Annotated in this window: 46 protein-coding genes and 1 pseudogene (1 of these 47 running past the window's edge); 31 read left to right on the top strand and 16 right to left on the bottom strand. The window is 45.4% G+C overall.

The window, feature by feature from the left end; genetic code table 11:
* From VFW36_RS05385 to VFW36_RS05335, 11 genes are all read left to right on the top strand, one after another.
* Positions 1-1,912 carry the 3' portion of a response regulator gene (locus VFW36_RS05385; RefSeq protein ID WP_329657788.1) on the top strand. The gene continues 35 nt to the left of window position 1, outside the view, so only the last 1,912 of its 1,947 coding nucleotides appear in the window; the start codon falls outside the window, past its left edge; it ends in the stop codon at positions 1,910-1,912.
* An 11-nt stretch (positions 1,913-1,923) separates the two neighbouring features.
* Positions 1,924-3,840: a response regulator gene (locus tag VFW36_RS05380; RefSeq protein WP_329657787.1), complete on the top strand. Its 1,917-nt coding sequence runs from the start codon at positions 1,924-1,926 to the stop codon at positions 3,838-3,840.
* 92 nt (positions 3,841-3,932) lie between these two features.
* Positions 3,933-4,775: a peptidyl-prolyl cis-trans isomerase gene (locus tag VFW36_RS05375; RefSeq protein ID WP_329657786.1), complete on the top strand. Its 843-nt coding sequence runs from the start codon at positions 3,933-3,935 to the stop codon at positions 4,773-4,775.
* A 218-nt stretch (positions 4,776-4,993) separates the two neighbouring features.
* Positions 4,994-5,428 carry a MarR family transcriptional regulator gene (locus tag VFW36_RS05370; RefSeq protein ID WP_329657785.1) on the top strand — a complete coding sequence of 145 codons (435 nt, stop codon included), beginning with the start codon at positions 4,994-4,996 and terminating at the stop codon, positions 5,426-5,428.
* On the top strand, positions 5,428-6,858 hold the full coding sequence (locus VFW36_RS05365; RefSeq protein ID WP_329657784.1) for an efflux transporter outer membrane subunit: 1,431 nt from the start codon (positions 5,428-5,430) through the stop codon (positions 6,856-6,858). The genes VFW36_RS05370 and VFW36_RS05365 overlap by 1 nt, the downstream gene beginning before the upstream one ends.
* Complete coding sequence (locus tag VFW36_RS05360) at positions 6,845-8,986, top strand: FUSC family protein (RefSeq protein ID WP_329657783.1); 2,142 nt, start codon at positions 6,845-6,847, stop codon at positions 8,984-8,986. Before VFW36_RS05365 ends, VFW36_RS05360 begins: the two co-directional genes overlap by 14 nt.
* Positions 8,977-9,177 carry a DUF1656 domain-containing protein gene (locus VFW36_RS05355; protein ID WP_329657782.1) on the top strand — a complete coding sequence of 67 codons (201 nt, stop codon included), beginning with the start codon at positions 8,977-8,979 and terminating at the stop codon, positions 9,175-9,177. Before VFW36_RS05360 ends, VFW36_RS05355 begins: the two co-directional genes overlap by 10 nt.
* Before the next feature lie 9 nt (positions 9,178-9,186).
* Entirely contained in the window at positions 9,187-10,092 is a 906-nt protein-coding gene (locus VFW36_RS05350; RefSeq protein ID WP_329657781.1) for an HlyD family secretion protein, read from the top strand.
* Positions 10,093-10,144: 52 nt separating this feature from the next.
* A complete protein-coding gene (locus tag VFW36_RS05345; protein WP_329657780.1) occupies positions 10,145-10,441 on the top strand; it encodes a hypothetical protein in 297 nt (98 codons plus the stop codon).
* 16 nt (positions 10,442-10,457) lie between these two features.
* Positions 10,458-11,306 (top strand): peptidylprolyl isomerase, encoded by an 849-nt coding sequence (locus VFW36_RS05340; RefSeq protein ID WP_329657779.1) that lies wholly within the window; start codon positions 10,458-10,460, stop codon positions 11,304-11,306.
* A gap of 95 nt (positions 11,307-11,401) precedes the next feature.
* Positions 11,402-12,088 (top strand): SIMPL domain-containing protein, encoded by a 687-nt coding sequence (locus VFW36_RS05335; protein ID WP_329657778.1) that lies wholly within the window; start codon positions 11,402-11,404, stop codon positions 12,086-12,088.
* A 4-nt stretch (positions 12,089-12,092) separates the two neighbouring features.
* Here the strand turns inward: VFW36_RS05335 and VFW36_RS12555 are convergent, their stop codons facing one another.
* The 3 genes and pseudogenes from VFW36_RS12555 to fbaA form a co-directional block, all read right to left on the bottom strand.
* Positions 12,093-12,584, bottom strand: a complete 492-nt coding sequence (locus VFW36_RS12555; protein ID WP_414720247.1) for a methyl-accepting chemotaxis protein — start codon at positions 12,582-12,584, stop codon at positions 12,093-12,095.
* A 324-nt stretch (positions 12,585-12,908) separates the two neighbouring features.
* Positions 12,909-14,027: pseudogene (locus VFW36_RS12550) on the bottom strand (FIST signal transduction protein); the annotation flags it as partial.
* Between the two features lie 203 nt (positions 14,028-14,230).
* A complete protein-coding gene (fbaA, locus tag VFW36_RS05325) occupies positions 14,231-15,313 on the bottom strand; it encodes a class II fructose-bisphosphate aldolase (protein WP_329657776.1) in 1,083 nt (360 codons plus the stop codon).
* Positions 15,314-15,392: 79 nt separating this feature from the next.
* Here fbaA and VFW36_RS05320 point away from each other — a divergent pair, with 79 nt between their 5' ends.
* On the top strand, positions 15,393-16,766 hold the full coding sequence (locus VFW36_RS05320) for a M23 family metallopeptidase (RefSeq protein ID WP_329657775.1): 1,374 nt from the start codon (positions 15,393-15,395) through the stop codon (positions 16,764-16,766).
* Between the two features lie 139 nt (positions 16,767-16,905).
* Positions 16,906-18,450: a methyl-accepting chemotaxis protein gene (locus tag VFW36_RS05315; RefSeq protein ID WP_329657774.1), complete on the top strand. Its 1,545-nt coding sequence runs from the start codon at positions 16,906-16,908 to the stop codon at positions 18,448-18,450.
* Here VFW36_RS05315 and VFW36_RS05310 read toward each other — a convergent pair.
* Positions 18,440-18,748 carry a cupin domain-containing protein gene (locus tag VFW36_RS05310; protein ID WP_329657773.1) on the bottom strand — a complete coding sequence of 103 codons (309 nt, stop codon included), beginning with the start codon at positions 18,746-18,748 and terminating at the stop codon, positions 18,440-18,442. The two genes, VFW36_RS05315 and VFW36_RS05310, sit on opposite strands and share 11 nt — an antisense overlap.
* Before the next feature lie 61 nt (positions 18,749-18,809).
* On the opposite strand from VFW36_RS05310, the gene VFW36_RS05305 reads away from it, so the two are divergent.
* The 11 genes from VFW36_RS05305 (at position 18,810) to VFW36_RS05255 (ending at position 30,765) form a co-directional block, all read left to right on the top strand.
* Positions 18,810-19,316 carry a shikimate kinase gene (locus VFW36_RS05305; protein ID WP_329657772.1) on the top strand — a complete coding sequence of 169 codons (507 nt, stop codon included), beginning with the start codon at positions 18,810-18,812 and terminating at the stop codon, positions 19,314-19,316.
* A 1-nt stretch (position 19,317) separates the two neighbouring features.
* On the top strand, positions 19,318-19,731 hold the full coding sequence (locus VFW36_RS05300) for a thioredoxin family protein (protein ID WP_329657771.1): 414 nt from the start codon (positions 19,318-19,320) through the stop codon (positions 19,729-19,731).
* Positions 19,732-19,743: 12 nt separating this feature from the next.
* Positions 19,744-21,036 (top strand): histidinol dehydrogenase, encoded by a 1,293-nt coding sequence (gene hisD, locus VFW36_RS05295; protein WP_329657770.1) that lies wholly within the window; start codon positions 19,744-19,746, stop codon positions 21,034-21,036.
* Between the two features lie 229 nt (positions 21,037-21,265).
* Positions 21,266-21,901, top strand: coding sequence for a 4Fe-4S dicluster domain-containing protein (locus VFW36_RS05290; protein ID WP_329657769.1), 636 nt, complete (start codon positions 21,266-21,268; stop codon positions 21,899-21,901).
* Positions 21,901-22,800, top strand: coding sequence for an NrfD/PsrC family molybdoenzyme membrane anchor subunit (nrfD, locus tag VFW36_RS05285; RefSeq protein ID WP_329657768.1), 900 nt, complete (start codon positions 21,901-21,903; stop codon positions 22,798-22,800). Before VFW36_RS05290 ends, nrfD begins: the two co-directional genes overlap by 1 nt.
* 13 nt (positions 22,801-22,813) lie before the next feature.
* Positions 22,814-26,203, top strand: a complete 3,390-nt coding sequence (locus tag VFW36_RS05280; protein WP_329657800.1) for a molybdopterin-dependent oxidoreductase — start codon at positions 22,814-22,816, stop codon at positions 26,201-26,203.
* An 87-nt stretch (positions 26,204-26,290) separates the two neighbouring features.
* Positions 26,291-26,908, top strand: coding sequence for a TorD/DmsD family molecular chaperone (locus tag VFW36_RS05275; RefSeq protein ID WP_329657767.1), 618 nt, complete (start codon positions 26,291-26,293; stop codon positions 26,906-26,908).
* Complete coding sequence (locus VFW36_RS05270; RefSeq protein ID WP_329657766.1) at positions 26,905-28,002, top strand: 4Fe-4S binding protein; 1,098 nt, start codon at positions 26,905-26,907, stop codon at positions 28,000-28,002. The genes VFW36_RS05275 and VFW36_RS05270 overlap by 4 nt, the downstream gene beginning before the upstream one ends.
* On the top strand, positions 27,999-28,436 hold the full coding sequence (locus tag VFW36_RS05265; RefSeq protein ID WP_329657765.1) for a hypothetical protein: 438 nt from the start codon (positions 27,999-28,001) through the stop codon (positions 28,434-28,436). Before VFW36_RS05270 ends, VFW36_RS05265 begins: the two co-directional genes overlap by 4 nt.
* Position 28,437: 1 nt before the next feature.
* Positions 28,438-28,932 carry a hypothetical protein gene (locus VFW36_RS05260; protein ID WP_329657764.1) on the top strand — a complete coding sequence of 165 codons (495 nt, stop codon included), beginning with the start codon at positions 28,438-28,440 and terminating at the stop codon, positions 28,930-28,932.
* 24 nt (positions 28,933-28,956) lie between these two features.
* On the top strand, positions 28,957-30,765 hold the full coding sequence (locus VFW36_RS05255; protein ID WP_329657763.1) for a diguanylate cyclase: 1,809 nt from the start codon (positions 28,957-28,959) through the stop codon (positions 30,763-30,765).
* Between the two features lie 7 nt (positions 30,766-30,772).
* On the opposite strand, the gene VFW36_RS05250 is transcribed toward VFW36_RS05255, so the two are convergent.
* The 9 genes from VFW36_RS05250 to VFW36_RS05210 form a co-directional block, all read right to left on the bottom strand.
* On the bottom strand, positions 30,773-31,453 hold the full coding sequence (locus tag VFW36_RS05250) for a response regulator transcription factor (RefSeq protein WP_329657762.1): 681 nt from the start codon (positions 31,451-31,453) through the stop codon (positions 30,773-30,775).
* Positions 31,450-33,513: a cation:proton antiporter gene (locus VFW36_RS05245; RefSeq protein ID WP_329657761.1), complete on the bottom strand. Its 2,064-nt coding sequence runs from the start codon at positions 33,511-33,513 to the stop codon at positions 31,450-31,452. The genes VFW36_RS05250 and VFW36_RS05245 overlap by 4 nt, the downstream gene beginning before the upstream one ends.
* A gap of 52 nt (positions 33,514-33,565) precedes the next feature.
* Positions 33,566-34,249: a response regulator gene (locus VFW36_RS05240; RefSeq protein ID WP_329657760.1), complete on the bottom strand. Its 684-nt coding sequence runs from the start codon at positions 34,247-34,249 to the stop codon at positions 33,566-33,568.
* A complete protein-coding gene (locus VFW36_RS05235) occupies positions 34,246-35,235 on the bottom strand; it encodes a sensor histidine kinase (protein ID WP_329657759.1) in 990 nt (329 codons plus the stop codon). The genes VFW36_RS05240 and VFW36_RS05235 overlap by 4 nt, the downstream gene beginning before the upstream one ends.
* A 22-nt stretch (positions 35,236-35,257) precedes the next feature.
* A complete protein-coding gene (locus VFW36_RS05230) occupies positions 35,258-37,078 on the bottom strand; it encodes a KUP/HAK/KT family potassium transporter (protein WP_329657758.1) in 1,821 nt (606 codons plus the stop codon).
* 107 nt (positions 37,079-37,185) lie between these two features.
* Entirely contained in the window at positions 37,186-37,692 is a 507-nt protein-coding gene (locus tag VFW36_RS05225; RefSeq protein WP_329657757.1) for a phosphatidylglycerophosphatase A, read from the bottom strand.
* Positions 37,693-37,700: 8 nt separating this feature from the next.
* On the bottom strand, positions 37,701-38,891 hold the full coding sequence (locus VFW36_RS05220; RefSeq protein ID WP_329657756.1) for a sulfate adenylyltransferase: 1,191 nt from the start codon (positions 38,889-38,891) through the stop codon (positions 37,701-37,703).
* Positions 38,869-39,756 carry a hypothetical protein gene (locus tag VFW36_RS05215; RefSeq protein WP_329657755.1) on the bottom strand — a complete coding sequence of 296 codons (888 nt, stop codon included), beginning with the start codon at positions 39,754-39,756 and terminating at the stop codon, positions 38,869-38,871. The genes VFW36_RS05220 and VFW36_RS05215 overlap by 23 nt, the downstream gene beginning before the upstream one ends.
* A complete protein-coding gene (locus tag VFW36_RS05210) occupies positions 39,753-40,874 on the bottom strand; it encodes a bifunctional 2-C-methyl-D-erythritol 4-phosphate cytidylyltransferase/2-C-methyl-D-erythritol 2,4-cyclodiphosphate synthase (protein ID WP_329657754.1) in 1,122 nt (373 codons plus the stop codon). Before VFW36_RS05210 ends, VFW36_RS05215 begins: the two co-directional genes overlap by 4 nt.
* A 215-nt stretch (positions 40,875-41,089) precedes the next feature.
* Between VFW36_RS05210 and thiC the strand changes: the two genes are divergently transcribed.
* The 3 genes from thiC to VFW36_RS05195 all read left to right on the top strand — a co-directional run bounded on the left by thiC (position 41,090) and on the right by VFW36_RS05195 (position 45,636).
* Entirely contained in the window at positions 41,090-42,466 is a 1,377-nt protein-coding gene (gene thiC / locus VFW36_RS05205) for a phosphomethylpyrimidine synthase ThiC (protein WP_329657753.1), read from the top strand.
* Between the two features lie 106 nt (positions 42,467-42,572).
* Positions 42,573-43,736: an Mrp/NBP35 family ATP-binding protein gene (locus VFW36_RS05200; protein WP_329657752.1), complete on the top strand. Its 1,164-nt coding sequence runs from the start codon at positions 42,573-42,575 to the stop codon at positions 43,734-43,736.
* A 106-nt stretch (positions 43,737-43,842) separates the two neighbouring features.
* Complete coding sequence (locus VFW36_RS05195) at positions 43,843-45,636, top strand: GGDEF domain-containing protein (RefSeq protein WP_329657751.1); 1,794 nt, start codon at positions 43,843-43,845, stop codon at positions 45,634-45,636.
* 253 nt (positions 45,637-45,889) lie between these two features.
* Here VFW36_RS05195 and VFW36_RS05190 read toward each other — a convergent pair whose 3' ends face one another.
* The 3 genes from VFW36_RS05190 to VFW36_RS05180 all read right to left on the bottom strand — a co-directional run bounded on the left by VFW36_RS05190 (position 45,890) and on the right by VFW36_RS05180 (position 52,160).
* Positions 45,890-47,728 (bottom strand): GGDEF domain-containing protein, encoded by a 1,839-nt coding sequence (locus VFW36_RS05190; protein ID WP_329657750.1) that lies wholly within the window; start codon positions 47,726-47,728, stop codon positions 45,890-45,892.
* 107 nt (positions 47,729-47,835) lie between these two features.
* Positions 47,836-49,650, bottom strand: coding sequence for a glutamine--fructose-6-phosphate transaminase (isomerizing) (glmS, locus tag VFW36_RS05185; RefSeq protein ID WP_329657749.1), 1,815 nt, complete (start codon positions 49,648-49,650; stop codon positions 47,836-47,838).
* Positions 49,651-49,652: 2 nt separating this feature from the next.
* Positions 49,653-52,160, bottom strand: a complete 2,508-nt coding sequence (locus VFW36_RS05180; protein WP_329657748.1) for a DUF294 nucleotidyltransferase-like domain-containing protein — start codon at positions 52,158-52,160, stop codon at positions 49,653-49,655.
* A 135-nt stretch (positions 52,161-52,295) separates the two neighbouring features.
* Between VFW36_RS05180 and VFW36_RS05175 the strand changes: the two genes are divergently transcribed.
* The 4 genes from VFW36_RS05175 to VFW36_RS05160 all read left to right on the top strand — a co-directional run.
* The gene (locus VFW36_RS05175; protein ID WP_329657747.1) at positions 52,296-53,234 is read left to right on the top strand and encodes a GGDEF domain-containing protein; all 939 of its coding nucleotides are present in this window, start codon (positions 52,296-52,298) and stop codon (positions 53,232-53,234) included.
* Between the two features lie 48 nt (positions 53,235-53,282).
* A complete protein-coding gene (locus tag VFW36_RS05170; protein WP_329657746.1) occupies positions 53,283-55,964 on the top strand; it encodes a WG repeat-containing protein in 2,682 nt (893 codons plus the stop codon).
* On the top strand, positions 55,918-56,637 hold the full coding sequence (locus VFW36_RS05165) for an XAC2610-related protein (protein ID WP_329657745.1): 720 nt from the start codon (positions 55,918-55,920) through the stop codon (positions 56,635-56,637). Before VFW36_RS05170 ends, VFW36_RS05165 begins: the two co-directional genes overlap by 47 nt.
* 137 nt (positions 56,638-56,774) lie before the next feature.
* A partial coding sequence (locus VFW36_RS05160; protein WP_329657744.1) for a CofH family radical SAM protein occupies positions 56,775-57,671 on the top strand: 897 nt, incomplete at its 3' end.

The following is a 57,671-nucleotide window of genomic DNA, read 5'->3' as shown; positions in this document are numbered from 1 at the left end:
CACCAATAAACACCATTTTTCCGATGAAAATGATCAGACGGTCAATAAAGACCTTTTTTACAAAGTGTTAGACACCGATACCGACCCTTTGCTCTTTTTTACCAAAGAGAACGGCTGGATCGGAGCCAATAAAGCATTTTTTGATTTGACACCTCTCCAAAACATTGAGCAACTCCGAAATAATCACGAAAGTATCCGTGAGCTTTTTGACCATGAAGACGAAGAGGTTTTCACCGAGTTTGACAAAAGCTGGTTGGACTATATCCGAACGCATTGTCCCAACGGATATGGGCTTGGGATCGTCGATACATCGGGAAAAATGCATACGATGGTGGCTACGTCTACCCTTATACAGGAAGGGGGGAGCGATTTATACCTTCTTCGTCTCGAGGACCAAAGCAAGCTGGTGGATTTGAAAGCGGAAGTGGTAAAAGTCGAGCAGCTGAAAAGTAAATTTCTATCCAATATCGGACATGAATTCCGTACCCCGATGAACGGTATTCTAGGGTTTGTCGACCTTCTTGCCAAAACCTCTCCCAATGAGACACAGCTTGAATATATCCATTCGGTGCAGGGTTCAGCCCGTAATCTGATGTCCAACATCGAGAATCTTCTCGATTTGGCACAAATGCAAAACGGCCGTTTAAAGGTGAGTAAAAGCGAGTTTAATATCGTCGCCGAAATGGAAGAACTCGCGCGCGGATCGATCCCGATAGCTGCTGATAAAGGGGTCGGAATTTTATTTTTTATCGATCCGAAACTCCCTACTTATGTCACCGGAGATGTTCGAAAAATCAAACAAGTGATCAATAATCTCTATAACAATGCTCTGAAATTTACCCAAAGCGGCGGTCGTATAACGGTCGAGATCAAGCTGCTCAAACGCAATACGATCGGAACGTGTAATATCGGTTTTACGGTCAAAGATACCGGAAAAGGGATCAGCAAATCGGATTTAAACAATATCACGCGCCCTTTTGTCTCAGGGGATCATGCCGATAACCGATTGGGCGTGGGGCTTAGTCTTTCGCACGGGTTGATTTCCTTGATGGGGGGAGAGCTTAAAATCGCCTCTGAAGAGGGGAAGGGTTCTTCGTTTAGTTTTGCGTTGACGCTAGAAGGCTCATCCGATCACGCGATGGCGATGATCAATGCGCACAATGTCAAAGTGGTATTGATCGATGAAAAAAGGCTCGATGATGCGAACCATTTGACCAATTACCTACGCAGTTTCGGGGTGAGTGTCACTAAAACCCAAACTGTGGATGAGACAATCTTTAACGATACCGAAGTGGTCTATTTCATCGGTTCACAGGAAAAAAGCGATTGGACGATGAGCCTTGCGCAAATGAAGCGGGAGTGTAAAACGGTTTTATTGCTGGAACAGCATGAGAAACTTCAGGCAAAAATGCTCCATGCGATCGATACGGCTCTGTTTAAACCGTTGTTGCCGACATCGTTATTGGAACATCTAGGGACGATGTTTAATCTTCCTCAAACGGCCGTGGTGAGTGCTCCTCAGATTCAGCGGGGTGTAAATGCTTTGGTGGTTGAAGATAACCTTATCAACCAACGTTTGATTAAATTGCTCCTCAAAGAGTACGGAATATCGGTTATTGCCGTTTCCAACGGGGATGAAGCGGTTGAGATGTGCCGTGATAAAACATTTGATATTGTCTTTATGGATATTGATATGCCGATTAAAGACGGTATTTTGGCAACGCAGGAGATTAAAGCGGAAGAGCGATATACGAAAGTAGGGCGGATGCCGATTATCGCATTAACGGCATTGGCAATGGAAGGCGATCGTGAGTATATTCTAGGACGCGGGTTGGATGATTATCTCTCTAAACCGCTGACACGGGAAAAGCTTGAGTACGTTCTTCACAAATATCTACACGTGAATGTATAAGGACCAGCGTTATGATTTACACTAAAAGTTTTCAAGAAGAGCACGCTAAAAACATAGATATCATGACATCATGTGCCCATTTGCACTCTGATCCGATGATCTATACCGATCTCTCAGGGGCTCTCATCGGTTGTAACGAAGCGTTGATGGAATTTCTAAATGTTGATACGTTGGATGAGGTTCAAACACTGGAACATTGGTTTGATCCGCAAGGGGTCAACTTATCGTATCTCCTCTCTAAATCGGGAGATTATCGGGGAAAAATACACGCGGAGGATCTGGAATATGATGTTGCCGTAAAATCGGAAGTCCTTGTTCTGGACGATTATCCGATTGTCGGTATCGTCTTTCGAGATACGTCGATTATTGAGCGGGCGCGTGCGGCTGAACGCTATTTTGAACACTTTAAAAATAAATTTTTAACCAATATCTCGCATGAATTCCGTACTCCGATGAATGCTATTGTCGGGTTTACCGACCTATTAAAAAGTTCTCCTTTGAGCTCATGGCAGCAAGAATACGTCCAAATGACGAGCCGAAGTGCCCATTCGATGATGCGCAATATCGAGAACCTTTTGGAACTGATGCAGGTTGAGAGCGGCAGTATCCATACCAATCTCGGTTTGTTCAATCCGCTTGAAGTGTATGAAAACTTTTCCATGCAATTTTGCGATTTGGCACTTTCCAAAGAGATTCGGCTGATGTTTTTGATCGACCCGCATTTGCCAAAATCGATGATCGGCGATCAGGATAAAATTCTTGCCATTTTGCGTAATCTCATCCAAAACGGTATTAAATTTACCGATGAGGGGGGAAGTGTTCTTGTCGAAATCCTGATTGTCAAAGAAGAGGGGAATTTTGTCGAGGTTGAGTATGCGGTGAGCGATACCGGTATCGGGATCGAAAATGAGCGGGTTAAAACGCTCTTGCGTCCGTTCGCTTCCGCATGGGAAAATCAGCGCAAAGGGAAAGACGGATTAGGGATCGGGCTTAGTCTTAGCCATAAATACGTCGATATGATGGATTCCCATTTGATGTTGGCATCAGAGAACGGAAAAGGGTCACGCTTCTCGTTCCGAATAAATCATCAGGTGAATGAAGAGGGTGCATTTGATTTTGTTGAGGGGACCCGTGCGGCTATTTATACCCAAGAACATCAATTGACAACCCAAGGGGCTTTGCTCTATAAATATTTAGAACTCTTTCATGTCGAAGGAAAAGTTATTCATGATTTGGTGAATACGGCGTTGCATGAAAGTGATGTCCTATTTTTGGATGTACCTCATTTGGCTAAAGCACAGATCGATGCACTCAAATCGGCATATCCAAGTTTACAAATCGTCCCTATATTAAAACAAGATTACGGGGATAAAGCCGATGCTATTATCGATTCGGTCGCTTCCATCGTGACATTGCCGATTTTACCGAGTTCGCTCCATAAAACTTTGGCGGTTATCTGGAAAATGATGCCGAAAGAGTATATTTCACGCTCTCATGAAGTACAAAGCATCTCCAAACCCGACAATATCAAAATATTGGTTGCCGAAGACAACCTTATCAATCTTAAGCTTCTTGAGACTATTTTACTACAGGAACATTATCGCGTCGTCGCGGTTGATAACGGTCAAAAAGCGGTTGATGTCTATTTGAGGGAACATTTTGATCTGGTCTTGATGGATATTGATATGCCGGTTATGGACGGATTGATGGCAAATCGCTTGATCAAAGAGATCGATAAACGTGATTCACGCGGATATGTTCCGGTTATCGCCCTCACGGCACATGCCTTGATCGGCGATCGGGAACGAATTGTTGCGGCGGGATTGGATGCCCACTTGGCCAAACCGATCGATAAAAATTTCCTTTTACAAACCATGGATCGCTATTTGAAAATCGCGCAGCAAAAACGTCAAGGAAATATCGTTTAACATTGATTGTTTTTTGCGTACTATACTGACAAATGTATTATAATGCCGAGATCAAATCCCCCTCGAAGAGAGGGGCAAATACAAGGATAGCAATGAAGCGATATTACAGCGCTTGGATTTTAGGTTTATTGTTGAGTGCTACGAGTGCTTCTGCCGCAGTTTTAGCAACCGTTAACGGAGATGAAATTACCTCCGATGAAGTCAATAAAGTATTGCTTGAAGGTACACAAGGACGTTTCGATTCTCTCCCTTCCGATAAACAAAACGAATTGCGTCAACGTATTATTGAGGGGATGATTGCCCAAGAATTGGTATATGACGATGCAAAACGTATCGGTGTATTGGATTCAAAAGAGTATAAACAAGAGCTTGAAGCATTGGTTAGCCGACTTAAAGTGCAATTGGCATCCAAAGTATGGGAACAACAACAATTCGAAGCGATCAAAGTCGATGCGAAAGAGGTTAAAGCCTATTTTGATGCGAATCCGGATGAGTTCGTGGACAAAGAAAAAATTCGTGCACGCCATATTTTGGTAAAAAGTGAAGCGGAAGCGCAAGCGGTTATCAAAAGTATGAGAGGGCTTAGCGGCGAAAAACTCAAAAATGAGTTTATTGCTCAAGCTAAATCCAAATCTACCGGACCTAGCGCGGCAAAAGGGGGAGACCTCGGTTACTTCCCGCGCGGACAAATGGTTCCTTCATTTAACGATGCGGCGTTCGCTATGAAAGAGGGGACGATGTCATCAACTCCGGTGCAAAGCCAGTTCGGTTATCACGTTATTTATATCGAAGATAAAAAAGCGGCAAAGAAACTCAGCTTTGATGAGGTCAAAAATTTCATTGAACAACGTTTGAAAATGGATAAATTTAAAGCAACCATGGAAAAAAAGATGGCTACACTTCGTGAAAAAGCAAAAATCACCTACCCTAAATAATTCAACTAACTCTCTTTAAACTCTCCCGCATTTGCGGGAACTCTTCTCCCCTTTTTTTTAGCAAAAATTTCTAGATCTGTTTTTACCCTTTTGTTCACGTATGCCCAAAAATCTCCAAAATAATTTGACGACAATATAATTATATACATAATAGTTATTATAATAACTATTTAAGCTCCGCTGCTCTACAATCCCGAAAATTTTTACAAAGGATACTCATGAGCTTCGAATCCGATAAGTCGATCGCTTTTCTCATCGCGAAAGCGCGTAACGTGCTCAAAAACGAGTTTGAGAATGAGTTAAAACCTTACGCATTGTCGTATGCTCATCGGGTTATTCTCATCCGTTTATCCGAAAAAGAGGGGTTGACTCAAAAAGAGCTGGCACAGGATACCTATTTCGAGCAATCCAATCTGACGCTTATGCTCGATAAATTGGAGTTAAAAGGGTTGGTAAAGCGCACCGCCAAAGAAAATGATCGAAGAGCCTACATCGTGACCATTACTCCTGAGGGGGCAAAATTGCGAGAGTTGCTCGTAAAAATGGGTGAGGATGTGATGGAAAAGGCATTAAACGGATTGTCCTCGGCGCAAAAAGGAGAGCTTTCGCATATGCTTCAACTAATATACGAGAATCTTAAAAGTACAAAATAATGGACTATTTACGGATACTGCTTCTGTTCACGGCACTGATTTTTGTCTCGGGATGTGTCCCTGCAATCCAAAAAGCGACCCCGATCCAAGAATCACAACTCAAAGGTGATCTGGAAAAAAACCTTGGACTGAGCGATATAGGCGAGAGAGAGCTTGTGCGAGATTGGTGGAGTGTCTTCGGGGATGCCCAGTTGAACAAGATTGTGGATGAATCGTTGCTCAATGCACCGAGCCTACAGACGCTCGAAGCACGATATGCCCAAGCCAACACTATCATCGATGCGATTCAATCGCGCAATGTCCCTCATATTGGTGCTGATGCGAGTGTGGTTCGTGAACGCTTTAGTGAAAACCATATTTTCCCCGCACCGCTCGGTGGGAGTACGAACATCCAGTATCTACCCCAATTAACTCTCGATTACGATTTTGATTTTTGGAATGAGCGAAAATCGCGCATTTCTGCTGCATACCATACGGCTTTGGCGCAAAGGGCTTTTATCGAATCGGCTAAAATCGCTCTGAGCAGTGCGATATGCGAACTATACGTTTCATGGAACTATGATGAAGAAAAACTGGGGGTATTGGGCGAGATGGAGCAAACGATCAACCAAGAGCTTGCGATCGTCGAAAAACAGTATCGCTTGGGCTTGATCGATGCAACGGCTATTAACGATAAAAAAGGTGCACGTTTTCAGGTTCAACAGCGCCAAGAGGAGCTAAAACGCTCTGTGGAGGGGAAAAAAGAGGCATTATGTGTTTTGGGCGGGTTTCTCCCCTCGTATGCGCAAACCCTAAAACGACCGAAAATCAATGAGATGGCAACGCTTCCGATCCCGAAAGAGGTACTGCTCGATCTCTTGGCTCGCCGTCCCGATGTCACCGTAGCAAAATATACGGTTTTGAGTAAGGGGTACACGATCGAAGAGGCGAAAGCACGCTATTATCCGAATATCAGTCTCTCGGGTGCGGTCGGGTTTACCTCTTTTAGTTTTTCAAAACTCATCGAGCATTCTTCATATACCCCATCAATTGGGATCGCTTTGTCGCTTCCGTTGTTCGATGGCGGTGAGAGAGATGCCCGTTTGAAAAACAGCCTCAGCGACTATAACGCGTCGGTTTATGAATACAACGGCGCTGTTATCAAAGCGGCGAACGAGGTTGTAATGCTCCTAAAACAATCTAAATTTCTAACTCGGCAACAACAACTCCATCACCATGAGATCGAAGCCCAAACAGCAAATCGGGAGATCGAGCGAAAAAGAGTTGTGAGCGGGTTGAGCCATAAGCTCCCCTATCTCTCCGCCCAAAAAGTGGTACAAGAGGGGCACATTGGGGCACTATCCCTCACTGAAACGAAAACGCTTCTCCAGATCAATCTGATCAAAGCATTGGGGGGCGGATACCGTGAGGATACCAATGCGAGCCGTTAACCTCTCTATGAACCTAGTGTATGCCCTCCCGTGGCGACGTGCACTCAACGAATGGCTGAGTATCGATGCTCCGATTTTAATCTATATGGTCAAAGCGACGATTGCGGGATTGATCGCATTATGGATCTCGATGAAACTCAATCTTCCCGATCCGAGAACCGCGATATTTACTGTTTTTATCGTGATGCAGCCGCAAAGCGGGTTGGTGTTTTCGAAAAGCTATTATCGCGTCGTCGGAACCATCGTCGGAGTAGGGATGTCCTTGTTAATGATGGGATTTTTTGCGCAGGACCCGATCTGGTTTATCGGTTTTTTTGCCCTTTGGATCGGTCTTTGTACGGCGGCAGGATTTAAATATCGCAATTTCCAATCGTATGGATTTGTTTTGGCGGGATATACCCTCTGTATTGTAGCCCTCCCCGTGATCGAGACCCCGTTGGAGGTATTTGACATCGCAGTGTCGCGTTTTTCGGAAGTGGTGGTGGGGATCATGTGTGCTACGATTATCAGCGACATCATTTTTCCGCGCCATCTCTCCGAGTCGCTTCTCACAGCCGAGCGGGAACGTTTCGGCAATATCCTCTCCACCCTCGCTGATCCGAGGGCGGTGTTTTCGGAATTTGATGAAAGTAACCCGTCGGTATCACGTTTTTCGAGCGGTGTCGTCGGGCTTAACGCTGTGCGAATCAACAGCGCGTATGAGAGCGGAAGCGATCAAAAAGAGCGTCAGCATTTCAGCCATCTCAATCATGAGTACATGAATCTCTCTACGACATTTCATTCTCTCAAAAGTATTATTGCGGCAATCCAAGAGGATGACAAAGCGTTATTGCAGGCTTTGGAATATCTGTATGCACCGATCGCATCAGCCTTGCAAACACGTCCGAATACCGTTGTTGATCCTGAGGATTTGAATCGTGTCATTGGGGAACTTTTAGAAGCTAAATACCGAGTACAGGAACGTTATGAGATAGGGCAAGTACGCTATGGAGATGATGATACCTATACCTCCGCAGGGTATCTGATAATCCGTCTATTAAGCGAACTTCACAATCACTGTGTAACGTATCTTTCCCTGATGAAACATCGTCTATCCGGTTCCGCAAGCAAAGAGTTGAGCCGATTTGTCCGCTTTTCCACCCATACCGATAATGTTTTGGTTGCTTTGGCGGCATTGCGCGGGAGCGGGGTATTACTCCTCAGTATGATGTTTTGGATATGGACGGCATGGCCTTATGCGACCCTTACGGTCACGATGGCGGTGGTTATCGGATTATTGCTCGGGACACTTCCCAGTCCCATCGATGGAGTCAAAGATTTTTTTAAAGGCTCTGTATTAGCCCTCGGTTTTGCCGCATTGTACGATTTTTTTATCATTCCGGCATACACGTCGGATCTTCTCACTTTGGGGATTCTTATTGCTCCGGTCTTAGCCTTTGTCGGATGGATGACGACACGAGCGAAACTCGCGATTTTTTCATTCGGATTTGTCTTTATGTTTATGAGCCAATGTGCGCTTGATCCTATGTACAAAATAGACCCAACCAAATTTTTAGAGAGCTCTTTGGCGGCATTGATCGGTGTGGTCTTTGGCGGGATGGCCTATTTGCTCGTCAACTTTTGGTCTTGTTCTCTCACCCAAAAGCGGGTTGCAAAAATACTGCGTCGTCAGATCGTGCGGGTGTGTGAGGGGGAGTTAACGATTGAGAGAAGTGCATTGGAAAGTACCGGACGCGATTTGGTCCAGCAGTTTTCGACACAGGGGCGGCTCAATATGCGCTCCAGTCGTTTGGTTTTCGAATGGCTTCTGGCGACGCTCGAAATCGGGCGCTCCGTTTTAGCCATTCGGCGAAGTCTCAATCGGATACCGCCGCAGTTTCATTCTCACTCTCCGGTTAAGGCATTGGAATCCATAAAGGATTTTTTTGAAGAGCCTTCCGATGTGGGGCGTGTAGATTTGCTAAATACCTTAAATGAGACGATTCATGCTCTGCGCAGCGGAGCGTATCCGAGTGAGCGAGGGGCGCTTAAACGCTATGAGATGCTGATTGTTGAATGTGCACTGATACGGACGATCGTGTTTAATTCGACTACATTCCCTCTGATCAAGGAGGATTCATGCCGTTAGATATAACGCTCTTCGGTATCCAGATGCCGACCCTTTTACCGATTTTCGCATTCAGTGCCGTAGTGCAGATTTTGGTTGATCGGATCATGTCGGATACCGGTTTTTATACGTATGTATGGCATCCGGGGTTGTTTCGAACGGCGGTATTCGTTTGTTTGTTTACGACACCGTGTTTACTGATTTATCGCTAAGGAACCATTATGAATAAAAATACCAAACTCGCCAAACTTTTACGTTTTGCCATCACCTTCGCCGTTGTTTCACTCGCCGTATTTTTAGGGGTAATGTTGTGGGATAACTATATGAACAGCGCATGGACCCGAGACGGCCGTGTTCGTGCCGATGTCGTGATGATCGCACCGGATGTCGGGGGATTGGTGAGCCGTGTCGCCGTCGTTGATAACCAGTTCGTCCGAAAAGGGGATCTTCTCTATCAAATCGACGATGTCCGTTTTCACCATGCCCTCACCGCTGCCGTTGCGATAGCACAAACGCGCAAAGCCGAATATAAGATGAAAAAACATCAATCCTCCCGCCGGAGTGCCGCGGATGATGAGGTCGTATCTGCCGAAAATCGCGACGATGCTCTCTATGATGCCCAAATCGCCCGTGCCAAATACGAAGAGGCGATGGCGCAGGTCGAGACCGAAAAACTCAATATCGAACGTTCCGCTGTTCGTGCCTCAACCGATGGATGGGTATCGAATCTACTGCTTCGCAAAGGGGACTATGTTCAAGCCGGTGAGAAGCGCCTCGCCCTCATTACCGGTGGATCGTTTTGGGTGTACGGCTATTTTGAGGAGCATAAACTCCCTCTCATTCACATCGGTGATAAAGCGCAAATGAAAATGTTAGGGACTAAGTACGTCGTAAAAGGGCATGTGGAAAGTATAGCCAGAGGGATTGCGGATCGGGACAATACGACGGACGGACGGCTTTTGGCGAATGTCAATCCGATCTTTACGTGGGTACGGTTGGCTCAGCGCATTCCCGTTCGTATTCACATCGATGAGATACCCAAAGGGATGAACTTGAGTGCTGGGATGACCTGTTCGGTGAGTATCATCCCGAATAAATCCGATCAGAGGAGCGCCCATAAACAATAATGCGTATAGGCTCATCGAAAGTATCTAATATCAAAAACAAGGAAATAAAATTATGAAAAAGGTAGTGGGATTAATGATAGCAGGAGTTGCAACGGCGTGTTTTGCCGATGCGTTATCTGAGGGCAAAGCGGCATTAGAGCAAAAGCGCTATCTCGATGCGATCAGTGCATTTACCCAATCGTGCGAGAGCGGGAATGCTACAGGGTGTTTGAACCTCGGTGCTATGTATGAAAACGGAGTCGGGACAGCCCAAAATAAATACAAAGCCTCAACTCTCTACGCACAAGCATGTCGTGCCAAAGAAGCGCTGGGATGTGCCAATATGGCACTCTCTTACGATACCCCTTGAGGGGAAGGGAAACAACATGAAACGATATTATGCCGCGTTGAGCTTGAGCCTGTTTCTTATCGGTAACAGTGCATTGGCGGAGGTAGTAGTACGGGTTAATGATGATGAGATCACCACCGAAGAGGTGAATAAAGTGTTGATGGAGGGGACTCAGGGACGTTTTGATTCCCTCTCTTCGGATAAACAAAACGAATTGCGCCATCGAATTATCGAGGGGATGATTGCCCAAGAACTCGTGTATGACGATGCCCAAAAAACAGGGGTACTCGAATCCAAAGAATTTAAGCATGAGTTCGATGCCCTGCAAAGTCGTCTAAAGGTACAACTTGCCTCAAAATTATGGGAGCAGGAGCAGTTTGACGCGATCAGAGTGAACCCCAAAGAGGTACAAAAATATTACGATACGAATCCGAATGAATTTATCGATAAAGAGAAAATTCATGCTCGCCATATACTTGTTAAAAGTAGAGCTGAAGCCGAATCGATTATTGCGGTTTTGAAACCGTTGAGAGGTGAAAAGCTCAAAAATGAGTTTATTGCTCAAGCCAAATCACAATCCATCGGTTCCAGTGCCGCCAGAGGAGGGGATTTGGGATATTTTTCACGCGGACAAATGGTGCCGTCTTTTAACGATGCGGCATTTTCAATGCGAGTCGGCATGATCTCATCTGTACCGGTGGAGAGCCAATTCGGTTACCATATCATCTACATCGAAGATAGAAAACCGGCAAAAAAAATGGGATTTTCCATGGTAAAAAGTGTTATAGAACAGCGTTTGAAAATGGATAAGTTTAAAGTGAGTATGGAAAAAAAGATAGCATCATTACACGAAAAAGCAAAAATTGTGTATAGCAAAGATCGATAACTCGGTCTCCCAGTTTGGGAGATTGAGCTTTTTTTATATATTGTAATGAAAAGTGTGCTTTAATTCATCTTACCACCTCTAAAAAAAGGGAATTTATGAAAAAAACCATACTAATTACGGCACTTTTGGCACCGTTATGGGCAATTGCGGCGATGAACATTACGACAAACGAGCAGGTTTCGCAGTCGCTGAAACCCGATGTCCTTCAAGGGAATCTTAGCTTCGAAGAGGAAAGCAAAAGTTCCAATACGATCAAAGAGCACCTTAATGCCATTGTTCTTGCGGTAAAAGGGTTCGATCCTAAAGGGGAGTTTTGTCAAGGGGGTGGATACCATCTCTCACCGCGTTACAGCTACAAAGATCAAAAACGAGAGTTCATCGGCTATAGCGGTAACTTGAATTTCGGATGTGAATTTAAAACGATTGAGGACTATAACGCACTCATCACCAAAATCGATAAAGTGAATGTTCCGAGTGTGCGCAAATCGGAGGGGGCATTATCGTGGGGCGTCAGTGAAAAAAACCAAAAAATGGTTAAACAAGGGTTGCGTGCAGAGTTGTTGCGCACCGCGAAAGCTCAAGCCGATGCGTTTTCCAAAGAGACGGGGATGGTGTGTGTCGTGGAATCGGTAAATTTCGGCGCTATAGCGCAACCTAGACCTATAATGATGAAAGCGATGATGATCGCGGACTCGGTTGCTACCGAGAACCCGATCCAACGAAATGAGGAGTCAACCCTCGATGCGGTGGTGAGCTATAGTTGCTCAACCCGCATTCCGTGATTCTTTAGCCGTTTAGAATATCGAGTGTTTTTTCATAGGTTTGCAGTTTTATCACTTCTTCATTAAGCTCTTCGGTCAGCATTGATTGGGATTGTAACTCTTGAGAAATGAGTTGACTCTCATGAGAGAGCTTCTCCATGTCATTAGAGAGCGATGAACTCTTCGATGCCATATCGATGAGACCGCTGCTCACACCGCTCATCGTATCGCTGATGCTCTCAACCGCTTGGATAATAGTGCTAACGGAAGCATTGGTTTCTGAGAGACTTTTTTGCGTCCGTTCCGCGAGTTTGCGTACTTCATCGGCAACCACGGCAAATCCGCGTCCGTGTTCGCCTGCCCGCGCCGCTTCGATGGCGGCATTGAGGGCGAGGAGATTGGTTTGATCGGCGATGTCGGCAATAACACTCAAAACGGCCCGTATTTCGCGTACATTTCCGGTAAGTGCCTCCACTTCAGAGGAAAGGTTGCTGTTATCGGCACTGCTTTTTTCCATATTATTTGAGAAGAGGGTAAATTGGTTTTTAACATCCGAGAGTTGGTTCCCGATCGTATCGATCGATTCAACGGCATTTTTGATCGAGCTTCCGACGGTTTGGATAATCGGCATACTCTCTTTCATTTGTGCCAGCATCGCTTTATTGATCGCATCAATCATGCTTTGGCGATTGATTTTACGTAGGAGGAAATAACTTTTGAATCCGGCGTATTTTTGGACAAAACTGTCGATATACTCATCACTAAAGCTCTCATTGCCGATACGGTAAAAGAAAATAGCCGTGAGGGTTTGGTTGATATTGACCCCCAATAGTTCCCCAAACGTTGAAAAACCGGCAACCGGTATATCGCTGAACGTACGAAGGGCATTGAGCTCTTTGGCGTTGAACAAGCGCCGTAAAATACAATCGTTGAAAATCGCTCCGATCGCTTTGGGCTTATTTCGACTAAATTCGGCATAGTTCGTCGACGTTGTTTGGACAAAATCGGTTTTTTCGAGGAGGAGAAGCTCTTCACCCGCTTCAATATCGCAGTAAAAATGGATAGCTCCGGCACTAGCATCGATCGATGCGATAGAACGGACATAGATCTCTCCGTTAATCTCAATCCCGAAGGTATAGTTTGCGAGTTTTGCATCGAGTTGCTGGGGTGAACATCCAAAATGTGCCGCTAGTGCTTCAACGGCACCGATTTGAGCGTTCGTTTTGGTATCGAGGAACGCACTGATGACTCGTTTGATCGGATCAGCGGCTAATACCGAAAACTTGGTGACGGTTTTACGGAAGTTTTGGCTTTTGAAAATACCGAATCGATAGGATGGGGTAAATTTTATAAAGGTGATGATGGCATGGTGGCGCAGTGCGCGTGTCCCGTCAAAAACATAGGTATCCTTGAAATCGAGTTTTCCGCCGGCACTCCCCCCGACGAGGAGACACGGAAAACTTCCGACATTGTAAACCGCTTCCATAAAGAAACTTTCGCTGGCGGAGAGACCGTCGATGAGGGTATAGCCGAGGGTATCTTCATGGTTCATTTTAAACGGTACACGGATACGTCGAAGCTCATCGCTGATGGCGGAAACCCGATCACTGGCTGTTTTGGAACTGCTTTGCATATCTTCGCTTTTGAGCGGAACGGAAGCGACAAATACATCGCTGATCATCTCTTTGGCGAACACCATTAAAACGATGTTATCGCCTGTCCCCGCATCAGATTGGGAATAGAGATTTGAGAGTGGATTGGATTTGTCAAAACTGCATAGCTCTCCCGCCGTTGTGGAGAGAATAAGGGTCGTGTCATTCGGAAGAGCTTGTTTGAGGCGTGAGGAGACAGAGGCAAAATCAAGGCTAGGAGAGACAAACCCGATAACGACTCTCGGGTCGATCCCTAGACGGTCAAGTTTTCCGGAACTGATCTCACTTTCACGTAAGGTGATAGACATCATGGGTGTATTGTCATTGGGACGTGTCGTCTCTTGCATTGTATCCGTTGTTTTAAAAAGACCGAACATAGTCTCTCCTTTACCATCAGTTATAATTTATCAATGGTAACATACAAATGGTCATGTAGCGGTCATTTTATGAAAAAAATATGAGTTGGAAAGGGCAAAGAGCTTTTCAGCCCTTTGCGAGAAGTAAAGTAGAGTTAGTTTCGATTAATAGCGTTCAAATCATCAAATGCCGCTTTTACACGGTTGACCAATGTTTTTTGTCCGTCACGAAGCCATTTGCGAGGATCGTAATATTTTTTATTCGGTTTCTCTTCCCCCTCTGGGTTTCCGATTTGCCCTTGGAGATAATCTTTATATTTTTCATAATAATCTTTGACCCCTTCCCATGTTGCCCATTGGGTATCGGTGTCGATGTTCATTTTGATGACGCCGTAGCTGATCGCTTCGCGGATCTCTTCGTGGGTAGAACCTGAACCTCCGTGGAATACGAAGTTCACCGGTTTGTCCGACGCGGTAGCGAATTTCTCTTGGATATATTTTTGAGAGTTATTGAGGATGATAGGGGTGAGGACGACATTCCCCGGTTTGTACACACCGTGGACGTTTCCGAATGATGCGGCGATCGTGAAACGCTCACTTACGGCACTGAGCCGCTCATACGCATAGGCGACATCTTCTGGCTGCGTATAGAGGAGGGCATTGTCGATGTTGGAGTTATCGACACCGTCTTCTTCTCCACCCGTAACACCGAGCTCGATTTCGAGTGTCATCCCGATTTTAGACATACGTTTCATATATTCGACACAGGTTGATACATTCTCTTCCAACGACTCTTCAGAGAGGTCGAGCATGTGAGAGCTAAAAAGTGGTTTGCCGTATTGTGCATAGTGTTTTTCACCCGCATCGAGGAGGGCATCGATCCACGGAAGAAGGTGGCGTGCCGCATGATCGGTGTGCAAGATAACGGGGATACCGTAGAGCTCCGCCATGGCATGAACGTGCAGTGCCCCTGCAATCGCTCCGGCGATGGCCGCTTTTTCGTTGTCGTTACTGAGCCCTTTTCCTGCATAATAGCTGGCTCCGCCGTTTGAGAATTGGATGATTACCGGCGAATTGACCAGCTTGGCCGCTTCGAGGACACCGTTGATTGAGTCGGTATTGACCACATTGACCGCAGGGAGTGCAAATCCCTCTTGTTTCGCAATTTCAAAAAGTTTTTGTACATCATCACCGAAAATGACTCCCGGCTTCATCACGTCTAAAATATTTACGGACATTGCTTTACCCCACTGTTAAAATAGACGATATTATAACCTTAGAGCAATAATGTTAGAATTAAAAAAAAGGGGCTCGGTTTTGATACGTATCGTTCTTGCGTTTTTTATCAGCTGTGGGATAGTATCCGCCGCCTCTAATCCTCTCGTATTTAACACGCTGGCTGAGCCGCTCCAAAAAAGCACCACTTCCATTGAAAAACTGAGCCAAAAGCCGGTGATGGAACCCAACAAACAGATTTTACGAAATTTTTTGAACGGTGTTGAGGCGACATTGAGCGTGGGTCGTGAACTCTCCGATGTTAAGAAGGTGGATAATGAGCTCTTGAATACCTATCTCAAAGAGTTGCGGGAACTTGCACGAGCCAAAGAATCCATCGATGTGCTGTATCGAAAGTCACTCAATACGGCAATGGCACAGAGCGACAAAAAGAGCTTTGAAGAGTTGGTTTCCGTTCCGCTCGATCCGCTCGATCATCCTCGTCTTCGTGCCGAGGTGATAGCGTTCTACCAAAAAAACTATCCGCACCATTCGATAAAAAGTATCGATGCATTGTGCGATGAACAGGCATTGGAAGAAAAAAGTATCAAAGTAGCTATTGAGCAAGAACAGGCGTACGAAGAACATTTGCGGATTCTAAAACGCTCTGAGGTCTCGAGCATTAAGAAGTTAGCGCAGATCGGTTCTCGCAACAGTGTGATTTTGAGTGCGGAGTCTAACAGGGCGGGGGGATTTGAGTTTGAAGCGGAAAATTTAAACCCCTATACGGTGACGATGAGCATCGATTTCGAGTATTTGAATAATCTCAAAGCTTCCGGAAAAATTCCGTTGTTTATCGAGATTCCCGGACGGAGTAAAAAACGGGTGTTGGAACTCTCCCGTATCTCTTCGGAATTGGGGGTTGATTACCGCTCCTCCTACGGATGGGTCAGAGGGTCGGCATTCGCGGTGCATCAAGACAGTTATCTCTATCGCCTCCCTTTTATTTCGGGCGGGGTTGTCCGTGTTTCTCAAGGGTATAACGGAGAATCAACCCACAAAGGGCTATCGGCGTATGCCGTCGATTTTCCGGTTCCGGTCGGGACTCCGATATATGCCGCGCGAGAGGGGATCGTTGTGGGTTCTGAGGGGAGCAATAATATCGGCGGGGTAGGGGCTGAATATCGGCAGTATGCCAATTATGTGATTATCGAACACAGCGATGGGACGATGGGGAACTATTACCATTTGAAACAACAGGGTGCGGTTGCTGCAATAGGGCAAAAAGTTTCCAAAGGCGATCTCATCGGTTACTCCGGAAATACGGGAAATACGAGCGGTCCTCATCTTCATTTCAGCGTGAGCAAAGTAGATCCGATCTCAATGCGCCGCCCGATGAATCTGCCGATTAAGATCCAAAGCGCGGAGGGAATTGTGACCTTACCTCGGAAAGGTGATCGGTATACAGTACAATAAAGTAACATACAAGGTCATAGAATGGTCATAATAAGGTGCAATTGCAATACAATTGCGATACAATAACATACACCGATAATAACAGTGGAGTCTTTGAATGTTTAATACCGTCAAATCAAAAATAATTTTTTCAACATTAATGTTTAGCTTTATGGGATTAGGTGCCATCTATTGGTATCTAACAACGACTTTTCATGATTTTTCAAACGAGACGGCCAAACGCTCTTTGAACATGCTCAGTGAATCTATCTTCCAAACCTTGACCGGCAGTATGTTGGCGGGTGATCCTGCCGTGGTAGCCGAAACGATTGCCAAAGCGCAAAAAATCGACGGAATAGCCGGATTAAAAGTTGAAAAATCCCAAGCGGTTATCGATTTATTGGCACCGGATGCCAAGTTTACGGAAGAGCCTCTTATCAAAGAGGTGTTTAAAAGTAAAAAGCCCCAAGTGGTTGAAAATACAAACGGCAAGCATACGATTCGTCTTCTTCAGCCTCTTATCGCCGAAGAGAAATGTTTGGCTTGTCATACCAACGTACAGGTTGGAGATACGTTGGGGGTGATGGATTTAGTCATCTCATTGGAAAAAAACGATGCCGAGATCGGTAAAACCCAAACGGTTTTATTGATTGCTCTGAGTATCGTCGTCATCGCCTTTATTTCGGTGATGAATATCTTCTTCGGTAAAGAGGTATTGGCACCTTTGGAAGGGTTGCGAAGCCGTATCGGTGCATTGGTCAGCGGGGATAAAGATTTAACCAAACGTCTTGAAGTGGTTAAAAAAGATGAGTTTTCCGATGCGGCAAGAGCGGTTAATAATTTCGTCTCTATGGTGCAAGAGACGGTGAATGAGGTCAAAGAACTGGGTCGCCAAAATTCGACGATTGCGACAACGATTACCGATGCTACGAAAATTATTTCAGCAGGGGTGGATCAAGAACGCCAAATCGTCGAGGCGGCGACGCAAAAGAGTCATTCGATCAAAGATATTCTCTCAGGAGCCATCACGATCTCTGAGCAAACACAGCGCAATGTGGCGAATGCAAACACTGAACTGGTAACGGCAAAAGACGCACTCTATCGTCTCGTGAAAGAGGTAGAGGGGTACATCGAAACAGAACATGAGATGTCTTCACAGCTTATTTTGTTGCGCAATGATGCCGATCAAGTTAAAAATGTCCTTAGTGTTATCAAAGATATTGCCGATCAAACCAACCTTTTAGCGCTGAATGCGGCAATCGAAGCGGCACGTGCGGGTGAACACGGTCGCGGATTTGCGGTGGTCGCCGATGAAGTACGCAAACTCGCAGAGCGAACACAGAAAAGTTTGACTGAGATTGAGATCAGTGTCGGGACGATCGTACAAGCGGTGAATGACGTGAGTGATCGAATGGGTGAAAATGCCGACAGTATGAACGAGTTGACCGTTATCTCGAATGAAGTAGAAGAGAAAATCTCTGCAACGTCGTCCGAGATGGAGCGTTCTGTTTCGGTCGCACAGCGCTCGTATAATGATTCGGTTGAAGTTGTTGGTCATATTGAATGGATCATTGAGCGAATTTCTCAAATCAATGTCGTCTCTGAATCCAACCAAAAAAGTGTCGAACAAATCCAAAACGATTCTGCACAGCTGTTGCAGGTTGCACAATCGCTCTCTGCCCGTATCAATGAGTTTAAGAGCTAAACACTCCGAGCCAAAGGGTGTTTGGAGCCGTTGAACACACCCTGTGACGGGTGTGCTTCGGGATAAACAGATAGTCTCCGCGCTGAAGATTCAGCATTTGGTTATCGATTTCGAGTACCGCTTCGCCCTCTAACACTATTACCCATTCATCTTGATCTTGATCGTACACTTCTCCCGCTGTTTTAAGCCATGATCGGATGCACTCGATTTTTATGGAACCGTTTTGAAAAAGAGGGGTAAAAATTTCGCTGTTTTCCTCAGGAGAGGTATTGTCATAAAGGTTGTTTAGACGGATCAAGAAAGTCTCCTAAGTTAACGCATGATATGATGTCGTATTATAAACCAACAGCAGAGAACTTATGAAAAATATTGTTTTAATCGGCTTTATGGGTGTCGGGAAAGGTTCCGTAGCACGTGAGATTGTCAAACAGTCGGATTTGGTTGCTTTGGATACGGATGATATTATTGAGAGCATGGAAAACCGCCGCATCAAAAAAATATTTGCCGAAGAGGGTGAAGAGTATTTTCGGGAGTTGGAGCGTAAAGTTGCCCGTTGGCTCCAAAAAGAGGTTAAAGGGACATTGATCTCTACTGGAGGGGGCTTTTTTAAAGTGCCGAATATTAAAAAAATCGGAACGGTTGTCTATTTGTCCGCGCCGTTTGAGACGATTCACGGTCGTATTCTCGCTCACCCCGATGCCGAAAAAAAATTGCGTAAACGTCCTTTGTTTCAGGATGTTGACAAAGCGATCAAGCTCTATGACGATCGCTCGGCTTTGTATAAAAAAGTAGCCGATATTACGATCGATGTGAGTAACAAAGAGATTGCCGATATTGCCAAAGAGATCCTCAAAAAGGTAAAATGAGATGGTAAAAATTGTATTTATTATCGCTTTGAGCGTATTTTCGCTGTTTGGGGCGGAGATTAAATGGGAAAAGAACATCACTTCAGCCGTGCAACGCGCGGACAAAGAACATAAGCCGTTAATGGTACTGGTAACAAAAAACGGGTGCCGATGGTGTGATATATTCAAACAAAAAACCCTTTCAAACCCAAAAATTATTGCGGTTTTGAATCGCGATTTTATCGCTGTCGAGGGGATCGTCGATGAGGGGAGTGTACCACCGTCTCTGATGACACAAGGGACTCCCGCTACATGGTTTATCAAAGGGAGAACCCCGATGTTTGAACCGATTATGGGAGCCGCTGATAGCGTGGATTTCCTTGATGCTCTGGATGTTGTGAAACAAGAGTACAAAAATAATGCAACGAAAAAGTAAAAAGGAGAGTAAATGACCCTTATTCATACCAATGAACCCAATTTTAAATCGGTTTTTAGTGAGCTGCTAGGGCGCGGAAAAATGGATATGGAACATGTTTCCACCATTGTCAAAGGGCTAATTGACGAGATTCGCGCCGATGATGATGCCGCATTGATACGGCATATCTCGAAATTTGACCGATGGAGCCCCGCATCCGGTGCAGAATTGCGTATTGATACGGCGGATATGAAACGTGCGTATGAAGCGTTGGATGCGACACTCAAAGCATCCTTGCATTTGGCGTATGACCGCATCCGATCCTATCACGAAAAACAGCTTCCGAAAAGCTGGTTCGATACCGAAGCCAACGGAACGATTTTAGGGCAGAAAGTGACTCCCGTGGATCGCGCCGGTCTTTATATCCCCGGAGGAAAAGCGGCGTATCCGAGTTCGCTCTTGATGAATGTTATCCCTGCCCAAGTCGCAGGGGTAGAGCATATTGTGGTTACGACACCGACACCCGATAATGAGCCTAATGAACTGTTGCTGGCGGCATGTCATTTGTGCGGTGTAACCGAGGTTTTCAAAGTCGGCGGAGCAAGTGCGATTGCCGCGATGGCATACGGGACGGCAACGATTCCGAAAGTAGATGTTATCACGGGACCGGGTAATATTTTTGTCGCAACCGCGAAAAAAATGGTGTTCGGAGAGGTCAATATCGACATGATCGCGGGGCCGAGTGAGATCGGAGTACTAGCCGATGATTCGGCGAATCCTGTCCATATTGCGATTGATTTGCTCTCTCAGGCGGAACACGATGAGATGGCAAGCTCTATCTTGATCACACCGTCTCAAAAATTTGCGGATGCGTGTGCGGTTGAAATTGAGAATTGGCTCAAAAAGCTTCCGCGTGAAGAGATCGCTCGCCGCTCGATTGAAGAACGTGCGGCTATTATCGTGACCAACACGATGGAAGAGGCGGTAGCTCTGATGAACGAGATCGCCCCTGAACATCTCGAAGTAGCGACCGACAACCCTTTTGCACTCCTCCCTTCGATCAAACACGCAGGGGCGATATTCTTGGGTCACTATACTCCCGAAGCGATCGGTGATTACGTTGCAGGACCGAATCACACCCTCCCTACCGGAGGGACGGCGAAGTTCTATTCACCGCTCGGGGTTGAGAACTTTATGAAGAAGTCTTCTATCATCTCCTTTTCACGCCAAGCGATCAATGAGATCGGTGAGGCATGTGCACTAATCGCCCATACTGAAGGGCTGGGTGCCCACGAAGCATCGGTTCGCTGTCGACTCGATTCATAAATCTTTTTTATTCTTCTCTTCCCCTTCGCGGGAAATATTTTCAAACGGTTACATATCAAAAAGTTATAGCAAAAAGTTATCACTTTTTAGTTTCGGTTAAACCTAATTTAGCTACCATCAACCCAGCAGTAATGCCGTTAAATGCCTGTAATCACGGCATCGAATAAAGATTATTCATGTTACTTATGACATGGATGACAGCAACGTGAATCAGGAATAAGGAGAATATATGCAATTGGGTTTCTTGGTAGACCTTCGTCTCTGTATGGGATGTAAGGGCTGTGAGATCGCTTGTAAAGTGGAAAATGAAGTTCCGCTGTCTACATGGCGTCTACGTGTTAAATATGTTGATGTGGGAACTTTCCCCGAAACGAAGCGTACATTTACACCGCTTCGTTGTAATCACTGTGCGAATGCGCCGTGTGAACGTATTTGTCCGGTCAGTGCATTGCACTATCTCGAAAACGGTATCGTAAACATCGATAAAGAGCGTTGTATCGGATGTGCGGGATGTGTTATGGCGTGTCCGTACGGTGCGATCTACATCGATCCGCAAACCCAAACGGCCGATAAATGTACCTATTGTGCTCACCGTGTTGCCAGTTCAATGATGCCATCGTGTGTCGTAGCGTGTCCGGTTGAAGCGAATATTTTCGGTGATTTGGAAGATCCGATGTCAAATATCAGCAAATATATTGCATCTCATCAAGGCAATGTCCAAGTTCGTAAAGTGGAAAAAGGGACCAACCCTCACCATTTCTACGTCGGCGGAGGCAATGTAACATTGAACCCTCTCGCTTCGTTCCGTGGAGAAGGTCATAACCTCTTTAATAATCTAAAACATCTCCCGATAGGAGGGCACTAATGGTACATGAAACACTAGCCGCTACAAACGCCATTGTAACTCTTGACGTGGCGCTTCCGGGGATCGTTTGGGGTTGGATTATCACGATGAATATGTGGGCAAAAAGTATCGGTACCGGTATTATTTTTATCACTTTTTTCTTGTTGAAAAAATATCCGGAACAAACCGGTTTTATCCGTTTTCCCTCAGTTGCGATTTCAATCGTATTTATCCATATTTTCCTATTTTTTACGGTCATTGATTTACATCAAATGTTCCGTTTCTGGCATATTTTCTTCTATCCGCATTTGACATCGGCGATTACGATCGGTGCATGGATGGCTACCGGTTTCGTCGGTCTTTTGTTGGCGATGGCGTATGCGATTTACATGAAAAAAGACGAAGCGATGTACGACAAATATTTGGGTTGGACCACATTGTTGGCGATTCCGGTTACGTTGTACACTGCGGGATTAATGGCAGAGTCAACCGCACGTGAGTTGTGGCAAATGCCGACTGAATCGGCTCAAATGATCTTGGCGGCATTGCTCGCAGGGTCTGCAACGATGATTCTCCTCGGCGGAAACAAATTTTCCGATGCGGTTAAAAAAGATTTAGCGATTATTTTGGGTCTCAGTGCGGCGGCGGCATTTATTCTCTATATGTCTGAGCTTATTTTCGGCGGAATGAAAGCCGAAGAGGTAGCGGCGACATTGGCCTTTGTTAAAGGGGGTGAATACACCGCAATGTTCTGGATCGGTCAAGTGATGGCATTCTTGGCTCCGATGGCATTGGTATGTTTGAGTTTGAAAAACAAATCGTATTATTTGTTAAAAATCGCTGCCGTATCGGCGTTGGTCGGTTTGTGGGTGAGCAAACACGTTTGGCTCGTTATTCCACAATTGTTAAATATGAGCTAAGAGGTAGATTATGATGTATTTAGAAAGCAGAAGAACATTTTTAAAAGGGACCGCGCTCACTGTAGCCGGTGCCGCGATTGCTAAGGGTGTATTTTCCACCGATGCAGCCGCTGAATCGATTGAGAAAAGCAAATTTACCAATACTCCCGATACGTTGTCGTTTTACCCTCCTTTGGATCAATGGGGACAATTCCAAGAACTCAGCGGGGTAGACTGGAAACGCGGCGGTATCGATCGTCACGGTGTACAAAGCGAAGAGAACCCTGATGGTATCTATGTAAACGATTTCATGATCGTTCCGACAGCATGTTCGAACTGTGAAGCTTCATGCGGACTCACGGCGTGGATCGACAAAAAAACCTTTACCGTCAAAAAATATATGGGGAATCCGTTACATCCGGGTTCACGCGGGCGTAACTGTGCAAAAGGGTACGCGGTTCAATCGCAAATGTACGATCCCGATCGTATCCCGTTTCCACTCAAACGTGCTCCAGGTTCTAAACGCGGTGAGGGAAAATGGATCCGTACCACATGGGATGAGGCGATGACTACCATCGGTAAAAAAATGGCCGATACGATTCGTAAAGGGGATCTACTCTCCAAAAAATCGGTAATGTACCATGTCGGTCGTCCGAATGAGAATGGGTTTGTTCCACAAGTGTGGGAAACTTTAGGACTCGATTCTTACAACTCTCATACGAATATCTGTTCATCTAACGGACGTACTCCGACGATTTGGACGGCGAACGATGACCGTACCAGTCCGGACTGGGCAAATGCCAAACTTATCTTCTTGAACTCTTCCCACGCGGCGGATGCAGGTCACTATTTTGCTCAATCGGCGGCATTTATCGCCGATGCGCGTAAAAAAGGTGCGAAGATGGTCGTTATGGACCCTCGTATGTCGAACTCTGCGGGGATGTCGGATTTGTGGATCGCGGCGTGGCCGGGGACGGAAGCGGCAATTTACCTTTATTTGGCAAACCGTATCCTTAGTGAAAACATGGTCGATAAAAAATTCGTCAAAAAATGGTTCAACTGGGAAACGTTGATGAACGATTCCGAGCATTTGAATTTTATGCTTGAGAAAAAACAGATTACCAAGCTACCTGCTGGGCGTGATTTTGATAGTTATATCGAACTTCTCAAAGACATGTATGCTCCTTATACGCTTGAGTATGCAGTTAAAGAGACGCATGTACCGGCGTATAAACTCGAAAAATTGTATGAAATGTTCATTTGGGCAGGGGATGCGATCTCTACCTATATCTGGCGTGCGGCGGCTGCGGGGAACCGTGGTGCATGGATGGGTGGACGTGCGGCGTATTTCTGTATCGGTCTTCGCGGTGCTATCGGAACCGAGGGGGGAACCTTCTTCCACCACTGGCATGTTATCTCCGTTTCGGGTAAAGGCGGAAGCGCTACCGTAGGTCAAGGGGTTTCGGGTGCGGATGTACCGAAAGTTCAGGCATGGAATGAGCTTACGTGGCCGCCGGAATGGCCGTTGTCAACGTATGAACTTTCGTATCTTCTCCCCCATCTTTTGAGCGATAAAGAGTGGCAGAAAAAATGGAATGATCGCGGATTGACCGTGCCGGGTAAACTCGCGGTGTGGATTCCACGTATGTACAATCCGGTATGGATCAATCCGGACGGATTCCGTTGGATCGAAGTGCTCAAAAACGAAGAGATTATGGAACTTACCATGAACCTCTCTCCGGTATGGTCAGAAACTAACTGGTATATGGACTATGTCCTCCCTGTCGGATTGGCGGGTGAGAGACATGACCAACACTCCGAAGCAACGATGCCGGCACGCTGGACAACGTTCCGTCAACCGGTATTGCGCGTAGCACTCGAAAAATCGGGATGGAAACCTAAAAATCCTGCCCGTGCGACGCTCGAAGCGCATATCAAAGCAGGTCTGGGTGAAGTATGGGAAGAGAATGAGTTTTGGTTCCAACTCTGTACCGATTTCATCGATCCGGACGGCTCTCTCGGTATCAGAAAAATGTGGGAATCCAAACGTCATCCGGGTAAACCGGTTACCATCGCTGAATGGTACGATGCGGCGTTCGGAGATAACTTGCCGAAGCTCAAAGAGACGGCAACCAATGATGCTCGTTATATGAACGAAGAGTTTCCGGTCTATTCATACCTCCGTGATCACGGTGTATGGATGGAAGAAGATAAGATCTATCATGCAATGGAACGCGAGCTAAAAATGGTCGACGGTGAAGTGATTTCACACGGTCATAAATTTGATGCAGGATCAATGAGCGTAGGTGCAGGTGGAGTTATCAAAGCGCTCGATCATCATGGTAAAGAAAAAAGTATCGGTGTAGAGATCGACGGCAAGAAAATGGAAGGATTCGCTACCCTTTCTAAAAAGTTAGAATTCTATACTCAGTGGGCAACCGATTGGCATTGGAGAGAGTACGCTATGCCGTTCTATCCGCGTAATGACGAGGAGAAAAACGAATACGTTCACTTGGTCTCTCACGTCAACCATAAATACATGACGGAAGAGAACGCATTTGCTCTCAACACCGTATTCCGTTTGCCGTATAACATCCATACTCGTTCGGCAAACTCGAAACACCTTATGGAGATTTCTCAAAACCATGACCCGATCTGGATTTCGACCAAAGATGCGGCGCGTCTTGGATTCAAACGCGGTGATGCGATCCGTGTACGTATCGTTGATACCGTTTCTGGGTTAGAGGGCGGTCATTTCGTTGCGATGGCAGTTCCTACAGAAGCAGTATTACCTGGAACGCTCGCGTGTTCTCACCATGGCGGACGCTGGAAACTCACCAATGCGGTTACGATTCCAAACGGCGTAAGCGACGGTAAAGTAGCACCGGGCGCTGCACCTCGTGATTTGAACAACAAAGAGTTCTTGAGCGAATCTCCGGCAAATGTCGGTAAAGCGGGTGCTCAAAGTATCATCGACGATTATGAGGGGACTACTGGGCTCAATAGCTTCGGGGTTCCGGTAGCTGAAATCCAAATGGACGGTAAAGTGGGCAAACTCAAATACGTTGAGGGGATCAAACCGTTCCATACGGAGCGTTTTGCCGACTATAACCGAGATTCGGGCAATATCTGGTGGGATGGTTTGAGCGGTTCATGGCAAAATGCCGTTGCGGCTCCTCATCCGGACCCTGTTTCAGGTATGCACTGCTGGCACCATAAAGTTCTTCTTGAACCGGCACAAGCGGGAGATAAAATCGGGGATATTTTCGTGAACTACGACAATAACCTCAAAGTATACCAAGCATGGAGAGACAAATTGTCTCGCGGTTTGGATGCATCATCAACCCTTCGTCGTCCTCGTCATATTAAACGCCCATGGGTCAATCTCGATCCGTCGGTCTACGAGGTCAGTATCAAGTCTTAAGGCTTGATACCCCCGTATAATCTACTCTCATTAGGCGCTTTTCAGCCTCATAAGCTACAATCACGTTACTTTATTAAAGGTCATTTTATGGATGAAATTATCGCACGCAGTAATTTATATGCGTTGTTATCACGAATACTACTCCAAGAGTTGGATGTGGAGCGTTTAGAGATACTTCGAAGTGACGAAACGGTTTTAGAATTTATGCCTCATTGGCGTGATTGGGAACCTCGTAAAACTATCGAAGCACAACAGCTTTTAGAAGAGTATTTGAATCCCGATTTTACGAATCTATCATTACTTCATTTGGTACCTTATGAGACCTTTTACACGCGTAGTGATCAGATGATCGAGACGGGCGGTGCCAATCCTGTTACCGACATTTATAGTGCGTATGATTTTCTTGTCGATTATGAAGTGGCACGTGTTGTCTCATCGGATCATATCGGTATCGAGTTAGAGTTTATGCACCATTTGTGCGAAGCACAGCTGCGCGCAATGGAAGAGGCCGATCATGAAGCGGTACAAGAGCTGATCCAGGTTCAACATAATTTTCTCAATTCGCATCTTTTGAAATGGGCGCCGATGTATCTCATCAACATGAAATACGAGTCCCGTACTCCACTGTATTACGATACTGCGGAGATGGCGTTGGAATTTATCCTCTCCGATAACGAAACCTTGAGCGGACTGGTTCAGGCGTGAGTCTACTAGAGCTTTCAGCAGGACGATGTGTACGCTCCCTTAGTGTCAATTCACAGTGTTCACTTTGCAGTGAGAATTGTCCTACGGGCGCACTCATCCTCTCCGAACGTCTCCCATCGATCAATCAGTCGTTGTGTGTCGGTTGTGCGGGATGCGTGGCGGTATGTCCGAGCGAAGCGTTGGGATTAGATGATTTTAATCCGAGTGAATTTTTCTTTTCATTTCTTAACGATGACGATAACGTTATTTCGTGTCAAAAAAATCTCCCTTGCATAAGTGCTCTTTCGTCAGAGCACTTAATCTCGTTGTGCAGTCTCAAAGAAGGGTTGGTACTCGATACCGGACACTGTGGCGGTTGTGACATAGGCTCTTATGTTCTGGAGCTTATGGAGGATAGGATAAAAAGTGCGAATTATCTCCTCGAAGCGATTGAGGTTGAGAGTCGCGTGGTATGTGAAGAGATCGCTTATCACAGCGGCGAGGCGGATGAACCTAAAGATCGGAGAGATTTTTTCAAAACGTTTCATCTGCGGGGGATCGCAAAAGCTAAACACGATTTTGACAAAGAGGTACGAAGCACTACCGATGAATTTATCGAAGCCAGTATTGAGAGTTCTCATACCCAAGAGCTTCGGACAAAAAAGATCACCGATCGGCGAAAACTCTTTTTTACGGCACTCAAGCGTGTAGAAAAACCGTCACAGTTTCATATCGTCGATGCGTCGATGATAGGGTTTACATCGCAGAAAATGATGGATGAGACTAAATGCAGTGCGTGTCAGATGTGTTATCGTGTCTGCCCGAGCGCGGCGTTGACTTCCGATATGCGCAATTCGAAAATAGACTTTGACCCATTTTTATGCATAAAATGTCATCTATGCCATGACGTATGTGAGAGTGATGCGATCAGTGTTTCTACTTCGTATAATCTCACTGAGTGGTTTGAACCAAAGGTGCAAAATCTCATCACCTATTCGGTTCGCCGATGCGATGAGTGTGATGCTCTATTTAGCTCAGTGGGGGGGGAGAAAATCTGCCGTCGCTGCCAGCTCGAAGAAGAGGAAGCTCTGGAATTATGGGGATTGAATCAATGATGAACAATGACAATACCATTACGGCATCTACAAAACTTTTCGGTTACCTTGCCGAAAATGCCCATAGCAGTCGCTTTTCAGTCACACTGAATAAGCTTTACAAAGAAAACGGGATTGATGCGATGATAATCCCGATGAACATACGTCCCGACGACGTAGCGTTTACGATTTCTCAAATGCGTCATTCGAAGCTAAATGGGGCAGTGATAGCCGGTGAGTACCAAGAAGAGGCGCTTTCATTGCTAGATGAAGCCACTAGTGAGGCGTTAGAGGGGGGGTATTGCGATTGCATCATGATAAGAGAGGGAAAATTGATCGGGGATTTGATAATGACGAGCGCATTGGAACGCTACGCCGATCGAGACGATTTTGTGGATGATGTCGCACTACGGTCACTATGTCACTATTTTTACGATTTAACTACAGGAGAATAAAATGAAAGCAAATGATTTTAGCGATTTAAAGGCTGAATTTGATGCATTTGTACGGGAAAAATGCGACAGTGGAAGTTGTGAGACACCAACAGAAGAAAACGATCCAGATAACGAACCGGTTCCTAGTTTTGTTGATGAACTGTCCGATAAACTGCTCGCTCCGTATCACAGCGGTGTCTATTTTTCACGTCTGGATATTAAACGGGTAGCCGAGGCAATCGACGAATCGATTCCGATCAAAGAGCGTAAAAAAATGATCAAAGCGCTCTTTCGTCATACGACCTCCAAAGCGTATTTACGCTCGGCATTTGATGAGTTCAATCGTCACTTCGGCGGACGTATTTTGATCTATCAGGAACTTTCCGAAGCATTCCCATCATCCAAGGTCTTTTTTGACGAGAATATCGATAAAATTAAAAAAACGCAAAAAATGCTTGATCAGATTGTTATGGATTTCGAAGAGATCGAACCGACTGATGAACCGATGATGATCTAAACGTTTTATGAATATAGAGATGATATGAATATCAAATTTCGTGCACAGCTGATTATCGCTTTTATTGTTATTATCGTATCGGCAACACTCACTTTTTACCATTTTTCACAAGAAAAAAGGTATGTTAAAGAGCGGACGGAACGCTCGTCGCAAAACATTAAACACGCATTTGACGCGATTGTTGATGATACCGAGCATCTGTATCGCTTCCGTACCCTCGCTACCCTGAGTACTGCGGGTGTTATTGACGCGGTCAAAAAACAAGATACTCAAGCTCTCTATAAGGCTATATTACCCCGTTTCAACGCACTTAAAAATGAGAATCCTCATCTCATTATCATGCAATTTCATGCCCCCGATGGGCGCTCGATTTTGCGGGTTCATCTGAAAGATAAATTCGGAGACAATATCGCACAACAGCGTCCGATGCTTCGTAAAATTCATCAAGAGCACAGAATGATTAGCGGTTTCGAAGGGGGTCTTGGGGGGATTGCCTTTCGGGTCATCATGCCGATTTTTGATGAAGAACGTTATATCGGTGCGGTAGAGTACGGTGTTGATGTGGGCTATTTCGTCGATCGGATCAAACGGCTAAGCGGATCGGAGAGCATCGTGTTGATCCATAAAGGTTCCCTCGGTGCGGCGGATCGACAGCTCTATTCCGGCGGGATCGGACACTATTTTTATTCTACGGATTTAAAAGATAAAAAAGTTCTGATGGAACAATATGCATTTTTGAATGATCATTTAGAACCGCGCCGTATCGATATAGAGAGTAAAAGTTATGAGATTAATCCCCTCTTTTTAAAAGACAGCAAAAATCGGGATTTAGGGGTAATCATCGCTATTAATGACGTGAGCGGAGCCAGCCAGAACACGATGGATGCTTTGGTCGGCAGTGTCCTCGTTACGGTCGTTATGATGATACTTTTGTGGGGGCTGTTTGAGTATACCTTCAACGGATTGATCGGAAAAGTAGATTTACAGGAGCGGTACATTAATACCATTCTTGACTCTCAACAAAATATTGTCATTGTTACGGACGGTTTTGAAATCATTTTTGCCAATCGTTCTTTTTTCGACTATTTGGGCTTTGATACCCTAAAAGCATTCAAACGTGAACATGCGTGTATCTGTGAGTATTTTGAAGCGGATGAATCTGCTCAGTATTTGATGCCGATGATAGATGGGATGGTCTGGACGGAATATCTGCTGTTGAATGAGAGTCAAGAAAACCAAGCTAAAATGAGCGTTGATGGGAAGACATCGATTTTTACCGTGACCTCCAAAAAAATGGATTACAAAGGTAAGATTCGCCATGTTGTGGTATTTACCGATATTACTCGACTCAATGAATTGGCGACACAAGATGTTTTGACCGGAGTCGCTAACCGATTTCAGTTTGATAAAGCGTTGTCTCACTCTATTTCGTTAGCCCAACGATATGAACGAGGATTATCCATAATTCTCCTCGATATTGACCATTTTAAAAAGGTTAATGATATTTACGGACATTTGGTCGGTGATGATGTGTTGAAAAAATTTACACAGATTTTGATCAATGGAACTCGTAAAAGCGATATTGTCGCTCGCTGGGGTGGGGAAGAATTTGTGGTACTGCTTCCCGATACCGAGTTTTCATCGGCCATAAAGCTAGCTGAAATCTTGCGTCTAAAAGTTGCTGAGGGCGATTTTTCTCCGGTAGAGCGAGTGACGTGTTCGATCGGTATTACTCGCTGGAACGAGGGAGAAACACCCGATCAGCTCCTCAAACGGGTCGATAAAAAACTCTATGCGGCAAAAGATGGGGGACGAAATCGGGTGGTGAGCTGAAACGCTCTTAGCCGACAAACCGATACCCGATCCCTGTTTCAGTAATGATCCATTTTGGGCGTGCAGGATCGGTTTCGATCTTTTGGCGCAGTTGATTGATAAAAACACGCAGATAATGGGTCTCATGCTGATACCCGACTCCCCAGATCGCTTTAAGGAGCCATGCGTGGGTGAGGGCTTTCCCCTGATTTTCCATAAACACGCGGAGGAGTTTAAACTCTTTGGGTGTCAGTTTGACCAATTCATCCTCTATGCTCACAATTCGGTTGCTTATATCCATTCGCATATCTCCGACGGTTAATATCGGGGAGGTCGATTGTGAGGGAGGGACACGGCGTAAGTTGGCATTAATACGGGCGATTAACTCATCCGTATTGAATGGTTTGGTGACATAATCATCGGCTCCTGCATTGAGGGCGGCTATCTTATCCGAGTCATCATGAATCGCAGATACAACAATGACGGGGGTTTGTTCATCCTCTCTATAGCGCTCTAAAAACTTCACACCGCTCATGTCCGGCAACCCCAAATCGAGCAAAATCAAGTGAAAATGCTCATCGGCACCTTTTTTCAGTCCCTCTTTTGCCGTTGAAGCCCCCTCCGTCATAAACCCTGCAAAGGCTAACGTCATTGCCAATAATCGACGGATAGAGGCATCATCATCCACGATTAAAATGCGCGGTGTCATGACTCACTCCGCAGGATTACACGCACGCAAAATCGGTCATTTTCCAAGGAGATAACTAATACTCCTCCATGCACTTCAATGATGTTTTGTGACAGTCGCAATCCGATTCCTGAACCCGGTTTACCCTCAGAATTATCAAGTCTGCCGGGAGTATTTCCAAGTGTTGCTATCGTGTCGGCTGAGGGGAGGTTGCCATTATTGCAGATAAGTAAAGTGATTTCATTAAATGCGGAGGTGATCTCTACACTCACCTCCTCTCCGTATTTAAACGCGTTATCGAGTAGATTGCCGATGGCGAGATGAAGTAGGGCAATATCGGCGTTGAGCGGTGGAATATCGGGGCAAAATGAGAGTTTAGCCTGTCGTTTCCAGTCTCCCTCAGCTATGGAGAGTGCAGATGAGACGACATCATCCAATCGCAGTATTGTTTTGTTGAGAGGGGTTTTTCCCTCCCGAAAACGGGCATTGACGAGCAAATTATCGATCACTTTCTCCATACGGCGTGATCCCTCGACGATGGTTTGAACCATCTCCTCTTTATCTTTATCCGCGAGGGTGAATTGTGGATTGGCTAGATTGCCGGCGGCTCCCCGTATCAGGGTGAGCGGAGTACGCAGTTCGTGAGAGAGTAGATCGATCAAGCTTTTTTGCATCGTTTCGACGACTTTGTTCTCTTTGAATCCACGGGTGATGAGATTCAAAAACGGTCCCGTCATAATGGTTGTTGCCAGTGCCATAACCACAAACATCGTGAAAAGTTCCGTGGAGAGTATTCCCATCTCATATCCGATATTCAGAACTACCAGCTCCATGAGCCCGCGCGTGTTCATAAGTATCCCCAGAGCGAACGAATCCCGCCAGCTAAATCCCATGTATTTGGAAGCAAGGGCGCTACCGAAGAGTTTACCGAAGACGGCGATTACGATGATCCCTCCACATACGATCCATGCGTCTACACTATTAAGCAACCCGATCTCACTGCGTAATCCCGTTAGGGCGAAAAAGAGGGGCAATAATACCAAAAGGCTGACGTATTCCAAACGCGGTGCGATGAGCTCTTTGAGTCTCGATACTGCGGATGAGGGCATCATCGCTCCCGCCATAAATGCACCGAACAGTGCATGTACACCGATCGCTTCGGTGGCAAGAGAGGAGAGGAGTAGCAAGACGATAATAAACGACATCCCGTTCATACTAAGCCGTTCACTCTGTGCATGTCCGATTTTGGCTAAGAGAGGACGCACCACATAAAACATGGTAATGACATACACGGCAATAAAGATCAATAGCACGATGGATGAACTGAGTGAGCCTGAAATCGAGAAGGCGATAATCAGAGCTAAAATATACCAAGCCGTGATGTCATCGGCGGCGGCACAGGTGATTGCCATCGACCCATAGCGGGTATCACTGAGGTTTTTCTCTTTGATAATCCGAGCCAATACGGGAAATGCCGTGATACTCATTGCGATACCGATAAACAGGGCAAACGGGATAAAGGAGATGTTTTTGGGAGCGAAGATTGGATAGAGCCAATAGGCTAGCGCCACCCCCAAGAAAAATGGGAATATGATGCTGACATGGCTGATAAATACCGAAGCACTCGATTGTTTTTTGATTTTATCGAAATCGAGTTCCATCCCTACTACGAACATAAAAAAGATCAACCCGAGCTGACTGATGAGATGGAGGTTCCCGAGTGACTCTTTGGGAAAGAGGGTGATAAACATATCGGGAAACAATGCTCCCATGAGTGAGGGACCGAGGATGATCCCTGCCAAGATTTCCCCAACGACGGTGGGTTGAGCAACAAACGAGACCAGATAGCCAAAGAGTCGTGTGACGATCATGATAACGATAAACTGGATCAGCAACAAAGGGAGCGGATGGTGGAGCTGTTTGAGAAACGTATCGCTCAAGGTTGTCGGTATTGATGCCGTAGGAGCTATGATTTCAGAGAACAGAGGATTCTCTAAAAGTGATCCGTAGTGGAGGATGAGCGCAATGGCGATCCCGAAGAAAAGGATCAGTGCCACATAGATTAAAAGTGTCTTTTTCATCCGGAAAGTGTAGCGCAGATCGTGTCAGGAAAATATCAAGATGTGAATGAAATTAGCCCACAAAACGATACCCGATTCCTGTTTCGGTAATAATCCGTTTCGGACGGGTCGAATCTGTTTCGATCTTTTGGCGTAGTTGGTTGATAAAAACGCGTAGATAGTGGGTTTCGTTTTGATACCCGATTCCCCAGATCTCTTTGAGTAGCCATGCGTGAGTGAGTACCTTGCCGCTATTTTGCATCAAGATTTTGAGGAGGTCAAACTCTTTTGGGGTCAATTTTAACTCTTGATTATCCAACATCACGGTATGCGAGACGATGTCTAGGGAGAGATTATCGCTCAGAAGGGCGGAAGAAGAATCTCCGCCATGACTGCCGCTTCGACGAAGGGCCGCTTTGATACGAGCTAGTAGTTCTCCCGTACCGAAGGGTTTGGTAAGATAGTCATCACATCCCCCCTCTAGAGCCGCTATTTTTTCACTCTCATGAGAGCGTGCGGATAGGACGATCACGGGAGCTTGGCTCCATTCGCGAAATCGTGAGAGAAACTCTTTGCCGTCCATATCGGGTAATCCCAAATCGAGCAGTACCAAAGCGGGGGCATCGATCGCTGCACGATTAAGAGCCTCTTTGCCCGATGCGATTGCGATCGGATGATAGCCTGCCGCACTGAGTGATACTTCGAGCAGTTTACGAATAGCACTGTCATCATCGATGATTAAAATCGTCTCTTTCATCCATCACCTCGTAGTGGAAGTTGCATCGTTGCGCAAAATTGTACCCCGTCACTCATCGTACTCACGCTCCCGCCGTGCATTGCAGCGATTCGGTACGCTACATACAGTCCCAATCCGATCCCCGCAACGCCTTGAACATTGCTCAGTCTCGAAAAAGCTTTCCATGCCATAGAGGCTTCATGTGCAGGGGGGATAGAACCCGTATTGCAGATCCGAACTACTACTCCTTGAGGATCATGCTCTACTGAGACATTGACCGCATCACCATATTTAAAGGCATTTTCCAGCAGGTTAAAAAGTGCTTGCTCAATTAATACGGCATCCCCCTGAATGGATGCTATCTTCTCATGAATCGATAGCGTTGCGGGAAACGTATGTTCGGTTTTGGATAAGGCACTCCCTAAAAGTTCAGGTATATCGCACTCTTGCAGTTTGAGTTTTAAGACACCGCTTTGGAGTCGGGCGGTATCGAGGAGGTTGTCTATCAGCCGCCGCATCCGACTCGCTCCTTCGTCAATCGTACGGTATAGCTCTTTTTTTTGCTCCGTGTTTAAATCCAACTCTTCGGTGAGTAATCCTGAAGATGCCCCCATAATTGCGGCAAGCGGTGTCCGTAATTCATGAGATAACGATCCTAACAACGTCTCTTGGAGCCGTTCGGAGGTCTCCAGCTCTTTGGCAATAGAAGCACGTTCACTCAGCCACGAAACGATCTGTCCGACGGCAATCATTATGGCGAAACTGAAAACATAGCGAATATCATGTACGGTAAACGTAAACGTTGGAGGGATAAAAAAAAAGTTAAAGGAGAGTACCGAAGCAACCGAGACGATTAATGTATCTCTTCGCCCTAATCGCATTGCGGCATAGAGTATGGGGATGAGGTGAATCATCCCGATATTGACCAGTTGAAGCTCCTCACTAAAGAGTTTAGAGAGAAGGCTGAGCACGATCAAAAGTAAAAAGGGAGGGATAATCGGGTACATAGCTGAATTATACCATTCCTCGTTAAATCTCCGCTCGTCGGGCAACCCCGATCAGTTTCTCGTGAGGGAAATGGTAGAAGCTGACAAAATTAGGGGAGACATCTTTGATCAACGCAAAGATTTTCCAAAAAGGGTTATCTGAAACAATCTCTTCATCCCCGTAAAATATTGTTCTCTCATCGATATTGCGTTCGCGCAAAATCGCTTCGACGTTCAATGTTTCCATATATCCTGAACGAATACTGAGCAGATCAAGCCCTTCCCCAATAGGGGAGAGTTCGCTGATTACTCCGTGAGGTTCATAGGAGGGGTGAACCGTCACGATGATGTTGCGCTCATACATAATCCCGTTTTGAAACATCGTTTTCGAGATATAGGCGGGGATCGCATCGGCATTGCGAGCAAAAAAGAGCGCTGTCCCTTCGACATGAAACCCTTGCGCATAGCGTTTAAGATACTCGCTCAAGAAAAGTTCCTTATCAATCGGTACGAACGACGCATAGAGCCGTTTTTGCCCTTGGGTATAGAGTATTACGATAAAGAGGGGAACCGATGCGATAATGAGTGACCAATATCCGCCGTGCGGAATTTTGAGCCAACAAGAGATGAAGAACACTAGGCTCGTGAGCCCTGCGATAACGGAAACCGCCATTTTAAGATACTGACGTTTATACATGAAAATCATACTCATTAATATCCCCGTGATACTCATTGCCCCCGCAACCGAGAGACCGTATGCCGCCGCCAGTTTTCCCGATTCGCCGAAGATAAAGAGCATTGCGACAACGCAGATAAACAAAAACCAGTTGATCGAGCCGACATAGATTTGACTGCGCAGTTCATTGGAGGTATAGCTCACGTTAAAGTGAGGAAAAATACGGGTGGTCATCGCCTGATAGAGGACGGAGAAAATTCCGCTGATCATCGCCTGAGAAGCGATAATCGTTGCTATGACGGTTAAGAGGAGCATCGGAACGTATAAGCTCGGAACGAGCGAATGATAGAGTTCAAAGAACGGCGCTTTTGCCGCTTCGGGATGGGAGAGCAAAAAGGCTCCTTGACCGTAATAGGAGATGAGCAACGCTACCGAGGCGAACAACCACCCCTTGAGAATCGGCAGACGACCCAAATGCCCCATATCGGCATATAACGCTTCACCGCCCGTCGCACACAAGAGTACATCGGCTAACACTACAAAAGCGATATAAGGGTGTTGGATGATAAAATCGATTGCATAGAGCGGTGAGATTGCCTTTAACACTTCGGGAGATTGAAGGAGATAGTAACCGCCTCCCAGCGCAAGGGCAAAAAACCACACGACCATAATCGGACCGAATGCACTAGCGACCTTTTCGACCCCTTTTTTCTGAACGGCAAAGAGGGCAAACGCAATCCCTGCCGCGATGAGGAGCAATGTGATTTTTGGGGTATCTTCGTATCCGGGAATCAGTGCTATCCCCTCAACGGAACTCAAAATACTGATAGCGGGGGTGATAACCCCATCCCCGATTAACAACGATATACCGATAAAGCCCAATGCACCTACCAATGCGGTGATACGAGCACTTTTGAGATAAGGAAGGAGAATTTGTACAAGCACGACTGTGCCTCCCTCTCCACGCTTGGAAAGGCTGGTGGCTAACCATGCGTATTGGACAGTGACCAACATCAGCATTGTCCAAAATACCATCGATAATATTTGAAAGATAGTTTCGGTTGTCGGTTGAACCAATAATAAAATAACGGCGAAGGTGTAGATAGGGCTGGTTCCGATGTCGCCGTAGACAACTCCCAGCGATTTGATCACCATCATCTCATTTTTGATACGTTCTCGTAATGTCATAACGTCCCTTTAAAGTAGGATTTAAAGGGGTATTATAGGGGTTATAGTATCAGTGAAGTCTCAGGATATAGGCGAGATGTATCAAGAAAGTATAAAGAGCGGCGGCGTTAGCCGATCAATCCGCTTTTGAGGATGACTTGCCAAATGAGTGCGGCAGAGATTCCGGCGGCAAATCCGGCGATGATGTCATCACCCATAACCCCCAGACCCCCTTTGGTTTCGCGGTCGATACGGCCGATAATCGAGGGCTTTTTAATATCGTAAATGCGGAAAAAGATAAAACTAAGGACGATTTGAAGGGCGATTCCGTTATTCCACGTCATGAGGGTTGATAGATCAAATCCGACCCCCGGAGCGATGGAGAGGGCAAACCACATTCCGACGAGTTCATCGATAACGATACGGCTGTCATCGTGTTCGTTGACGATACGCTCATGTTTATCAATCGCTTTGATCGCAATCAGTGTGATGAGAATCGTGGCTAAAAAGAGGGTTTGCGGTCCGAAAAAGAGGAGTATCGCGATTCCCAAAGGGAGTGATGCGATCGTCCCCATCGTTCCCGGAGCTTTTGGAAAAAGCCCGCTGTAGCCGACGGTGATAAAAAACCAATTCATTGTGTCCCTTATGTCAAAGAAGTTGTTTGATAGAGGCGCATGAGTGCGACGTAAAAATCTTTTTCGGTGTGCTCTTCGAGCAATCCGGTGATCGGCATAATGTCGTAGTAGAGTTTAGATAGATTTTTAAACCGGTTCGGATAAAGCGAAGCAACGATCATAGCCGAAATCTCTTTGCGTACCAACACGGCCGGAGGCAATAGCCCTTGCTGCATCAACTCCAAAATCGATTCGGAATGGTATGAGATGTGGTGGTGGTGTCCGTGCGGGCAGGTTTGGATACTGACTAACGTTTTGCATTGGTTACAGTAGACGTACTCGCTTGCGATCCCCACTTCTATGTCGATTCCAATCAGGCGGTCAAGAATCGATTTATTGGCGTTATGATCGTAGTACATCCCGATACCGGCATGATTTTGTCCGATCATCAGACGATCGCAGCCGTAGTTTTTCGCTACGATGGCATCGAGGATCACCTCATTGCTTCCGGCAAAGATGTAACTGCTCTCCAGCGGGATAATAACAACGCGGTTTTGAGGGAGATAGTTCTCCACAAAAAATTCCAGCGTCTGATAACGCAGATCATAGTGCAGGTTGGCATTATTGTACGGTTTGAGTAAGAAAATTATGATGAGATCGGTTCTCTCCAAACTTTGGCGGATGAGCCGCTCATGGGCGCGATGGAGAGGATTCGCCGCCATAAACAAAGCGGTGATGTGTTGCGCTCCGATTTGCTCTTTGGCTTCGCTAATCATGGTTTTAAGGGACTCTACCGGAGTGAGATCGATAGTGTAGTCACCGCAAATAGCGAACTTTCCGAGCCGTTTGTAGGTTGCACTGACCCCCGGATGCGAGAGATCTTCGGTACCGTAGATTTGGCGGAGACGTTCACGCGGATCGATAGGGTAGACTTCATCGACGCAGAGCTCACCGACAATGACGTTATCGCAGATGAGGTCGAGTACTTCACCTTTGTGTGCCGTTGTCAGGATCGTTTCGTTGACTTTTCCGCTGGGGGAGAGGATGAGGGGGAAAGGGAAGGTTTTACCCATAAACATCCCGCTGCTGAGAACCTCTTTGCTTTGCGCCTCGTTCATCAATGCCGTTACGGGGCTGAGCATTCCGGCTTTGAGGAGGGTGAGGGCAGAGACGGCCTCTTGGTCGATGTAAAGAGATCTATTTTTTCTTGACGATGCCATATTTCTTTCTCTTTTCCCATAAGCTTTTGCGTGAAATACCCAATTTTTTAGAGAGTTCCGTATCAGGGAAACGGTTTTGGAAATGGATCATGATGTATTTGACATACTCTTCGATCGGCAAGATTTCCCCTTGATCAAACAGATGGCTTTCGCTCTCGATCTCGATCAGTTTGAACGGCGGATTATCGATCGGATCGGTACTGGATACGATACATTTTTTTCCGGTAATCAGCTCATAAAACGCTTTATGCTCCGATTTTTTGAGGTTTTGGAAATCGGTGATAAAGAGGATCGCATCATCGCTCTGTGTTGCGATGTCGCTAAACGCTTTCGCCGAAGCGAGCGAGATAAACTGCAATGTCTTATCTTTGTGGGCGGCGTAACGAAATGCAAAGGCATCCGCATATTTTTGATACCCGCTGCAAATAAAGAGGGGGAGCTCAACTTTATCCAAATCTTCGTCTACGTTAATCGAGTTAAAGGTGTGGGTAAGATAGCGTTCATAGGTTTGGTTTTGGCGGCGAAGGCGCTCATGATTTTGGAAGTGTTGGATTTTACGGATGAGTTCTTCAATCATGAACGGTTTGAGAATATAGTCTTTTGCTCCGGCGGCAAGAGGTTTGGATACCGTATCGTTGCTCACATAGCTGACCATCAAAATAACGACGGCATTCTTGTACGCTTCGATGACGGGGTAAATATCCTGTCCGCTGATATTGGTAGAGAGGAGGATTACGTCATAAGGCAATCCTCTCAGCCCCTCTTTTGTAGAGCTTGAAATATCGCAGTTATGGCTGAGGTCACTCAGCTTTGAAGCGATACTTTGCGCTAAGTAAATTTCATTTTCGATAATGAGTATATTCATCCGTTTTTCCAATCAAAATAGTGTACTGAGGCGGTTGCGATAACACCTAATCCTTCTTTGCGTCCGATAAATCCGAGATGCTCGGTGGTGGTCGCTTTGACATTGACCCGTGATGCAGGAATAAGCATGATTGATGCCAATGTTTGACGCATTGAGTCTTTGTAAGGGGCGATCTTCGGCTCTTGCGCGATAATAGTAACATCGGCATGGAGGATCACAAAGCCGAAATTGTGGAGCTTTTGAACACAACGCTCCAAGAGGAGTTTTGAGTCGATATTTTTATATGAGGCATCGGTATCGGGGAAAAGCATCCCGATGTCGCCCAAACACGCCGCGCCCAAAAGTGCATCGATGAGGGCATGGATGGCGACGTCACCGTCACTGTGGGCTTTGAAGCCAAACGGACTCTCTATCTCGACTCCGCCCAAAACCATCGGTTTCCCCTCTTCAAAGGGATGGACATCAAATCCGTTTCCGGTAAAAACGACATTTGCGGGTGCGCCTAAACATGCTAATGCCGCTGTATCTCCGGCGTGGGTTATTTTGGCGGCTTTCTCATCTCCAAGGACAAAACGGCGCGTTCCCCCGCACGCGACGACGGCACTGCTCTCATCGGTGTATTCGACATCACTCTCTAGCGCACGGCGTAATACATCGCTGCGGGAGAGCTGAGGCGTTTGTATCCGTTTGACGTGCTCACGGGTGATTGTTTCATTGTGATACACCACCGTATCGTGAACATCCAATGCGGGGACGATGGTATCGGCGGATCCTTTTTGTTCCAGCAAACGTACGATCAAATCGGGATCGACACAGGCACGAGCAATGTCGCTTACCATTACGTACGGGGTTTTAACCTCTTTGAGGGCATTTTTGAGCGATTGCTGTCGGGTCGCTCCTCCCGAAACCACGCTAAAATCACATAGCGGAGTCATAAAAGGGATTTCATCGGCATGGGCGACAAGGATAACGGTGACATCGGGAAGGGAAGATTTGATACGGTTTGTAACATAAAACCATAAAGGATCATGACCAATACGGAGCCATTGTTTTTTTACAGGGACTTTAAAACGCTCTGAGTTACCTGCGGCAAGCAAAACTAGGGTCAAATCAGACAAAATGTATCCTATTTTGAAAACTGTTACGAAATTATACACTTAAAAAGCTTTTTTTTATCTTGTTTGCGATAAATTATAGAATATATCAAGGGGAAAGCGGGTGAGTATTCCTAAATCCTCTTGAAATTTTTAATCTACATTAAAAGAGAGTCTACCCTTTTAGGGGGTCTTATTTATAAGTCCAATTAAGCTTTTGAAATGATCAAGGAGAAAGTATGAGAACCGCATGGGTCGACAAGAGACAAAACGACACCGTCCGTACTCAGATGTACTATGCCAAGCAGGGCATTATTACCGAAGAGATGGCGTATGTCGCCAAGGTTGAGGAGCTTGATCCTGAATTGGTACGTTCCGAAGTGGCGCGGGGGCGGATGATTATCCCCGCAAACATCAATCATAAAAATTTGGAACCGATGGCGATCGGGATTGCCGCTCGCTGTAAAATCAATGCCAATATCGGCTCATCTGCGATTGCCAGCGACGTGCAAGGGGAGATTGAGAAAATTCAAGTCTCTCAGCACTATAAAGCCGATACGGCAATGGACCTCTCAACGGGGGGAGATTTGGATGAGATCCGCCGAGCGGTGATCGAAAACTCTAAAATCCCTATCGGTACGGTTCCCATTTATCAAATTTTGCACGATGTAAACAACAAAATCGAAGATTTGAGTATCGAGGTCATGCTCGAAGTACTAGAGCGCCAAGCACAGCAGGGGGTGAGCTATTTCACGATCCATGCGGGCTTTTTGCTAGAGACGATGCCTAAAGTCGCAAAACGTAAAATGGGGATCGTCAGTCGCGGCGGATCGTTGATGGCGGCATGGATGATGCACTATCACCGTGAGAACCCTTTTTATACGGCGTATGATGAGATTCTCGATATTTGTGCCCGTTATGACGTTTCCCTCTCACTGGGAGATTCACTCCGTCCGGGGTGTTTGGCAGATGCGAGCGATGAAGCACAGCTCGGCGAGCTCAAAGTACTCGGCGAATTGACACTCCGTGCATGGGAGAAAAATGTTCAGGTGATGATCGAAGGACCGGGACACGTCCCTCTCAATCAGATCGAACGAAATATGAAAATACAGCGCGAATATTGTCATGAGGCACCGTTTTATATCCTCGGACCTCTCGTTACCGACATCGCGGCGGGGTATGACCATATCAGCTCCGCTATCGGTGCGGCGGTCGGCGGATGGCATGGGGCATCGATGCTCTGCTACGTCACTCCGAAAGAGCATTTGGGCTTGCCGAATGCCGAAGATGTCCGTGCGGGGATCATTGCGTACAAAATCGCGGCACACGCCGCCGATATTGCACGCGGACGCAAGGGGGCTCGTGACATCGATGATGCGATGAGTGATGCCCGTTATGCGTTTGACTGGAACCGTCAGTTTGAACTCGCCCTTGATCCTGAGCGGGCGCGTGAGTATCACGACGAGACATTGCCGCAGGATGTTTTTAAAGAGGCGGAGTTTTGTTCGATGTGCGGACCGAAATTTTGTTCGTACAAAATCACGCAGCAAATCATGGACAACCCCGAAGCAATCGCACAGATTGCTGCCGAAGTTAAAGCCCAAAAAATTAGTTAGAACGCGGCAGGAGCAAAGCCCCTACCGCTACGCTAGCCGCTAAGGCACTAAAGCTTGCCTCTTTCGAGGCAGAAAAATTCAAATCATTACTGTAAGGAGTATATTTATGACAGAAGAAATAGTCAAATCAGCATTATCAAAAGTTACCTATCCGGGATTCACGAAAGACATCGTAACGTTCGGATTCGTTAAAGAGATCAAAATTGAGGGCTCAAATGTCAATGTAACTATTGATATTACCTCTAGTGCGCCCGAAGTGGCACATCAAATCACCATGGAAGCAACCGATGAACTCAAACGTGCCGGCGCAGGTGACGTGGTAGTAAATATTACCGCACCTAAAATGCCGCGAGAGAGTTCATCCAAGGGGAAAAATATCGCCCCTCAGGTGAAAAACTTCATTATGGTCAGTTCGGGAAAAGGTGGGGTCGGTAAATCGACCACTTCGGTCAATCTTGCGGTAGCTCTTGCGATGCAAGGGAAAAAAGTGGGTCTTTTGGATGCCGATATTTACGGTCCGAACATTCCACGTATGCTCGGTGTAGAGGGGATAAAACCTGAAGTCGTCGGAAACAAAGTTCTTCCGATCAAAGCGTACGGAATTGAGATGATGTCAATGGGCTCATTGATGGAAGAGGGGCAATCGCTTATCTGGCGCGGTGCGATGGTCATGAAAGCGATCGAGCAGTTCTTACGCGACATTATGTGGTCGGATTTGGATTGTTTGGTTATCGATATGCCTCCGGGTACCGGTGATGCACAACTCACGTTGGCACAAAGTGTTCCGGTTACCGTCGGTGTGACCGTTACGACGCCGCAAATGGTATCCCTTGATGATTCACGCCGCAGTCTCGATATGTTCAAAAAACTCCATATCCCTATCGCGGGTGTGGTCGAAAACATGAGCGGATTTATCGCTCCCGATACGGGAGTCGAGTATGACATTTTCGGAAAAGGGACATCCAAAGCGATGGCGGATCAATTCGATACCTGCATCCTTGCCGAGATTCCGATCGAACCTGCCATCCGCACGGGAGGAGATGAGGGCAAACCGGTCACGTACTATGCACCTACCTCTGAAACGGCAAAACGCTATATGAAGGCGGCGGAAGATTTGTGGGCAACCATCGAAAAAATCAACGAGGAGGGTGGGGTAGATAATCAAGCGATCCAACCTAACACCCCTCCGGGCGTATCGGCATGTTCTACTGCCGCTGCACCGAAACCAGAGAGTGGCGGAAGCTGCGGAACCGGCTGCGGCTGTCACTAAAACATCCTCCTTTCTCCTCGATTCAGAGGAGGAATCTCCCCTTTTTTATAACTCTAATCTTTTTTTCAGTATAATCAATTTATTTACACAATATAAGTCAGGAATAATGAAAAAAGAGAAAACATTTTTTACCCTTGTTATCGGTATTGTAGCCATCGTGGCTCTTTTTGTTGCGGTATTGGCCGCAACGTTTCGATATATGACACTTCAATCAGCCGAGAGTAAAGCTGCTTTGGCGGCAAATATCGTGCGTGAATCGTTGACGTCGCATATGATCAGCGGAAGTGCCGATTATCAAAATGATTTACTCAAACAAATCTCTACTGTAGAGGGGATGAAGCGTACATGGGTTGTCCGCTCCGACGCTCTGAGTGCACAATACGGCAGAGGGATCCATCCGCAAGATCCATTAGATGATATTGATCGTACCGTGCTTCGCGAAGGTAAAACAATCGATACGGTTTCGGGGGCATTGTTTTCCGATACCCTCTATCGTCTCTCGATCCCGTATGTCGCAACGGAGAAAGGAAAAATCGATTGTCTAAGCTGTCATGACTCGAAAGTCGGATCAGTCTTGGGCGTTGTGTCACTGGAGATGGAGATCAATGATCTCAAAGTGACCGGATTGGTTGCCGTGGCGATTGCTATTACCGTACTGATAGTGTTGAGCTTTTTTCTATTGAAAAATGTACGTCGTTTTATCGCGTCGTACAAAGAGACATTGGATGCGGTTGCTCTGTCCATGGAGAAAGCCGAGGGGGGCGACTATACAGGTCGTATAACACCGCCGGAGACATTGGATGCTTATAACGCCGCGATGTGGACCAACTCTGTTTTAGAAAAACTCGATTCTGCTCTTAGTGATAGCGGACAAAAAATGGCATCATTGATACGATTGGATCAGCAAAACAGTGATCCGCTCTATACCCTTCAAATGGGTATCCATCAGCTCTATGAAGTAGAGCGTTTTCGTACCGAAATTGAGAAAGATCAAAATCTTGAAGAGGTGTATGCCCGTCTGATCGCATTACTGCGTACCCGCTGGAATCTGAGTAATTTCAATATTTTGGAACTAAACCCTCTCAATAAAACGACCCATGTGGTTCATACCGAAAAAGCGCTACTGTGTGATGCAACGAGCGGATGTCGGGCAGATCGAACCAGTGGAATGGTTGATTCGACGCAGTGTGAAGTCGCATGTCCGAAAATGATCGATCCAACGGCTCAGTACGTTTGTCAAAGCTATCCGATTGTGGATGACTTGGACATCGTTATTTCGTTGGTAACGTATGATACACGTGAGGTGCGTACCATCCGATTGGCGCTGGAACAATTGGGGAACTATATCAATGCGTCTAAACTTCAGATCATTAATAAAAAATTACAGCAAACGGTTCGGATTGACCCATTGACGCAGCTTTATAACCGTGCATATCTCGAAGAGCTTACCAAGCTGATCGTAGCGCAATCAACCCGCACTATGATCCCCTACGGTATATTGATGGTCGATATGGACCAATTCAATATTATTAATCACTCCTATGATACTGTCGTGGGCGATGAGGTGATTAAAGCGATAGCGCATAACATTCATGAAAACATTCGTCAAGGGGATGTGCTGATCCGATATAGCGGAGATACGTTTGCCGTCATTTTATACGATTATGAAAGTGATGACGTGAATGATGTCGCTGAAGCGATTCGACTCTCGTTCAAAAAGAAAATCCGAATCAATACCTATGCAATTTTGAAAACAGTCAGCATCGGAATCTCGTATTTCCCAATGCAAACTTCGGATATGATGCAAGGGATTGAATTCGCCAAACGAGCGTTATTAGAGGCAAAACATCAAGGCGGAAATACAGTATCGGTTTACGATCCTAAATCAATGCCGGTTTGATTGATTATTAGACTTCTTGCATAACCTCATTGTATAGATTCCGTATCAAGTACGGAATGACGGAAGTAGCGATATTTTGTCATCCTGAACTTCACGTGCCCTTTGGGTAGATTCAGGATCTAGGTTATGCAAGAAGTCTATTGTTTAGGTTAAAGAACGTAGCTTTTCGAATCAAGATAAAACGGCTTAGATTACGCGGATAAGAGAGACCCTCCGCATCGGGGAGGAGCTTTTTGAGGCGAAGAGATATTCCTTAGAATTGGTCTCCGCCGTTAAACATACGGTCTTCAAACTCAACGACACGGTTACGACCGGTATGTTTCCCCTCATAGAGAGCTATATCGGCGAATTTAATCACTTTCCAGATAGAGTCGGCTTGTGATGGGAAGTGGGCAATACCGATACTCAATGTTTTTTGAACACTGTCATGACCGAACTGAAATTTTTTCTGATTGAATGCATTACGAATTTTCTCAGCAACACTTACCGCCCCTTCCGGAGTGGTATTGTGGAGTAGAATCAAGAACTCTTCTCCTCCGTAACGGACAGGAAGATCTGCTTTACGAATACTTTGTACTAAAATCTCGGCAAGCGATTTGATCACAACATCCCCCGAATCATGTCCATAGGTATCATTGACCATTTTAAAGTAGTCAATATCGATCATCAATACCGCATACGAAATATTGGAACGTACTGCTTGCTCAGAGCTTTTATCGATAAACTCTTCCAAGAAACGACGGTTATAAAGTCCTGTCGCTCCGTCTCGAAGAGATGAATCACGAAGTTTATCCATCAAGCTGCGGCTCTCGATAACGGCTTTTGCCGCTTCGAAATAATTGCGGATACTCGGCAAAGCAAGGTTCATTGCTTCGATCGTTGCCGTATCTTTGGCTGAATAGGAGAGGATCAAGGCTAAATCATCGTTGATGTTAAACGGTATACATGAATACTCTTTGTCATCCGCACAATTAGAACAAATATTCGGGAAGTCAGTGGAATATACATCGGTAGCTGTACGATAAGCACGGCACTCATACATATCTTTGTCCGCACTTGGGAGACAAAAACTTTTGTGATCGGTGATATGGATAAGTTTGCGCTCTTTAGTTGTTTTATCCACTTCATAGAGGGCGAAATGTTCAAAATTGAACTTCTCTTTTAGAATATAAATAAATCGCTCATAGACTGCGTTTTTATTCGCATCATGCTCAATCGTCTTTTTAAATTTATAGACATCGGAGAGCTCTTGAATAATGACTCCGGCCGTACTGAGAGGATCGGCACTGGAGATATTGGATCGAGAGGCAAAGGTATTGAGATTGTGTTTGATCCCCCCGAACGTCTCTTCCATCTTTTGAAAGAGAGTATTCATCTGTTCTGCGACTTCGCTACCGGCATCTTTGAGTGACGTTGTGAAGCGGAAGCTAAAGTCACCTGTACGTGCTCGTTTGATACCGTTTTGAAGGTTTTCAAACAGCTTCATATACGGTTTGAAATAGTGATGAGTTACCCAGAGCGCGATGATGATAAATACAACATTGATGGCAAAAATTTTGGCAATCGTCATAGCACCGGTTTGGCGAATATCATTGATATTAAACTCCATACTGATAGCACCGAGAACATCACCTTCTTTAACGTTATGACAGGTAAGACAGTTTGGACTGCCGTATGCGGTTGCGGTATAAGGGATAGTAACCCGTAAAACGGCATTACTAGCATCTTCACTGACCTCTCTAACCGTTATTCCCTCTTTTAAAACTTTTCGATCTATGGCATCTTTGGGTTTTTCATTTTGCATCCCCTCGCCGTATTGTTTGATGACATTATCGGCACGAACAATCCAAAGGGCTTGAACATCTTTAATATTGGCAATATTTCCTAGAAAAAATTCCCGTTTATCCATCATCCCATTGACCATATGGGCTGTTAAGCCGTCACGAACGATTTCAGCCGTCATTTTTGATTTTTCGATGGCGTTGTTATATCCATAATCACGAAAATTGAGAGCAACGTTTGTAATGGTGGCTATGGCAAGCCCGATGAGCATCAAAGCAACGATGAATAATATTTTTCGGTTAGCGTTCATATTTTATTACCTTATAGGACTATACGTGAAAACAGGGAATTGCAATCTAAAGACAATAGCTAAATTATTTTTAAACTTAGATGAAAGTTACTCGTAAATGTTACGGTTTATTCGACCGTAACACTTTTAGCGAGATTACGCGGCATATCGACGTCGTTACCTAAACGGATAGCAATCTCCATAGATAAGAGTTGTAATACCACCATCATCTCAAAAAATTCACACATATAATCATCGTGCGTATGGGTGCGGATATGATCGTCCGCTTTGTCAAAATCGAGCGGACTGATGGAGCAGATTGTTGAGTCGCGGGCACTTAGCTCTTCGATATTGCTTTTGGTTTTATCATAGAGCATATGTTGAGGAAGAAGCGCGATGGTAAAGAGCTCCGGATCGGCAAGGGCGATAGGCCCGTGTTTCATTTCACCGCTCGGATACCCCTCTGCATGGAGGTAGGTGATCTCTTTGAGTTTAAGTGCCCCCTCAAGCGCTAGTGGGAAGAAGACGTCTCGTCCGATAAAAAAGAAGCCGTGACCGTGTAGGTAGCGTTTGCTAAGGCGGCGAAGTTGTTCATGCAACGCGTTTTCGACATTAACCGTTGCAGGAAGGGTGCGTAGAAGGTGGATTTGGCGTTTAATCTCTTCAGCACTTAGTGTTTTTTTCGTCCCGCCTAGATAGAGGCTGAGCATCCACAAAACACACACTTGGGTCGCAAACGCTTTGGTTGAGGCGACCCCTTTTTCGATTCCCGCACGGGTCAGGATAGAGGCATCGGCGAGTCGAACCATAGAGGAGTTATCGACATTACAGATAACCATCGTTTTGAGGTTATTGCGTTTCGCCATTTTGAGACTCTCTAGGGTATCAGCCGTTTCACCGCTCTGAGAGATAACGACGAAGAGGGTATCGGGGGTGAGAAACGGTTCGCGGTAACGGAACTCACTGGCGATTTCGACGGATGTTTTGATTTTGGCATGGCGTTCAAAGAGATAGCTCGCAACGAGTGCAGCATGATAGCTCGTACCGCAGGCGCAGAATTTGATCTCATTGACCCCTTCAAACAAGGTTGGGTCAATTTCTTCAAAATAGACACTATCGTCACGAAGTCGTCCAAGGAGTGTATCGGCGAGAACACGGCTTTGCTCGTAGATCTCTTTTTCCATGAAAAAGCGAAATCCCTCTTTTTGGGCGGAAAGTTTATTTTCAGAGAGGGCGGTGAATCGGAGAACGACAGGGATGTTGTGTTCATCGAACAATGAAATCCCCTCTGCGGATGCATAGCCGTAATGGCCGTCTTCGAGATAGATCACTTCGTGGCATTTCCCGATCAATGCGGCATCAGAAGAGCCGAAAAGGGTCTCGTTTTCGCGGTTGCGTCCGATAATCATCGGTGAACCGTGTTTCGCGAAGAAAATGGTCCCCTCCGTATCGGCGTTCACAAGGAGAATCGCATAGGCACCTTGAAGCTGAGAGAGGGTTTGTTGGAATGCTTCAAAAGCCGACGGTGCCGTTTTGAGCTGATATTCGAAGAGATGGACGATCACTTCGGTATCGGTTTGGCTCAAGAACTGTACCCCTTGTGTGGTGAGCATCGTTTTGAGCTCTTGGTAGTTTTCGATGATACCGTTATGGACGACATACGAATTTTGCCCAAGATGGGGGTGAGCATTGAGTTCGGTGGGTTTACCGTGCGTTGCCCAACGGGTATGTCCGATACCGACGGAGAATCCGGTACTCTCGAAATTTTGGGCTTTCTCTTCGAGATTGACCAGTTTCCCTACCGCTTTAAAGAGGGAAAAATTCCCATCTTGCAAGACAGCGATCCCCGCAGAATCGTACCCGCGATATTCGAGCTCTCGAAGTCCGTCGATCAATATCTTTTTAATCGGTTTGACTCCGATATATCCGACGATACCGCACATAGTTACTCTCCTACTAATTTATCAATTATTTCGCGCGCATTATCGCACATTCTGTTTTGTTTTTCAATTAAGAAGTGATCGCGTGCGATATTTTTGTTGGTATGGATTTTAGCGGTTGCAATATTGATCTGCGCTTCATCGAAAAGCTGAACAAAATAAGCTAAAAGCCCCCGTTGATTGGTAGTGGTAAGGTTGAGTTGCGCGTAATGGATAGAGTGGTCGCAATCGATCGTTATTTCATTCGGTTTAATGATCGGTTTAGGGAGGTTAAGCTTTTTAGTCATATCAAACGCCTCTTCGATGATAATCTCCACTTGCTCCATTGTCCCCTCGAGCGGACGTTGTAAAAATTCAATTTTGAAGTATTTGATACCGTCGAAAAGGGTGAAAATATCCATCGAAGCGACATCGAGATAGCTGAGCTTCCCGAGTAAGTAGCCCAGATTTAGCGGAATACGGCGGAAGATATGGATGACAAGTCCCCCCTCGATATCGAGTTGATAGGTGAATGTTTGACATTGAAATGCCTCTTTGGAGATATTGATAATCTCGCTCGGAGTGTGTTTGAAAAAGAAAAGGTTTGACTCGATAGAGAGGATTTTTTTCTGCTCGATTTTGGAGAGTTGAATAAACTCAGGATCGTGATTCAGGCGCTTTTCTTTGTTTTCCCGTTTGATCGCATCGGTAATCCGATCGTTTTGGGAGGCTATTTCAAGAGCCGCTTCGTAAAGTTCGTGCAATAGATTTGCCCCGAAACTCGTATAGGTACCGCTTCCGACACCGTTAATATCGGCATAGGTCAAGATGTATAGGAGTGTCAGGTTCTCCGGTGTTTTGATCTTGGACATAAATTGATAGAGAGTCTTTTCATTATAGAGGTTTTCACGATAGGCGACGTTGCTCATGAGCACGTGATGGCGAACCAGTAGTGCACCCCGCTCGAACTGATGGGTGGGGAGTTTGAGATTTTTTAAAAACGGGACGATCAGTTTGGCTCCCACTTCGGAGTGATCTTGTTTTCGCCCTTTGCCCGTATCATGCAGGAGAATAGAGGCTTTTAGGAGAAGCTTGTCGGCGGCGCTGAGCGGGGCATATAGAGCTTCAACATACGGGTCTTTGATGTGCTCAAGAGCTTCGATACATTTGATCGAATGCAAATCGACAGGGTAGTGGTGATAGCCGTCGAATTGCGGCAAATGGAGCACTTTTTTGAAAGCACCGATGAGATGATGCAAAATTCCCGCGTCGTAAAAGAGCTTTGCGATAACATAAAAATGGTGCCGCTCAAACACTTTACGCAGTAAGGTATAAGTTTTGACTCTCAGAGGGTGTTTGATATGGGTATAGGTGAAATGAAACAGGACACTGGAATCGAAATTCCATTCGCGATCTTCTAAATTAACTAGTAACTCCAACAGGGTATCGATCGGAGGGGTCGGGATATTATACGAAGCATACAGGGTCCCTTGCGAGTGGTAAAATCCTTTTTGAACTCTCCCCGCGCGGAGTGCCGTGATTTGTGTCGGATCGATGAGGTAGAGTCGAGCCATTTTTTTGACATAGATCTGGGTGAAGTTATTAATCCGCCATTGTGCTTCAAGCAGGCGACTTACGAGTTTGCGCTCATCGCTGAACCCTAGCATTTGCGCGATGCGGGGCATATAATCGAGTACGAGCTGATCTTGCTGTTTGTTACTCAGCAGATGGAGCGCACTTCGGACGCGAAAGAGGAGCTCCAGCGCGATTCGGTATTCACGGTATTGCTCATCGCTAAAAAGCTTGCCGCTGAGTTCTTTGAGACTGTTCACGCCGTAAATGGTTTTGGCAATCCAGTAAAGGAGCTGGGAATCTCGTAATCCGCCCACCCCCTCTTTGATCTGCGGTTGCATGGAGAACGGGAATTTTCGGCGGCGAATATCAGCCTCTTCGATTTTGGCCATAATAAATGATTTCGGATCATTGTTGCGTATGGCGTTGAGATGATTTTGGGTGACACTCCACGTAAAGGGTGAACCGATGATCAGGCGCGATTCCATCATGGCGGTTTTGATCGTGATGTCTTCGCGAGACGCTCCCAGTAAATCGTTGACGTCATGGACGCGATGACCCAGTTTCAGCCCCGCATCCCACGCAAGATAGAGAAATTTTTCGATGATAGCGGCGGTGTTGTATCCGTCGTTTTTCTCATACACGATCATGAGGTCAATGTCGCTATGAACGCACAGCTGCTCGCGTCCGTAGCTTCCTAGTGCGATAAATGCGATAGGGATATTGCTTCGCATCGGGAGGTAGTTTCCGAACATTCGGCGCAAAACCGTTTTGTACATTTGGGAGATGATCGAGTCGAGTGTTTTGGTATGGATGACGAGGAAATCTTTTCCCTGATTTCGCTCGAAAAGCTCCAAAAGGGAATTTTTGTAATCCGATATATACGATTTAAAGAGTTTGGAAATCTCGAAATCGCTTGCTTTACGTTCGATGAGGTCTTCTATTTGTTCGGTGATACTCATAAGGGCTACTTTTTATTTTATTGTAGCGCATTATCGTTTTTTCTGAGAGAAATCGAGGATTAAAAATGAGGCAGAAAACGAATCTGTTGACAAAAAAGATGGTACAATCATCCTAAAACGAGGAGAATAATAATCATGGATAGTACTGCTATTTATCAAAAAGTTTTAGAGATTCATGATCATGCGATGGGGATTTTACGCTCGATGAAAGTCCCCCCGTATCCTTCTCAGTATAAAAAGTTTTTTGACAAACTTTTTGCAGAAAGTGCCGATGAAGCGCTTCGTAAAGATCAGGAAAATGTCGATCAAAAGGTACTAAGTGAATCAAAAGCGGATGTGACACAATATCTCGATATGCTCGAAAACTCGGTCGTTTCATTCATCGAATCGCACTCAGGGATCGCTTCGGTCGTCGAAGTACAGCGCCACTATATCGATAATGCCCCCTCCGATTCGGCGGAGAAATTTGTTACTTTTATCGAGGGACTCAGTGCGTTAAATCAAAATATGTCCGATGAACTTGAGAAGGCACAGTCCAAAATCAATACATTGAATAAAGAGCTTCATGAAGCGCGGGCATCACTTACCACTGATGAATTGACCAAAGTAGGGAACCGCCAAGGTTTTAATGAAGAGATGAAACTCTTGATCGAAGCGGGGCAAGAGAAAAAGCTCTCCTTGGTTTTGATGATGATCGATGTCGATAATTTTAAATATCTCAACGACGAATACGGTTATGTCGCAGGGGATAAAGTGCTCTATTTCATCGCGCAGACGATCAAGGGGATGATCCGAACGGCGGATAGTGTCTATCGCTACGGGGGAGAAGAGTTTGCGGTTGTCCTAAACCGTTGTGATGTCTCTCAGGCTCAGACCATAGCGGACAAAATTCGAGAAAAGATAGAGAAAAGCAATCTTTTGTATGCAGGCAAGAATGTTCATGTTACGATCAGTGTCGGGGTAACGATCCATAAACAGGCTGATACTATAGAAACTTTAGTTGAACGTGCCGACAAAGCACTCTATTGCGCAAAAAAATCGAATAAAAACTGTACGATGATGTTTGATTGGTAATAAAGATATACAATAAAGTGGGACGGATGAAGAGGGCAGGTAAATAATATGGGACACTATTATTTTATTCAAAGTGTTGAGCTAGACAATAGACCGACAGATAAAGAAGAGTTACTACTTTATAAACTCTCGGAAGAAGACACCCTCGTAGAGTGGAAATACGAAGTTCCGCCGATGTTTTTTCCTCTTTTTTCGAGTGAGCCTATCTATCAAGATTCGATTCTGTATTGCAAAGGCGACGAGGGGCTTTTCCATATCAAAAAAATGTATGACTTTTTGGAAAAACATCGGGAGGTAGCGTTTGATAAGCCCGATGAATTTTTGCTCTATAAACAAAAAATTATCGACTATCTCGATGAATCTGTACAAGGGTACTATCAGTTAAACGGCACCGACGTCTTTGCAATGAGTAGTGAAGAAGAGGAGTTTCTAGAGGACAGCAAAACCTGCTATAACCTGATGAAAGAGGTAAACGACCAAATCCAAGAGGCAATAGAAAAAGACGATATAGAAGCTTTTTTGTCTATTTACACGGATGCCGGCGTGACACACAAAAGTGCGGAACTGCGCTATTTTTTTAACGAGCCAGTGTACCAATACGGATTTGATTGTCTTGTCACATACCATGGATACCAAGATTCGGTGCAAATCTTCGAAGAAAACGGAAAAGCCGGTCTTAAATCACAAGAGGGGGAGGTGCTATTGCCCCCTACGTATGATGAAATATTCGGCTTTGGGGAAAATGAGACCTATTCAGTTGTTCGAAACGGTGACAAATACGGGCATATAGACAATAACGGAAAGCTTATTATCCCCATTATTTATGATGATGCGTATGACTTCGAATTGGATTCTATATGGGATGAAAAAACACAAACCTCTAAAGATTCGTATCGTGCAGTCGTGCAATCAAAAGGCAAGTACGGGGTAATTGATCAGAAACACACCCTTATTTTACCCTTGAAATACGATGATATTCACCTTCGTAAGAGATACGGCAACTTACCGTTTATAATATTTGTAACATTGGAAGGCAAAAAAACGATTTTAGATATCGAGGGCAAAGAGCTCTATTCTGGCGTCATCACCGCTATTCATCATCCGCATGACGATGAGGACGATAGCGGATTTATCAATTTTTATGAACGCTTATTGGTCAAAACAGAGGATGAAACCTACTATCTGAGTCCCTCTTTTAAACCGTATGGCCGCAATGTTGAAATTATCCAAAACGGCTTGGAAGTAGGTAGCAAAAGAAATAGTGTTCATTGCTTCATTGCGAGAAACAAAGAGGGTAAATTCGGGGTGATCACATGGGAAGATGAGATATTTCTGCCTTTTGAGTATGACGCCATAAAAGATATGTATAATCAAAAGAATGACGGCGCTATTTTTAAAGTCTCCAAAGAGGCGAGAGAAGCTTTATATCTTGTCGCGAACAACCAACCGTTGCGTTTGCTCATTCCGTCGATGTACGACAAAATAGGGGACCTCATTACTCAGCACGGCTCCAAAAGTTATATACTCGTAGAAAAAGATGCCAAAGAGGGTTTGTACGATATTACTGAAAATAAAGAGGTCCTTTCCGTTGAATTCGAGGCACTTGTATACGGCGGAAATAACACCGTTTTTACATTTTCCAAAGAGACGATATCCCAATATCTGCTTCCGAGTTTGCAGGAGTGTATTCCGGACTTTGAGGTATTGGAATCGGCATTAAAATGGAGCGAATCCAGCAAAAAAGCCAAAATCATTTTCAAAAAACTCAAGTCCGATTATATGAAAAAGACTTTGGACCTTATGTTTAGCGATCCGGCAGACCACAAAACAATCAAAGAACGGTATCGAGATGTTAATTTTTTACAGCCGAAATCGATATTGGACGCAGCAGGAAAACTGGAGATGCGTTTAACGCAGACCGGAGCCCCGATCGATGACATGCGGATTTTTTATGATGCGTATGCATACCATTTTGAGCAGAAAAAAGGGGCTTTAGAAGAGCTAAACTGGGCTCTGATGCATTATCTCATGGCAAAAATGTATTACGAAAAAGGGGAATATTCTCAAGCCTTACAATACGCGAAAGGGGCGAAAACCTTCATTCATCCGAACAATATGCTCTATACCGAAGTTTTACAATTTATATGTTACACCTATTACGATTTTGATAAAAATGAAGACGCGGTTGCAGCTGGACTTGAGGGGCTTGAGAGCGTAATGGCACATCGATCCCGTCTGACGTCGGGAAAAATGTGGGTTGGCAACGTTAAAAAGGAGCGCGATACTCTGAATGATTTTGAAGAGACGTTTAATTACTATGTGGGATGTGCCTATTTTTATCAGGAGATGAGAGATTATCAAAAAGCGTTGGAATACATCGAAAAGTCGATAACGAATAAAAATGATTGGAATGTTTATACGAAAAATTATATCAGGGCCGTATCGGCTTACCAAATGGCTGAAAATCCTATGGACGTATTGCCTCTGTTGCAAGAGGTGGATGAATTGGGTAAACACTACAATGTCAATGATGATCATAGCTATATAAAATACTTATTGGCATATTCTTATTATCACAACTTCAATGACCCCCAAAATGCGCTTGAAAAATTGGAAGAGTCGCTTGCTATTAACCCTGATTATACGGCTTCACTGAAATTAAAAATGCAAATAGAAGAAAAAAATGAAAAAGGCAAAAGCAAAGGGTTCTTTAGCTTTTTTAGGAAATAAGATGAAAAGCATATCAAGAAATGCGCTCTTTTTTGCCATCGTTTTACTTTTTGGCGTTACACTGTCCGCACAAGACGAAGACAATCAGAGCACACCTGCAAGTCACTGGGTCAAACAACAAGCAATGACACCGGATTACCGGTTTGAAATCGCTGTGACTAATGGGAATGAATCCGAAGGGTACGGTTCTTTGACTGAGTGGGACGGAATCAAAGTTATCAATAGGCATACGGACAAAGCGACATTTATAGCAGGAAAAGCAGGAGGCAATCTTTATGTTGCAAACGATGCTTTACTATCACTCATAGATGCAAATTTTGACGGTTTCCCCGATTTACAAATTCGTGCTTTTGACGGCGGGGCAGGGCCTAACAGTGTCGATTATTTTTATCTATACGACCCAAAAACGAAAACGTTCAAGTTTGATGAACAGCTATCAAATTTTTCACAAATCGGTATTAATGTACGTACCAAAAGTATTACGTCGGCTTATCGTGACGGATGTTGTCACCATGTGGAAGAGACCTATCGTTATTTTTCAGGTGTGCTGACACTTGTAGAGAATTGGGATGAACGATTAGTTTTTGATTCAAACATGATTGAGACTACGGTGTGCAAACTAAAAAAGCGAAAAATGCGATGTAAAACCAAAACAAGAGAGTATTCTGAATGAAAATGAAGAATAAAGAATAGAATATGGGTCAGGTATTTAATCTTCACTTTTTCTAAGATTTATGATAGAGTAGTGTTGATTGGTAGTTTATTTCTTTTGCTATAATGCGCGTCAAATATATTCCTAAAAGATTTTAAATGAATTTGATTGAAAAAGTAAAAAACAATGCGCGTTTGAACTTCGACGAAGCAGTCGCATTGTACGATTTAGACCTCTTTACCCTCGGTGAGCTTGCGGATGAGCGTCGCAGGGCACTTCACGGAAAACAAACCTATTTTAATATCAACCGCCATATCAACCCGACCAATATCTGCAAAGACGTGTGCAAATTCTGCGCCTACAGTGCAAGCCGAAAAAATCCGAACCCTTATGCGATGAGCCATGAAGAGATTTTAGCGATTACCGATGACATCGTTTCACGCGGGATTCGTGAAGTCCATATCGTCTCCGCTCACAACCCAGAAACAGGATTAGAGTGGTATTTGGAAGTGTTTAGCAAGATCAAAGCACGTCATCCGCAGCTCCATATCAAAGCTCTCACGGCGGCAGAAGTTCACTTTCTCGCTGAAGAGTATGGCAAAAGCTATGATGAGATTATCGATTTGATGATAGCTAACGGGGTCGACTCGATGCCCGGAGGCGGAGCGGAGATTTTCGACGAGAAAGTACGCGACTACATCTGCAAAGGGAAAGTTAATTCTCAGCAGTGGCTGGAGATTCACCGCAAATGGCACGAACGTGGGATGAAATCCAATGTCACGATGCTCTTCGGTCATGTTGAAGAGCGCTCTCACCGTATCGATCACATGATGCGGATTCGCGATTTGCAAGATGCTACGGGGGGCTTTAACTGCTTTATCCCTTTGGTCTATCAGACTGAGAACAACTATCTCAATGTCAAAGAGTCGATCACGGCGCATGAAATTCTCAAAACGATGGCGATCAGCCGCATTGTTTTGGATAATGTCGCTAATCTCAAAGCCTACTGGGTCACTTCGACGGTGAATCTGGCACTCGTAGCCCAAGAGTTCGGG

It is taken from the genome of Sulfuricurvum sp., from assembly GCF_036279695.1.
Classification (GTDB): Bacteria; Campylobacterota; Campylobacteria; order Campylobacterales; family Sulfurimonadaceae; genus Sulfuricurvum.
The sequence above is the reverse complement of the archived record's forward strand: the minus strand, read 5'-3'. Positions and strand labels throughout refer to the sequence as shown.

What these genes read in the sequence shown, in the direction of transcription:
- VFW36_RS05380 (WP_329657787.1), top strand. Translation starts at nt 1,924, where the DNA reads ATGATTTACACTAAAAGTTTTCAAGAAGAGCACGCTAAAAACATAGAT.
- VFW36_RS05375 (WP_329657786.1), top strand. Translation starts at nt 3,933, where the DNA reads ATGAAGCGATATTACAGCGCTTGGATTTTAGGTTTATTGTTGAGTGCT.
- VFW36_RS05370 (WP_329657785.1), top strand. Translation starts at nt 4,994, where the DNA reads ATGAGCTTCGAATCCGATAAGTCGATCGCTTTTCTCATCGCGAAAGCG.
- VFW36_RS05365 (WP_329657784.1), top strand. Translation starts at nt 5,428, where the DNA reads ATGGACTATTTACGGATACTGCTTCTGTTCACGGCACTGATTTTTGTC.
- VFW36_RS05360 (WP_329657783.1), top strand. Translation starts at nt 6,845, where the DNA reads ATGCGAGCCGTTAACCTCTCTATGAACCTAGTGTATGCCCTCCCGTGG.
- VFW36_RS05355 (WP_329657782.1), top strand. Translation starts at nt 8,977, where the DNA reads ATGCCGTTAGATATAACGCTCTTCGGTATCCAGATGCCGACCCTTTTA.
- VFW36_RS05350 (WP_329657781.1), top strand. Translation starts at nt 9,187, where the DNA reads ATGAATAAAAATACCAAACTCGCCAAACTTTTACGTTTTGCCATCACC.
- VFW36_RS05345 (WP_329657780.1), top strand. Translation starts at nt 10,145, where the DNA reads ATGAAAAAGGTAGTGGGATTAATGATAGCAGGAGTTGCAACGGCGTGT.
- VFW36_RS05340 (WP_329657779.1), top strand. Translation starts at nt 10,458, where the DNA reads ATGAAACGATATTATGCCGCGTTGAGCTTGAGCCTGTTTCTTATCGGT.
- VFW36_RS05335 (WP_329657778.1), top strand. Translation starts at nt 11,402, where the DNA reads ATGAAAAAAACCATACTAATTACGGCACTTTTGGCACCGTTATGGGCA.
- VFW36_RS12555 (WP_414720247.1), bottom strand. Translation starts at nt 12,584, where the DNA reads ATGGAAAAAAGCAGTGCCGATAACAGCAACCTTTCCTCTGAAGTGGAG.
- fbaA (WP_329657776.1), bottom strand. Translation starts at nt 15,313, where the DNA reads ATGTCCGTAAATATTTTAGACGTGATGAAGCCGGGAGTCATTTTCGGT.
- VFW36_RS05315 (WP_329657774.1), top strand. Translation starts at nt 16,906, where the DNA reads ATGTTTAGCTTTATGGGATTAGGTGCCATCTATTGGTATCTAACAACG.
- VFW36_RS05305 (WP_329657772.1), top strand. Translation starts at nt 18,810, where the DNA reads ATGAAAAATATTGTTTTAATCGGCTTTATGGGTGTCGGGAAAGGTTCC.
- VFW36_RS05300 (WP_329657771.1), top strand. Translation starts at nt 19,318, where the DNA reads ATGGTAAAAATTGTATTTATTATCGCTTTGAGCGTATTTTCGCTGTTT.
- hisD (WP_329657770.1), top strand. Translation starts at nt 19,744, where the DNA reads ATGACCCTTATTCATACCAATGAACCCAATTTTAAATCGGTTTTTAGT.
- VFW36_RS05290 (WP_329657769.1), top strand. Translation starts at nt 21,266, where the DNA reads ATGCAATTGGGTTTCTTGGTAGACCTTCGTCTCTGTATGGGATGTAAG.
- nrfD (WP_329657768.1), top strand. Translation starts at nt 21,901, where the DNA reads ATGGTACATGAAACACTAGCCGCTACAAACGCCATTGTAACTCTTGAC.
- VFW36_RS05280 (WP_329657800.1), top strand. Translation starts at nt 22,814, where the DNA reads ATGTATTTAGAAAGCAGAAGAACATTTTTAAAAGGGACCGCGCTCACT.
- VFW36_RS05275 (WP_329657767.1), top strand. Translation starts at nt 26,291, where the DNA reads ATGGATGAAATTATCGCACGCAGTAATTTATATGCGTTGTTATCACGA.
- VFW36_RS05265 (WP_329657765.1), top strand. Translation starts at nt 27,999, where the DNA reads ATGATGAACAATGACAATACCATTACGGCATCTACAAAACTTTTCGGT.
- VFW36_RS05260 (WP_329657764.1), top strand. Translation starts at nt 28,438, where the DNA reads ATGAAAGCAAATGATTTTAGCGATTTAAAGGCTGAATTTGATGCATTT.
- VFW36_RS05255 (WP_329657763.1), top strand. Translation starts at nt 28,957, where the DNA reads ATGAATATCAAATTTCGTGCACAGCTGATTATCGCTTTTATTGTTATT.
- VFW36_RS05250 (WP_329657762.1), bottom strand. Translation starts at nt 31,453, where the DNA reads ATGACACCGCGCATTTTAATCGTGGATGATGATGCCTCTATCCGTCGA.
- VFW36_RS05245 (WP_329657761.1), bottom strand. Translation starts at nt 33,513, where the DNA reads ATGAAAAAGACACTTTTAATCTATGTGGCACTGATCCTTTTCTTCGGG.
- VFW36_RS05240 (WP_329657760.1), bottom strand. Translation starts at nt 34,249, where the DNA reads ATGAAAGAGACGATTTTAATCATCGATGATGACAGTGCTATTCGTAAA.
- VFW36_RS05235 (WP_329657759.1), bottom strand. Translation starts at nt 35,235, where the DNA reads ATGTACCCGATTATCCCTCCCTTTTTACTTTTGATCGTGCTCAGCCTT.
- VFW36_RS05230 (WP_329657758.1), bottom strand. Translation starts at nt 37,078, where the DNA reads ATGACATTACGAGAACGTATCAAAAATGAGATGATGGTGATCAAATCG.
- VFW36_RS05225 (WP_329657757.1), bottom strand. Translation starts at nt 37,692, where the DNA reads ATGAATTGGTTTTTTATCACCGTCGGCTACAGCGGGCTTTTTCCAAAA.
- VFW36_RS05220 (WP_329657756.1), bottom strand. Translation starts at nt 38,891, where the DNA reads ATGGCATCGTCAAGAAAAAATAGATCTCTTTACATCGACCAAGAGGCC.
- VFW36_RS05215 (WP_329657755.1), bottom strand. Translation starts at nt 39,756, where the DNA reads ATGAATATACTCATTATCGAAAATGAAATTTACTTAGCGCAAAGTATC.
- thiC (WP_329657753.1), top strand. Translation starts at nt 41,090, where the DNA reads ATGAGAACCGCATGGGTCGACAAGAGACAAAACGACACCGTCCGTACT.
- VFW36_RS05200 (WP_329657752.1), top strand. Translation starts at nt 42,573, where the DNA reads ATGACAGAAGAAATAGTCAAATCAGCATTATCAAAAGTTACCTATCCG.
- VFW36_RS05195 (WP_329657751.1), top strand. Translation starts at nt 43,843, where the DNA reads ATGAAAAAAGAGAAAACATTTTTTACCCTTGTTATCGGTATTGTAGCC.
- VFW36_RS05190 (WP_329657750.1), bottom strand. Translation starts at nt 47,728, where the DNA reads ATGAACGCTAACCGAAAAATATTATTCATCGTTGCTTTGATGCTCATC.
- glmS (WP_329657749.1), bottom strand. Translation starts at nt 49,650, where the DNA reads ATGTGCGGTATCGTCGGATATATCGGAGTCAAACCGATTAAAAAGATA.
- VFW36_RS05180 (WP_329657748.1), bottom strand. Translation starts at nt 52,160, where the DNA reads ATGAGTATCACCGAACAAATAGAAGACCTCATCGAACGTAAAGCAAGC.
- VFW36_RS05175 (WP_329657747.1), top strand. Translation starts at nt 52,296, where the DNA reads ATGGATAGTACTGCTATTTATCAAAAAGTTTTAGAGATTCATGATCAT.
- VFW36_RS05170 (WP_329657746.1), top strand. Translation starts at nt 53,283, where the DNA reads ATGGGACACTATTATTTTATTCAAAGTGTTGAGCTAGACAATAGACCG.
- VFW36_RS05165 (WP_329657745.1), top strand. Translation starts at nt 55,918, where the DNA reads ATGAAAAAGGCAAAAGCAAAGGGTTCTTTAGCTTTTTTAGGAAATAAG.